Here is a 42,543-nt window from a genome sequence, read left to right as displayed (position 1 = left end):
CAACAAACCAGAAGAAAGTTTCACCAAGCGCTGGATTTGATATCCAAAGAGCTAAAAAGATAATTACTATCGAAATAGCGCTAGGTTTTGGCTTGCCATCAAATAACGCAGATGGTATCGCTGCAATAAGATAAACGCTGGCAACTAGCGCAGCAGCTGTCAAAGACTGATAGATATCATGATTGACATATTTGAGCATATATGAGCTAAATATGTTAGTAATTAGCCTTCCACTCCAGACTAAATAATGACCGATTTGCTCTTGAAGGCTGGCATGAAAATAATAATAATAATCATCTGACAATACTGGTGTGTGTAAATATGGCACCAACATAAGTAAAAAAATAATAATTAGAACTAACAGATTATTTTTGGAAATCATTTTTCTTTATTCCGTTTTAAACAATAGCGTGGTCTTTTTTTGGTTTCGATATAGATGCGCCCTATATATTCACCTAAAACACCAATGCCGATTAATTGAACGCCGCCGATAAACAGGATGGATACCAATAGGGATGTGTACCCTTTTATCGGATTGCCTATAATTAATGTTTGCAAAGTCATCCATGCGCCGTATAAGAATGAAATAGATGCAATTATGAAGCCTATATACATCCAAACCCTTAACGGGAAGGTAGAGAAACTTGTTATTCCCTCAAGTGCAAGATTCCACAGTTTCCAGCCGTTAAATTTAGTGCTGCCGGCAACGCGCTCAGCGCGTGCATACTCCACGACATCAGTACGCCCGCCAACCCAACTCAGCACGCCCTTCATGAACAAGTTGCGCTCTGGCATGAGCTGAATATTTTCCACGACCTCGCGGGACATCAGGCGGAAGTCTCCAACATTTTCTTCGATTTGCGGATTGCTGATTTTGTTATGTAGCTTATAAAACCACTCGGCGGTCTTGCGCTTCAGACGGCCATCTGTAGAGCGATCGGAGCGTTTGGCAAGCACCATATCTGCTCCGGCCTGCCACTTCTCTATCAGGTGTGGAATGACTTCAATAGGGTCCTGCAGGTCAACATCAATCGGAATAATAGCTTCTCCGCTAGCGTGATCCAGACCTGCGAACAGCGCAGGTTCTTTACCAAAGTTGCGAGTGAAGGACAGCGGAACTACAAGCGGATCGGCAAGGGCAAGTGCGTTAATAATTGATTCTGTACTATCTTTGCTGCCGTCATTAATGAACACTATCTCGACTTCATGTTGCTTAAGCTCTTCAAACTCCCGCACGGCTTTGTAGAAAATCGGAATTGCATCCTCTTCATTAAAAACTGGAACAACCAGTGAAATTTTCATTTAGCATCCCTGAATACAACGAACTTTGAATATACAAACCCGCACACCAAACTGATGGCGGAGAACACGATTAATGTGATGACAGGAGCTATGCCTGATTTGTCTGCACACCAGCCAAAAGCGGCACTCAATGTGCCCATAAAACCTACGTAAAGCATGTAGCGGATGGTTGTTGTGGAAGATTTAAAAGTGAATTTTGCATTGGCGAAGAAGCTGAACGACACAGCGACAACGAATCCGGCAAAGTTGCCAAGCGCCTGTCCTGTGTGGAATGCGTATATGCATACAGCAAAGACGACCCAATGAATTAGCGTGTTTATTACACCTATTGATGTGTATCTGGCGAATAACTTGAACATTTGAGAAATCAGTAAATTCAGAAAAGTCCGAATTGTAGCATCTGGCATTCACTTGATCGACCCTCATGTTTAACCACGCAGCATATTTATACAGTTGATTTTACAAATGATCATGCCACGCACTGCAGACATACACACCGTCTTCGTTGCGGCAGTACAGCTCACCGCTCATCTGCTTTCGTGGTCGTGAGCTGCGCCCAACCAGTCCAGCTCATTCCAATGGACAGCACGCACTCGACGATCATGAAGGTCGACCAGGCCTTTGTTGATTATGAAAAATGTTCGCTCATAACATTTATATACCGGTCTAAGACCTGTCGAACTTCGCTGGCAGCCTCTGCGCTTTAATGCCACAATATTTTTTTCTTCGAATGCAGGAAAGATGATGAAAAAAATAGCAATTGCTGGCGCGCTGCTGGCACTGACCGGGTGCGTTCAGGTCGATAACTATAATGACGTGATCAAGCATCCCGTCCCCGCGAACCTGGCGGGATACTGGCAGTCGAAAGGGCCTCAGAGCAGTCTGGTCAGCCCTGAAGCAATTGCCACGCTGGTGGTGACGGAAGAGGGTGATACGCTGGACTGCCGCCAGTGGCAGCGCGTGATTGCCGTACCGGGTAAGGTCATGCTGCGCTCAGACAGCTATTACAACGTGACCCGTAAGCTGGATATCTATCCGCTGGATCGCGACGGCGCTACGCTTGAGTATGACGGGATGGAGCTGCAAAAGGTTGCCCGCCCGACGGTGGAGTGTGCTGACTACCTGAGCAAAAACCCGCTGGAGAGTAAACTACCGTAGCCGTTTTTGTGCCGGGTAAGCGTCAGCGCCACCCGGCATTGTTTCTACAACGCATCCTCAATAACCCACACGCTGACGCTTCCCCCTTTACAGGTAAAGGTACCTTCGCCATCCGCCGCGGTGGTGACCGTTTCTTCACGATTGCCGAGGAAATCACGCCACGTTTTGTTGCCGTAGTTTTCCCCCAGGCAAATCACCTTCTCGCCGTCATCGCCGTTCGACATCACCACCACGCAGCCGGGATCGTCCTCGGTGCCGCTGCGGCTGAAGGCGATGCAGTTTGGATGGTCAAAAAACAGCGTCTGCACGCCGTGGGCAAAGCGCTGGCGGGCGAGGATCAGCTCGTGAAGCTGCTCAATCACCGGCATATCAATATGGTACGTTTCACCGTCCCCTCCCGTATCGTCATAGCTTGCGCCGAACAGATCCGGATAGAAGACGCTCGGCACGCCGTTTTCCCGCAGCAGGATCAGCGCGTACGCCAGCGGTTTAAACCAGGCCTCGACCGGGGCTTCCAGCGCCTGCAGAGGCTGCGTGTCATGGTTCGCGACGAGGGTCACCGCATGGAACGGGTCGGCCTCCACCAGCGTGCCGGTAAAGATCTGGCTCATGTCGTAATCTCGTCCCTGGCGCGACGCTTCGTGGAATTTCATCTGCAGGGGGGCATCAAACAGCATGGTTTTACCGTCGACCTGGTCAATATAGGCCTGAAGTTTATCCACCTCGTGAGACCAGTATTCCGCCACGATAAACAACGGCTGTTCGGCCACTTCCTGAACGTGCTCAATCCACTCTTTGTAAAACCAGGCGGGAATATGCTTGACGGCGTCCAGACGAAAACCGTCGCAGCGCGTCTGTTCCATGACCCAGCGGGCCCAGTATTTGATCTCCTCGGTGACGGCGTGATTACGAAAGTCGATGTTTTCGCCCATCAGGTAATCGAAGTTACCCATCTCATCATCGACCTGGTCATTCCAGCCTTCGCCGGTGTAGTCGTTGACGATTTTAAAGATCCCGTCTTCATCCGGGTTTTCAATATGGTCGACGCCGCTAAAGCATTTGTAATCCCAGATAAACTGCGAGTATTGCCCGGCGCGGGCGGGGAAGGTGTAGCGAGTCCAGGCCTCACACTCGATGATTTCATCATCAATTTGTGTACGGTCCTGTTCGTTCACGCGCTGCACGCGGACAGGCTCTTTCTCATCAGCCCCCATTTTGTGATTCACCACCACGTCCAGCAGGACGGCAATCTCGTTGCTTTTGAGGGCGTCAATGGCTTCCAGCAGCTGCGCTTTGTCACCGTATTTCGTGGCGATACTGCCTTTCTGGTCAAACTCGCCGAGGTCAAACAGATCGTAAGAGTCATAGCCAACCGAATACCCGCCGGAAGCCCCTTTATACGCGGGCGGCAGCCAGATCATGTTGATGCCGATTTCATTAAGATTGGGGGCTAACGCCGTGACTTCTCGCCACAATTCACCGCCAGCGGGGTAATACCAGTGAAAGCATTGTAACAGGGTGGGGTTTTTCATCGTCCGTGCTCCAGAAGCCATATGGCAGACTTCTGGAGTATGGATGAAGAAATCATAATTGTGTGTCGCGGGTAACACTTTCTGGATAAAGAATATTCCCTGACAGCTTTCCATAGGTAGAGGTGATGGATTGCTGTTTGCCGGTCTGATCGATGAGATTACGCAGTTCGTCCATCCGCACTTTCAGCAGCGCCTTTAACGTATTCTCATTGTCGAGGATCATCTCCAGCAGCGCACGCGCTTGCTCAACCTGAGCCGGGGGGCATGACATGATGGGCGTTTGCGAAATCCTTTCCACCAGTTGAACGTAATGCATTTCCTGCTCAATAAGCGCATCCCATTGACCAGAATGTGCGAGATTTAGCATAGCAATGCTCTGAGCATGTAACGCCTGCCAGTGGCTAAGCGCTGCGCTGGGATTATTCATCAAAATTATCCTGAAATAGAGGACGCATTGGGGCCGATTTGCTTCCACGCATCCGCAATGTTGTTTAATAAACCCTCGACTTCAACAATTGCGTCTACGTCATTACTGACGTTCGCCAGTAATAAACGTCGAACCATATATTCGTACAAGGAGGCAAGATTACTGGACAGCTCGCTCTCAACCTCCATGTTCAGTCCTGCTTTTAAACCGTTGTCGATGATGTTAATGGCTTTCGATAACGCTTCGCCTTTTTCACGAATTTGTCCGGCTTCCATGAACAAACGCGCGCGGACGAGGGCGCTATGCGCCCCGTCGAACAACATGACAATCAGCTGGTGTGGACTGGCATTCATAACTGCGCTTTCTACTCCTATCTGCTGATAGGATTGAACACCAGAGGTCTTATACATATCCACTCCTGAAGGCTACGACTATTTTTGTGAGAACTGTTGGGTCAGATAGTTGGCCGTACTGGTCATTTTGGTGACTAATACGTCCAGGCTGGTGAACTGCGCTTTGTAACGCGCCATGGTGGCATCAATAGAGGCTTCCATAGAGTCGTAACGTTCGCCCAGGGTTTTCAGCGTTTTGTTGATACCGTCTTTCGCGTTCTGGATCACGCCCGCGCTGCCGGTGCTGGTGCTGAGCATGGTGGTCAGCGTGTTGTTCATCTGGGTCGCCAGACCGGTTTTCTTTCCGTCACCGATAAAGTACTGCTGTACGGCGGTCGGGTTGTCGGTCAGCGCTTTTTTCAGCTTATCGGAATCCACTTTAAGGTTACCGACCGTACCGTCTGCACCTTTCACCGGATCCTGGGTAATCCCCAACTGAGCCATGATCTGAACGGAGCCAGCCTGAACTTCGGTCAGCAGACCGCGCAGCTGAGACTGGATCCCGCGCACGTTTGCATCACCCACCAGCGCGCCGTTGCTGGTGGACTGGCTGCCAGAACCTGCGTCGACCGGCACATATTTGGTGAGGCTGTTAATGGTGGACTGCAGCGAGTTATACGCGGTTACCCAGTCCGTTACGGCTTTTTGGTTTGCATCCGTGGCGCGCGTCACTTCCAGCATTTCATCCGCTTTACTTTCTGCCTTCACGGTGAAGGTCATCCCCGGCAGCGCATCGGAAATGGTGTTCGATTGACGCTCAATCTTGATGTCGTTCACAACGACAATCGCGTTCTGGGCCGCGGTATTTACCGCCAGCGCGCCGGTTTTGGCGGTTGAGTCGTAGCCGATTACGCTTTGCAGCTTGTCGTCCCCGGTGACGCTGATGGTCATCTCGCCATCCGTACCGGTGGTTTTCGAGGAGAGCATCAGGCGGTAATCGCCGTCTTTCGCCTTGATTACGCTGGCGGTGACGTTGCCGTTCGCTTTATTAATCGCGCTCGCGATCCCGGCAAGCGACGTATCGCCATCGGCCAGGTTCACCTCTAAAGGCGTTTTTGTCCCCGGCTGGGTAATCGTAATTTTACGCGTCGTGCCGGTTGTATCGCCCAGCAGCTCCGTGTTGGTGGCATACGAACCCGTCGTGAGCGCCTGTGCTTTTGCCACCTGGTTGACATTAACCACATAAGAGCCGACGGATGCGTCTGCGGTCGTGGTTGCCGTAAAGGCCGTGTTGGTGCTGCTTACGGCGGTTGAGTTCCATGTGGTCGCTTTACCCAGCGCAGCGGTCGCAGTCTGCAGCGAGGTCATGGCACTCTGCAGCTTGCCGTACGCGCTTAACTGTGCGTTATACGTTGATTGCTGGGTAGTAATCGTCGTCAGCTTGGTTCGTTCTGCTGCATCCAACTGATTATATAATTCCCCGAGTCCTGCAGAACCTATCCCGAGGTTACTGATAGTAGCCATGCATATTTTCCTTAAATACGAAAGTAGTTCAGGACTCTTATCGGCCTCGAATAGAAAAAGTTTACGATGGTGAGAAAAAAATAATCCAAAGAATAGGCATGTCCTGGCGCGTTAAATGAAACGATTGCACTTTGGGACGATTTTTAGTTCGTCAATAACACAGATAAGTGTGTGCCTTTTTTGGCATATTCCGCGTAATAAAAAGCCGTAAATAATAACCTTATGATGAACCTTAATTGATTTTTTAAAAATAAAACCATTAATAATCATTGAGTTATAATTTTTTCGAAATTGATTCTAAAGTCTTTTCGGGACCCGTCGATAACCTTGTTGACGGTGAGAGACGCTGTGAGTGTTAGGCACCGGACCTAAAACCCAATTTTTGAAGGAAAGAAAATTATGGCAGTTATCAATACTAACCTGTTGTCCCTGACTACTCAGAACAACCTGAACAAATCTCAGTCTTCTCTGGGCACTGCTATTGAGCGTCTGTCTTCAGGTCTGCGTATCAACAGCGCGAAAGATGATGCCGCTGGCCAAGCGATTGCAAACCGCATGACCGCTCAGATCAAAGGCATGACTCAGGCAGCACGTAACGCCAACGACGGTATCTCCATGGCGCAGACTGCTGAAGGTTCCCTGAACGAAATCAACAACAACCTGCAGCGCGTTCGTGAACTGGCTGTTCAGGCAAGCAACGGCACCAACAGCACGTCTGACCTGGCTTCTCTGCAGGATGAAGTTACCGCTCGTCTGGCTGAAATCAACCGTGTTGCCAGCAAAACTGACTTCAACGGCATCAAACTGCTGGACGGTTCTGCAGGTACTGCTGGCGTGGTTAAAATTCAGGTTGGCGTGAACGACGGCGACACCATCGATCTGGACCTGAGCGGTGCTAAAGCTGACACCACGACTCTGGGCGTGAACGCTATCGACCTGAAAGCAATGACTGCGACCGATCTGGACACCATTGACAAAGCTATCGCTAAAGTTGATACCGCTCGTTCCGGTCTGGGTGCTGTGCAGAACCGCTTCACTTCTGCAATCAACAACCTGAACAACACCTCTAACAACCTGTCTGCTGCTCAGTCCCGTATCCAGGACGCTGACTACGCAACTGAAGTTTCCAACATGTCTCGCGCGCAGATCCTGCAGCAGGCTGGTACTTCTGTTCTGTCCCAGGCAAACCAGGTTCCACAGACCGTTCTGTCTCTGCTGCGTTAATTTTACGCATCAAACCCCGCTTCGGCGGGGTTTTTTTGTCTCTGAATTTTGAGGATCCGCCCGTGAAACAGATCGTTATTACCCAGCCTAAACTGGTCGCAGATTTTTCCTGTGTCGGTGGGGAATGCCGTGAACATTGTTGTCAGGGCTGGACCATCGCGTTTGATAAATCCTCCGTTAACCGCTATCTGAACAGTAAAAATGCCGCCATTCGTCACACTGCGAAAACGGCGATAAAAGTCACAAAAAAACAGTACGGCAACTGGGGCGAAGTGATTTTCCATACGGAAAGTAAAAACTGCCCGTTTATGGATACGGAAAAGCTCTGTTCTATTCATAGCGCCATGGGCGCTCAGGCCTTAAGCCCGACCTGTTCGACGTTCCCGCGGACAAACCGGGTCTATAAAAATGAAATTGAAAAATCACTTAATCTCTCGTGTCCGGAAGTCACTCGACTGTTGTTGAACGATCGGGCATCGATGTCGATGATGGAATCCATCAGCGTTCAGCAGGACGTGAATAATGCGCCAGCGATGGATTTGAAGATTAAGGTCATCAATCTTTTCTGCCAGAACCTCTTCAGCGTTGAGGCGGTGAGCGTTGAAGAACAAGTTTATGCCGTGGTTAAATTCCTCATGGTGGCTGAAAAGCTCGAAAACCTGGAAGAGAATATCAGCACGCTCGAAACGGTTTATTATTCGCTGGTGAACGAGCTGGTGAGCGGTAAAATCAAGACGGAGTTAGGCGGGTTTAATCAGAACTACAGCCTGAAATTCGCGTTAATCTCGCTCATCCAAAGCTACTTTACGAAGAAAGCGACGGCCCGCGGTGGCGCCGTATTAAACCGTTATTTTGATCAGCTTTATATACAGTTTGAATCTGTCGATGACACCGTTTCGGCAGAAAAGGTCATGGAAAACATCGAGTCCGTCTGGCGCGATGTGGCGGGCGGTTACATCGCGGCAAACGATCACCTGTTTAAGAACTTTTTTAAATACAAGCTCTGGGAGCAGGGCTTCCCGCAGAGCAATGGCCGCAGCATGTTGAATAATCTTTATTTAATCGTTGCGGAGTTCTATTTTCTCAAATCGCTGCTTGCCGGTCAGGCCATCGCGGCGGGAAAAATTGAACAAGACAATATTATTGACGTTATTTACAGCTTCCACTCCCTGAGCCAGCATAATCAGGAAGCCGGAAAGCTCTTTCATCAACATATAGATAGCGTCAAATTGGGCGACGATCTTTCATTGTTACAACTGTTAATTTAGTCAGAAAAGTTGCCCCTGCTGTGGGCAACCTCAGAATAACCTCACTTTATCCCCCTTTTTCATCCAATTGAACGCCCTGCAGAATCGGATAATCATGCCGATAACTCAACTAACGCAGGGCTGTTTATCGTGAATTCACTCTATACCGCTGAAGGTGTAATGGATAAACACTCGCTGTGGCAGCGTTATGTCCCGCTGGTGCGTCACGAAGCATTGCGCCTCCAGGTGCGTTTGCCGGCGAGCGTGGAACTTGACGATCTGCTACAGGCGGGCGGTATCGGGTTATTGAATGCAGTTGACCGATACGACGCTCTGCAAGGAACGGCATTTACGACTTACGCAGTTCAGCGTATTCGTGGTGCGATGCTGGACGAGCTGCGCAGCCGCGACTGGGTGCCGCGTAGCGTTCGCCGCAACGCGCGCGAAGTGGCGCATGCGATGGGACAGCTGGAACAGGAACTGGGACGCAACGCAACGGAAACCGAAGTGGCGGAACGTCTTGGCATTGCTGTTGAAGAGTATCGTCAGATGTTGCTCGATACCAATAATAGCCAACTCTTCTCCTATGACGAGTGGCGCGAAGAGCATGGCGATAGCATCGAGCTGGTGACGGACGAGCACCAGCAGGAAAACCCGTTACACCATTTAATGGAAGGGAATTTACGCCAGCGCGTAATGGAAGCGATTGAAGCTCTGCCCGAGCGCGAACAGCTGGTGTTGACCCTTTATTACCAGGAAGAGCTTAATCTCAAAGAGATTGGCGCGGTTCTGGAGGTGGGGGAGTCGCGGGTTAGCCAGCTGCACAGCCAGGCCATTAAACGCTTACGAACCAAACTGGGTAAGTTATAGGTGATCCAATCACCCGAAAAATGCCGCACAACGTATTGACAACCAGGAGTTATCATGACGGTGCAGCAATCTAAAAGACGGCCTTTAAGCCGCTACCTGAAAGACTTTAAACACAGCCAGACGCATTGCGCCCACTGTAACAAATTACTCGATCGTATCACGCTGGTTCGCCGCGGCGAGATCGTGAATAAAATCGCTATCTCTCGCCTCGACACGTTAATGGATGAAGCCGCGTGGCTCGAAGAGCAAAAAGAGTGGGTGGCGCTTTGCCGTTTCTGTGGCGATCTCCACTGCAAAGAGCAAAGCGACTTCTTCGATATCATCGGCTTCAAACAATTCCTGTTTGAACAAACGGAGATGAGCCACGGCACCGTGCGCGAATATGTGGTTCGCCTGCGCCGTCTTGGGCAGCATCTGAGCGTTAACAATATCTCTCGCGATCTGCTGAAGACCGGTTACCTGGATGAAAATCTGGAGCCGTGGCTGCCTGCAACCAGCACCAACAACTACCGTATTGCGCTGCGCAAGTATGCGCAATATAAGGTGCAAATGCCGGGTTCCGTGAAGCAGAAAGCGCTCGCCGGAACAACTTCTGATATATATTAAAAAAGAATAAGATGTAGCGCAGTCGCCTTTGACGTTGCAGGCGATTTCTCTACACTACGTAAAAATTCCACTATATCGGGGTATTTATGAAATTTGCACTTCTGGGTCGTCAGGCGCTGATGGGTGTTATGGCCGTCGCGCTGGTTGCGGGCATGAGCGTGAAAACGTTCGCCGCAGAAAACCTGCTGAATAAAGTAAAAGAGCGCGGTACGCTGCTGGTCGGGCTGGAAGGAACCTATCCTCCCTTCAGCTTCCAGGGCGATGACGGCAAGCTGACCGGTTTTGAAGTGGAATTTGCAGAAGAACTGGCGAAGCACCTCGGCGTTAAAGCCTCCCTGAAACCGACCAAATGGGACGGTATGCTGGCGTCGCTGGATTCAAAACGCATTGACGTGGTGATTAACCAGGTGACCATTTCTGACGAGCGTAAGAAGAAGTATGACTTCTCCACGCCGTACACCGTGTCCGGTATTCAGGCGCTGGTGAAGAGAGGTAACGAAGGCTCCATTAAATCCGCTGCCGATCTGAAAGGCAAAAAAGTCGGCGTCGGTCTGGGAACTAACTACGAAGAGTGGCTGCGCCAGAACGTTCAGGGCGTGGACATCCGCACCTATGATGATGACCCGACGAAATATCAGGACCTGCGCGTAGGCCGTATCGACGCCATTCTGGTTGACCGTCTGGCCGCTTTGGATCTGGTGAAGAAAACCAACAATACCCTGGCAGTAGCGGGTGATGCGTTCTCTCGTCAGGAATCCGGCGTGGCCGTCCGTAAAGGCAACGAGGAGCTGGTGAAAGCCATTGATTCCGCGATTGCTGACATGCAGAAAGACGGCAGCCTGAAGGCGCTGTCTGAGAAGTGGTTCGGGGCCGACGTCACCAAATAAGTCGGTGACCTGGAAAAAAGGCGCTTTTAAAAGCGCCTTTTTTATTTCTTACGCGTCTGCGTGCATAATGAAAAATATCACATTTTGTCTGAGTTACCGGAGAGTCCATGTCACTACAGAATTTAACGCGCTTTCCCCGTCTGGAGTTTATCGGTGCGCCGACGCCGCTGGAGTACCTGCCGCGATTTTCTGATTATCTGGGACGCGATATTTTTATTAAGCGCGATGACGTGACGCCGATGGCGATGGGGGGCAATAAGCTGCGCAAGCTGGAGTTTCTGGCGGCCGACGCGCTGCGCGAAGGCGCGGATACGCTTATTACTGCCGGGGCCATTCAGTCCAACCATGTTCGTCAGACGGCCGCCGTGGCGGCAAAACTCGGGCTTCACTGCGTGGCTCTGCTGGAAAACCCGATTGGCACGCGGGCTGAAAACTATCTGTCCAACGGTAATCGTCTGCTGCTGGATCTGTTTAACGTGCAGGTGGAGATGGTGGATGCGTTGACCGACCCGACCGCACAGCTCGATGAGCTGGCGACGCGTCTGGAAGCGCAGGGGTTCCGCCCCTACGTTATTCCCGTCGGCGGTTCGAACGCGCTGGGCGCGCTGGGCTATGTGGAAAGTGCGCTGGAAATCGCCCAGCAATGCGAGGGCGCCGTTAGCCTCTCGTCGGTCGTTGTCGCCTCCGGAAGCGCGGGCACGCATGCCGGGCTGGCGGTGGGGCTGGAACAGCTTCTGCCGGATGTCGAGCTGATTGGCGTGACGGTTTCCCGCAGCGTCGCAGACCAGAAGCCAAAAGTAGTGGCTCTGCAACAGGCGGTGGCAGAGCAGCTGGAGCTGAAGGCCAGGGCCGAGATCTTGCTCTGGGATGACTATTTTGCGCCGGGCTACGGCACGCCTAATGAAGAGGGGATGGAAGCCGTTAAGCTGCTGGCGCGCCTTGAAGGTATACTGCTCGATCCGGTCTATACGGGTAAAGCGATGGCCGGGCTTATCGATGGTATTGCGCAGAAACGCTTTAAGGATGAAGGGCCGATTTTATTTGTGCACACCGGCGGGGCGCCCGCGCTGTTTGCTTATCATCCTCATGTCTAAAAATCAGGTCGAAAAATAATAATGCAAGAAAGTATTCAACTGGTTATTGATTCCCTGCCATTCCTGCTGAAAGGTGCGGTATTCACGCTACAGCTCAGTATCGGCGGGATGTTCTTCGGTCTTGTGCTGGGCTTTGTACTGGCCTTAATGCGCATGTCGCCCATCCTGCCGGTACGCTGGCTGGCGCGCTTTTATATTTCCGTGTTTCGCGGTACGCCGCTTATCGCTCAGCTCTTTATGATCTACTACGGTTTACCGCAGTTCGGCATCGAGCTGGATCCGATCCCGGCGGCGATGATTGGCCTGTCGCTTAACACGGCGGCCTATACCTCCGAAACCCTGCGCGCGGCGATCTCGTCGATTGATAAAGGCCAGTGGGAAGCGGCAGCCAGTATCGGGATGACGCCGTGGCAGACGCTGCGTCGCGCCATTCTGCCGCAGGCGGCGCGGGTAGCGCTTCCGCCGCTGAGCAACAGCTTCATCAGCCTGGTGAAAGATACCTCACTGGCGGCAACCATCCAGGTGCCGGAGCTGTTCCGTCAGGCGCAGCTCATTACCTCGCGCACCCTTGAAGTTTTCACCATGTATCTGGCCGCCTCGCTGATCTACTGGGTGATGGCGACGGTGTTGTCTGCTCTGCAAAACTACTTTGAAAACCAGCTTAACCGCCAGGAGCGTGATCCAAAATGAGTGCAATTGACGTCAAAAACCTGGTGAAAAAATTCCATGGGCAAACGGTGCTCCACGGCATCGACCTGGAAGTTGAGCAGGGCGAAGTCGTGGCGATTATTGGCCCGAGCGGGTCGGGGAAAACCACGCTGCTGCGTAGTATCAACCTGCTTGAGCAGCCGGAAGGGGGCACCATTCGGGTTGGGGAGATAACGATTGATACCGGTAAATCCATCAGCCAGCAGAAAGGGTTGATTCGCCGCCTGCGTCAGCATGTTGGCTTTGTGTTCCAGAGCTTCAATCTATTCCCGCACCGCACGGTGCTGGAAAATATTATTGAAGGACCGGTCATTGTAAAAGGTGAGCCCAAAGAGGAAGCGACGGCACGCGCCCGCGAGTTGCTCGCCAAAGTCGGGCTGGCAGGGAAAGAGACCAGCTATCCGCGCCGCCTGTCGGGCGGGCAGCAGCAGCGCGTGGCCATCGCGCGCGCGCTGGCGATGCGCCCTGACGTGATCCTGTTTGATGAACCGACCTCCGCGCTCGATCCAGAACTGGTGGGTGAGGTGCTGAACACCATCCGCCAGCTGGCGCAGGAAAAACGCACGATGGTTATCGTGACCCATGAAATGAGCTTTGCGCGCGACGTGGCGGACAGAGCCATCTTTATGGACCAGGGGCGGATTGTGGAGCAGGGACCGGCGAAAAGCTTATTTGCTAACCCTCAGCAACCGCGAACCCGTCAGTTCCTGGAAAAATTCCTTATGCAGTAGCATTTATGTACTCATTTGCTCCAGAAAGTTCTTCTGGAGCAAATTATTCTCGCTCATCGCCTTAAATGGTGTTCTTTTATTCTACCCGAACAGAATAATCCTTATCCATAGCACAGTTAATTGTGCTAGTGCCGATATTTTGTAGTTAGAAATAAGTTTTATGTGTTAGGTTATATTCACCATAATAATGATTATCTTTTCAGAGGCTTCTTTTAGTAAGTATGAAGGATTCAGACTTTTTCACCTGGCGACGGGATTGCTCCCTGCGGTTTCAGGAATTGACCTGTGCCGCCGAGGTATATCATGAACTTCAGCGACAAACTCAGGCGCTGGAATTCGATTATTACTCACTCTGTGTGCGCCATCCGGTGCCGTTTACGCGGCCTAAAATTGCTGTGCATGCCACTTATCCGCAACAGTGGCTGGCGCAATATCAATCAGAGAACTATTTCACCATCGATCCGGTGCTAAAGCCGGAGAATTTCATTCAGGGGCATTTACCCTGGACGGACGAATTATTTGCGGATGCTCAGGAATTATGGCATAGGGCGCAGGACTTCGGTCTACGTTCGGGAATAACGCAGTGTCTGATGCTGCCTAATCATGCGCTCGGCTTCCTCTCAGTTTCCAGTACTCGCGCACAGGAAGGACCGTTTGCCGGCGAGGAAATAGAGTTGCGGCTGCAGATGCTGGTGCAAATGGCATTAACCGCGCTGCTGCGTTTTGAAGATAAGATGGTTATGCCGCCTGAGATGAAATTCAGCAAACGCGAACGAGAAATTCTGAAATGGACCGCGGAAGGGAAGACGTCGGCGGAAATAGCGATCATTCTCTCTATTTCAGAGAATACGGTTAACTTCCATCAGAAGAATATGCAGAAAAAATTTAATGCGCCAAACAAGACGCAGATTGCCTGTTATGCGGCGGCTACGGGACTGATCTGATTAGAGAGTACGTTCTGCGTGACAGACGAGTGGACGGCTGAATGCACTGCATCCAGCCGTTTTTTGTTACTGGCGGTACGCTTGTTTGATTTGCTTAACGGTGTTAGCAAATACGGCCGATTCCGCCTGGTCTTCCATCTGCGCGATTTGTTTTTCCATTTTAATGATCACACGACCAGCATCAGCCTGGCCCATCGCCTGCAGCATCAGCGTTAGCAGCGCTTTCAGGCAGTTTACTTCCTGTGCCAGTTCCTGGTTATTCTCGGCAGTGGCAAATTCAGGTGTGCTCATTTATTTTCCTCATTATTAAACGGCGCTAAAGCGCGACGACGAAAGTCAAGGCGGCGGAGTATACCACAAGCTGCAGCAAAAAATGCAGCGGTTGTTTTTCGTACTTTTACGCCAGTGTTTATTTGCGTAAACAGAGCCAGCCGGTAAACTGATGTTCTGTTACGGCTATTAATTGTTTGCGCCAGGTTTACTTGCCGTTAATTATTGTTACAAAAATTGAGAACAGTTTTTCCGCGAGGAAAGCGTGCAAGCTTTTTGTAACTTTTTGAATACAGATGCTTAAAAATAGCCGCAAAAGCTCTGATGGCAAGGGCTCTCTTTCCATGGACTGTACAGGCTAATTTCCAAAAACGAGAGCAAAATCGAATAGCCGATTTTTTAACGTTTTAATCTTGTGATGAAAACCGTTAATATAAGCCAAATTATCACTCAGTAGCGTTATCCCTATTCTGGAGACATTTCCTTTGATCAACGTCCTTCTTGTTGATGACCACGAACTGGTGCGCGCAGGGATACGACGCATTCTTGAAGATATTAAAGGTATTAAAGTTGCCGGTGAGGCGTGCTGTGGGGAAGATGCCGTAAAATGGTGCCGCACAAACTCGGCCGATGTGGTGCTGATGGATATGAATATGCCCGGTATCGGTGGCCTTGAGGCAACACGCAAAATCGCGCGTACCTTTGTTGATACAAAAGTCATCATGCTGACCGTGCATACTGAAAATCCGCTTCCCGCGAAGGTGATGCAGGCGGGGGCAGCCGGTTACCTGAGCAAAGGCGCCGCACCGCAGGAGGTCGTCAATGCTATCCGTTCTGTATTTGCCGGGCAGCGTTACATTGCCTCCGACATTGCGCAGCAGATGGCGCTGAGCCAGATCGAACCCGAGAAAACGGAATCACCGTTTGCCAGTTTGTCTGAGCGTGAATTGCAGATTATGCTGATGATCACCAAGGGTCAGAAAGTGAATGAGATCTCAGAGCAGCTGAATCTCAGCCCGAAAACGGTCAACAGCTATCGTTATCGTATGTTCAGTAAACTGAACATTCATGGTGATGTTGAACTGACTCATCTGGCCATCCGGCACGGTTTATGTAACGCGGAGACGTTGTTAAGTCAGTGAGTGATGTATTCGATTCAAAAGCATTTCTGAAAACCGTAACCAGCCAGCCAGGCGTCTATCGGATGTATGACGCTGGCGGTACGGTTATCTATGTGGGGAAGGCCAAAGATCTTAAAAAGCGTCTTTCCAGCTATTTCCGCAGTAACCTTGCCTCCCGTAAGACCGAAGCGCTGGTCTCACTCATTCAGAATATTGATGTCACCGTGACGCATACCGAGACGGAAGCGCTGCTGCTTGAGCACAACTATATTAAGCTCTACCAGCCGCGCTATAACGTGCTGCTGCGGGACGACAAATCCTATCCGTTTATCTTTCTGAGTGGTGACACCCATCCGCGTCTGGCGATGCACCGCGGCGCAAAACACGCGAAAGGGGAATATTTCGGTCCCTTCCCGAATGGCTATGCCGTGCGGGAGACGCTGGCGCTGCTGCAAAAAATCTTCCCGATCCGCCAGTGTGAAAACAGCGTCTACCGCAACCGCTCGCGCCCATGTTTACAGTACCAGATTGGGCGTTGCCTTGGCCCCTGTGTTGCCGGGCTGGTCAGTGAAGACGAGTATGCGCAGCAGGTGGAATACGTACGCCTGTTCTTAGCTGGCAAAGACGATCAGGTTTTAACCCAGCTGATCGCCAGAATGGAAAAAGCCAGCGCCGCGCTTGAGTTTGAAGAGGCTGCGCGGATCCGCGACCAGATCCAGGCGGTGCGCAGAGTCACTGAGAAACAGTTTGTCTCAAATACCGGCGACGATCTCGACGTTATTGGCGTGTCCTTCGACGCCGGCATGGCCTGCGTGCATGTGTTGTTTATTCGCCAGGGCAAAGTGCTCGGCAGCCGCAGCTATTTCCCGAAGGTGCCTGGCGGCACCGAGCTGGGTGAAGTGGTGGAAACCTTTGTTGGCCAGTTTTATCTTCAGGGCAGCCAGATGCGTACGCTGCCCTCGGAGATCCTGCTCGATTTTAGCCTTGATGACAAAACCCTGCTGGCCGATTCGCTTTCCGAACTGGCCGGGCGTCGGGTCAATGTTCAAACCAAACCGCGCGGCGACCGTGCACGCTATCTGAAGCTGGCGCGGACCAACGCGGCGACGGCGCTCACCACTAAACTGTCCCAGCAATCGACGGTTAGCCAGCGTTTAACCGCGCTGGCGACGCTCCTGAAGTTGCCGGAAGTGAAGCGAATGGAATGTTTCGATATCAGCCATACGATGGGTGAGCAGACGGTGGCGTCCTGCGTGGTATTTGACGCCAACGGCCCGCTGCGCGCCGAGTATCGCCGCTATAACATCACCGGCATCACGCCGGGTGATGACTATGCTGCCATGAATCAGGTGCTGCGCCGTCGCTACGGTAAAGCGATTGAAGAGAGCAAGATCCCGGACGTGATTCTTATCGACGGTGGGAAAGGGCAGCTAGGTCAGGCGAAAGCGGTATTCGAGTCGCTCGACGTTGAGTGGGACAAAAACCATCCGCTGCTGTTAGGCGTGGCAAAAGGGGCCGATCGTAAGGCCGGTCTGGAAACGCTGTTTTTTGAGCCGGAAGGTGAGGGCTTCAGCCTGCCGCCGGACTCCCCGGCGCTGCACGTCATCCAGCATATTCGCGATGAGTCGCACGACCATGCCATCAGCGGCCACCGCAAAAAACGGGCGAAGGTCAAAAACACGAGCACGCTTGAAACTATTGAGGGCGTTGGGCCAAAACGCCGCCAGATGCTGCTGAAGTATATGGGCGGATTGCAAGGATTACTCAACGCCAGTATGGAGGAAATTGCAAAAGTGCCGGGTATTTCGCAAGGGCTGGCAGAAAAGATCTACTACTCGTTGAAACATTGAGGGCTCTGTAGCAACATAGAGCTAAATTTTACTGACAACAAATAGTTACCGTCACTATGCAATATAATATCCCCACGTTGCTCACTCTCTTTCGTGTTGTACTCATTCCGTTCTTTGTGCTGGCGTTTTACCTGCCGGTCGTCTGGGCACCGTTCGCCTGCGCATTGATCTTCCTTATTGCAGCGGTAACTGACTGGTTTGATGGCTATCTGGCGCGCCGCTGGAACCAGAGCACCCGTTTCGGCGCCTTTCTCGATCCGGTAGCGGATAAAGTGATGGTCGCGATCGCGATGGTGCTGGTGGCTGAGCACTATCATACCTGGTGGGTGACGCTGCCCGCCGCAACTATGATTGGCCGTGAGATCATCATCTCTGCGCTGCGTGAGTGGATGGCGGAGTTGGGGAAACGCAGCAGCGTCGCGGTATCCTGGATTGGTAAAGTGAAAACCACCGCGCAGATGGCCTCGCTGGTGTGGATGCTCTGGCGTCCGAACGCCTGGGTTGAGTGGGCGGGGATTGGACTCCTGTGGGTGGCGGCAGTGCTGACGCTGTGGTCAATGCTGCAATATTTGAACGCTGCGCGCGGGGATTTGCTTGATCAGTGATCGTTTCGCCGTAATTTTCAGCAAACAATCCAGACAAGCAAAAAATAACGTTGACTCATCACGTCATATCAGTAGAATGCAACGCATCGAACGGCGGCACAGCAAGCCGGACGATAATGAAATCAAGTGGTTAGCAGTTAACTTGATAACATGCGGGAATAGCTCAGTTGGTAGAGCACGACCTTGCCAAGGTCGGGGTCGCGAGTTCGAGTCTCGTTTCCCGCTCCAGATTAAAGACATGCGCAATTGCGGGTGTCAGTTAGAAAAGTTTTACGGCGCGTTAGCAAAGCGGTTATGTAGCGGATTGCAAATCCGTCTAGTCCGGTTCGACTCCGGAACGCGCCTCCACTTTCTTCCCGAGCCCGGATGGTGGAATCGGTAGACACAAGGGATTTAAAATCCCTCGGCGTTCGCGCTGTGTGGGTTCAAGTCCCACTCCGGGTACCATGGGAAACAAAGAATAATCAAAGCAATAAGCAGTGTCGTGAAACCACCGAAAGGTGGTTTTTTTGTGCGCTCTAGCTTAGCGCGAAGTGATCGTATCTCATCATCACGATCGTGCTGTGCCCGGGAATTTGCTGCCATACCAGAACGTTAAGCCTAACTCTCTAATATCAAGCCCGGAAAGCAGGGCGATTTTCAGCTAACCTGCAACCAATTTTAAACAAACATTTCACTCGCCAGACACAGGTTGCCACCGCTGATAAACTGGTTGGTATCCACCCTGGAGAGCGGAAGGTTATTGTCATGCAATATGAAGAACAGCAGCTTATCAACGGCCTTTTCGAGCGTCTTAAACAGGCCGGACAACAAAACAGCCAACGGGATGCAGATGCAGAGCGTCATATCGCTGAATTTGTCAGACAGCAGCCTGCAGCCCCCTACTATATGGCGCAGTCGATTTTGATTCAGGAAGCGGCGCTGAAACGCCTGCAGGCCCGGGTTCAGGAGCTTGAAAGCGAATTAGCCGCGCAAAAAAGCAAACCCTCGACGGGCGGCAGTTTCCTCAGCGGCCTGTTTGGTGGCGGGAATAGTAACCCGCAGCCTGACAACAGCTGGAATGCCCAGCCGCAACAGCCGTCGGCGCAGGATTACTCTCGGGCGCCAGCGCCGGCTACTCGCGGCGGCGGTTTTATGGCTGGCGCGCTCCAGACAGCCGCTGGCGTGGCCGGTGGCATCGCGCTTGCTGAGATGCTTACTAGCATGTTCCATCAGTCGCGGCCGGAAGAAATCGTGAACATCATCGAAGAACCGACAATGCCCGTCGGTGGTGAACCGTTTGTCGGTAATCAATACGGCGATGTTAATAACGTCTCTGACACCCGTTTCCTCAACCAGAACGATCCGTTCGGCAGTAATAACGACGTCTGGCAGAACGACGATGTAGATGACGACTACAGCAATGACGACGATAGTTTTATTTAACGACGTTATCGTGAAACTACCGAAATGAAGTGAACCCCGAAAGTTGGGTATCCAACGATTAGGGGTTTTGCGTTTCTGAATCAAAAATACCTTGAGGCTAAGACTGAAGGCTCATAAATCACATTCTTTTTACTATTTTTCTTACTAACAAACCTGTAAGAATTGCCGGAAGCAATCCAAACAAAGAGGCGATATCGACTAACGTATCCTCCAGTTCTTCTATCCCGTATGTGCCGAAATGATCCATCATTGCATAAGCCCATTCGGCAGGTATCAAAATAAAAAGCCAGCGCGTGTATAAAAGAAAACTGATAAGACCGATTGCAAGGCTGAAGGTGATTTCTATAAAAGTCCTCATGTTACTGTTATTGTCCCGTAAGCTTTAAAGCTCGTGCAAGGTACTGGCATCATAGTTGTTTTCATAATAGCTTCGTACAAGTAATCAAAGTCACTCAGATGAAGAAGGGTTATACAGCCTTCGCTTAACCCTCTTGGTCCTATCGGATGGAGGCGGAAATGGCCACGCCGGACACCTTCAACAAATACTTGATCATCTATCTGCCAGTCATCTTTGTATAAGGCAAACCATTTTGAGCGATCGGTGCCATAAATATTTTTCAGGGCAAAATCACTAAGTCCTCCGAGCCTGCCTCCGCTCTGTCGGTTCACGATGAAGTAACGTCCAGGCGGGATCGGCCCGATTTCTGGTTTGCTTGCCATAGTCGGATTGTTTCTGCCATAGAGTTGGCCTGAGAATGCCGGAAAGTTTCCTACCCCCGGAACGGTAAGAATAGATGACGGTAAGCCATTCAATGCATAGCGCGCAATAATCATGCTGTAACCCGAATATTCCAGCCGTCAGTAAACTGGATATTCCCGTCACAGTGCTTCCATGTGATTCTCTCATAACGCAGTTCTATCGCCTCAAGGTGATTGTGTTTTTCCATTGAGGGATTTTTTACGTTATGCATTACAGGCGTTATCCCTACGATTTTCACATTTTCTAATAGCATATTGAAATACTCAACTTCCTGCCCTGCATCGTTGATACGGTACCATTTGATTTCAGCTGACTTTAGGGTCTGGCCAGTTGCTACAGCCCGGTAAAGGTAAGGAGAGGATGAATCAAACTCTTTTTCGATTGTTAGTGGGGAGTGGACGCGGGTACCGGTTAGTTTCCCCGTATTGCCATCGGTTGGAATGTGTAAACCATGGCCAAACGATAAAACCTCAATGCTACCTTCACGGTGCTGAACATCTACAGAACCTGTAATATTCGCCCCTCCATCATCTTTGAGCCATAAATATGCGGGTATAGCCATTCTGAACGCTCCTTTTCAGTGAGTTTGACGTTATTGTCAGAGACTAATAAATCAACAAATCCAGGCCCTTTCAAGGCATTGCGTGCTATACTTTTCGTGAATATCTCATTGTTATTTATATGAAAATAGTTATAATGGTTCCTTAGGTATCAAATCACACCCCACCCAAATACGCCTTCCTCACCTCCTGATTTCCCAGCAGCTCCTCGCCGCTGCCGCTCAACCGGATCTGCCCGTTAACCATCACATATCCGCGGTCGGAAAGCTTCAACGCATGGTGCGCGTTCTGCTCCACCAGAAAAATGGTCATGCCGTTGCGGGCCAGCTCGCGCAGCGTCTGGAAGATCTGTTTCACCACTATCGGCGCTAAGCCCAGGCTCGGTTCATCCAGCAACAGCAGCCTGGGACGGCTCATCAGCGCCCGGGCGATCGCCAGCATCTGCTGTTCTCCGCCGGACATGGTCATCGCGCGCTGCTTGCGCCTCTCCTTGAGGCGAGGGAACAGGTCGAACATGGTTTGCATATCTTCAGCCGCAAACCGGTTGCCGATGGGGATGGTTCCCATCAGCAGGTTCTCTTCGACGGTCATATCCGGGAAGACACGCCGGCCTTCAGGCGCCTGCGCAATGCCGCCGGAGGCGACGTAGTGGGTGGATTGATGGCTGATGTCGTCACCACTGAACAGAATCTGCCCGCTCCGGATGCGCGGCTGGCCAAAGATAGACATCAGCAGTGTCGATTTACCCGCGCCGTTCGCGCCAATCAGCGCCACGGTCTCACCTTTATTGACCTCCAGGGAGACCTGCTTCAGCGCCTGAATGGCGCCGTAGAACACATCCACCTTGCGAAATGCCAGCAGCGGTTCGGTCATAGGGACACCTCGCTTTCGTCCGTACCCAGGTAGGCAGCAATCACCTTTTCATCATGCTGGATCTGTTCGGGCTTCCCTCTGGAAATAACATCGCCGTGGTCGAGCACGATAATGTCGTCCGAAATCTCCATCACCATCCCCATATCATGTTCAATCAATAAGACCGTGATGTCATGACGATCGCGCAGGAAACGAATAATGCTGCTCAGCTTATGCGTTTCGACCGGGTTAAGCCCGGCGGCGGGCTCATCCAGACAGATCATCTCGGGCCCGGTACACATTGCCCGCGCGATCTCCAGACGCCGCTGCTGCCCGTACGACATCTCTCCCGCCAGGCGATTGGCGCACTCCACCAGGTCCACCACCTCCAGCCAGTAGAAGGCCCTGTCCAGGGCATCGCTTTCCGCCTGCCGATATGCCGGCGTGTTTAAGATCCCGGCGAGCAGATTGCGGTTAACGCGCATATGCTGCGCGACCAGCAGGTTTTCCACGACAGACATCTCGCGAAAAAGGCGGATGTTCTGAAAGGTGCGCGCCAGCCCGGCGCGGTTCACCAGGTGCGTTCCGCCAAACATTTTGTAGAACAGGCGCTGCCCGAACTGCGCGGGGTTAATCCAGTCGCCCGGCTGGAATTTTTGTCCGAGAACCTGAATAACGTTGGTCGTTTTAGTGCGGGTAGAAAATAAAATATTGCCGCCGGAGGCCTTATAGAAACCCGTCAGGCAGTTAAACACGGTTGTTTTTCCCGCTCCGTTTGGCCCGATAAGGGCGGTAATGGAGCCGCGCTGCACGTCCAGATTTACATCGTTAAGCGCCTTAATCCCACCGAAGTGCATCATCAGATGTTCCACGCGCAATATCGTCCCGTTCATGGCGCCACGCCCTTACGCACGGCAAATCCGCTGCGGTTAATGCGGATCAGGCCGCGTGGACGCCAGATCATCATCACCACCATCAGCATGCCAAACAGCAGGACGCGGTACTCCGCAAAACTGCGCAGCAGCTCCGGCGTTACCGTCAGCACGAAGGCGGCCAGCACCACGCCAAGGGTAGAGCCCATGCCGCCCAGCACCACGATGGCGAGGATCAGCGCGGATTCAAAGAAGGTAAAGGAGGTCGGATTCACAAACCCCTGATAGGTTGCGAAGAACACCCCGGCAATCCCCGCGGTCGACGCGCCCAGCGTAAAGGCGGAGAGTTTCACCAGGACGTGATTCAACCCCATCGAGCGGCAGGCAATTTCGTCTTCTCGCAGGGCTTCCCACGCCCGGCCAATCGGCATCCGCGTCAGGCGGTGTTTGACATAGAGCACCAGCATCACCACCAGAAACAGTACGGTATAGATAAAGATAAACTTCATGTTTGGGTTGTAGGTCAGGTGGAAAAACTCGTGAAAAGGCACGCCGCCTTCTTTCGCGCGTCGTCCAAATTCCAGGCCGAAAAAGGTGGGGGGAGGGGCTGACACGCCGTTTGGCCCCCCCGTGAAGGTCAGCCAGTTGTTCAGGATCAGGCGAATGATCTCCCCGAACCCGAGGGTGACGATCGCCAGATAGTCGCCGTGCATGCGCAGTACCGGAAAGCCGAGCAGGGCGCCTGCAGCGGCGGCCATGATTGCCGCCAGCGGCAGCATGCTCCAGAAGCCTAACCCCAGATACTGATATCCCAGCGCCAGACCGTACGCGCCAATCGCGTAGAAGGCGACGTACCCCAGGTCCAGCAGGCCGGCCAGCCCCACGACGATGTTCAGCCCCAGACCGAGAAGCACGTAGATCAGCCCGAGAATGGCGACGGTCAGTACATACTTGGTCGCGACAAACGGGAAGCAAACCGCAAGCGCAATCACCAGAGGAATAATCCAGCGCATGCGGCTTTTGTAGTCCGGAGACCTAACATAGACGCCCGCGTTATCGGCTTCGAAGCGCGCCTGGAAACGAGCGCCCGCGGCGGTACCCAAAAAAGCGCTCAAGAGAAAACGCCCCAGCATTACAATGCCGACCATCCAGGCCAGCCGTTGTCCGGCAAAGTTAAAGCTGTACCCGTCCAGCACCACGCCGGCAATCGGGCCGAAGATAATCAGCGCAATCAGCCCGGAAAAAATCGCGTCCAGAACGCAGCGCTTTAGAGAAAAACCGTGCGATGTCATCATTCTCTTCCTCACACTTTGGCCACAACCGGACGCCCGAGCAGACCCTGGGGCCGGAAAATCAGGATCATGACCAGCAGGCCAAACGAGAAGACATCTTTATAGTCCGAGTTCACCATGCCCGAGAACTGGGCTTCCGCGACGCCCAGGATTAGGCCACCGAGCATGGCGCCGGGCAGGGAACCGATACCGCCGAGCACTGCCGCCGTAAAGGCCTTAATGCCAATCACAAACCCGACGTAGAAATCAAAGGTGCCGTAATTCATGGTGATGAGCACGCCCGCCAGGCCGGCCATCGCCGCGCCGATAACAAAGACCAGGGAGATAATCCGGTCGGTGTTGATCCCCAGAATAGAGGCCATTTTGCGATCCTGCTGTACCGCGCGGCACATCCGCCCCAGCCGGGTATGGTTGATTATCCACGTAAGCACCAGCATGCCGGCAAACGAGGCGAGCAGAATAAACACTTTGGTGTAGGTTATCTGCACGAATCCGTCGCCAAGATGCAGTCGAATCACGCCGTCGAGCATGGTCGGCACCCCTTGCTGGCGCGGACCCTGGCTCAGCTGGGCGTAGTTTTGCAGGATAAGCGACATCCCGATGGCGGAGATAAGTGGCGCCAGGCGCGTGGAGTTGCGCAGCGGCCTGTAGGCGATACGCTCGATAGTCCAGCCGTACACGCCAGTTACCGCGATGGTGAACACCAGCGTACCCAGAATCAGCAGGGGGAAGGACTCAAGCCCGAAGAAAGAGAGCAGCGCCAGACCAATGGCGCAGAGATAGGCGGAAATCATATACACTTCGCCGTGGGCGAAATTGATCATCCCGATAATGCCGTACACCATGGTGTAGCCGATGGCGATCAGGCCGTAGACGGAGCCCAGCGTTAAGCCATTGACTAACTGCTGCAGGAAGAATGTACTCATCTTAGCGCGCTCGTTTTATAGGCTGCGCGAGGCGCGCAGCCTGATGTTTATTACGCGCCGACGGGCAAGCCCGCCGGCGTTGAGCGTGACTCCGTCCCGTTACTGCACTTCCTTATATTTTCCCTTGTCGTCCCACTGGTAAACCACGTAGTCAGACACTTTCAGGTCGCCTTTGCTGTCCCAGGCTTTTTTGCCCATCACCGTGTCGACGGAATTGGCTTTCAGCCACTCGCTGGCTTTCGCGGAATCCTTGCCGCCGGTGGCCTTGAAGGCTGCGGCAATGGCCTGTACGGAGGCATAGGAGTAGAGGGTATAACCTTCCGGCTCGAATTTACCGGCGCGGAATTTGTCGATAACCGCTTTACCGTCCGGGATCAGGCGCGGATCTTTACCAAAGGTCATGTAAATGCCGTTGGTATATTGCGGGCCGCCCGCTGCCGTCACCATCTCTTCGTTGACAATGCAGTCGCCGGAGAAGAATTTCGCCTGCACCCCCTGTTCACGCATCTGGCGAACCAGCGGGCCAGCTTCCGGGTGACAGCCGCCGAAGAACACCACGTCCGGTTTTTGCGCGCCGATCTTCGTCACCAGCGCGTTAAAGTCTTTTTCACCGCGGGATAAACCTTCATACATCACATCCTTCACCCCGCGCTTCGCCAGCGCCGCTTTGGTGGCGTCTGCCAGCCCTTGTCCATAGGTGTCTTTATCGTGAATGATGACCACGCGTTTGGCTTTCAGCTTGTCGATAATGAAGTCGCTGGCGACCTGACCCTGCTGGTCGTCGCGGCCGCACATGCGGAACATGTCGCTCATGCCGCGTTCGGTGATCTGCGGGTTAGTTGAGCCGGGAGTTATCGCGATGATGCCCGCGTCGCTATACACTTCGGAGGCGGGCATGGTGGAAGAGGAGCAGAAGTGGCCGACTACGGCGTTGACCTTATCCTGGTCGACTAAGCGGTTGGCGACGGCCACCGCCTGCTTAGGCTCGCAGGCGTCATCCCCCTGAACCAGTTTGATCTTCTCACCGTTAATACCGCCTGTGGCGTTAATGTCTTCGGCGGCCTGCGTTGCGCCGTGCCAGTACTGATCGCCGTAGGTGGCATTGGGGCCCGTGAACGGTCCGGCGACACCGATCACGATATCTGCCCGGGCGGAAAATGCCGTTACCAGACAACCGGCCAACACAAGAGAAACAGGCGTTTTGATAAATTTCAGCGACATTATTATGTTCCTTAGCAAAGAGGTTTTTGCACCACGGCGTAAGCCTGAACGCCCAGGGCGCAGCCAATCCAAAAACACGAGCAAGAACAAAATGCACTAAACGAACGGCATCCTGCGTGATACGGCGAGGTTTCCATGCGCAGCGTCGCGCGAAGAACAGCAAGCAAAAACGTTGCCAGAATGGTTAACCCCTTGACGGGGTTATGACATGTTTGAGTATAGAGCGCCGCGTTATCCCGCCCTGCGCCAGGAGAAGAATTTACAGCGGAGATCACACATCGTTAACAATAAAGCCCATAAGTTGTGCAACGGTCACGATTTGCACACTTTTGCAGCAATAAAGACCTAAACTTCAGCCAGGGCAGGCGTGCGATCTGTGGTAGGATCCTTTCCTTTTTTATCAGGAGTGTCCGCGATGACGGAAGGTCCATTAAATGAAAGCGAAATGGCGTGGCTGGAAGAGACATTAATGTCTTACGGTCATGACGATGCGTCCGTGATTGACGTGTCCGAACTGGACGGCATGCTTACTGCAGTGCTTTCCGGCCCTGTTGTCGTTGAGCCAGATGCCTGGCTGGTGGCGGTGTGGGGCGGGGAGAAGTACATCCCGCGCTGGAAAAACGATCGCGAGATGAACCGTTTTATCGATCTCTGCTTTAAGCATATGAACGACATTGCCGAGCGCCTGAGTGAATACCCGGATCAGTTTGAGCCGCTGTTCGGCTATAACGACGTTGACGGTGAGAGTTACACCGTGGTCGAAGAGTGGTGCTATGGCTATATGCGTGGCGTGGCGCTGACGGACTGGTCAGCCTTGCCGGAAGCCCTGAAGGCCGAGCTCGACGTGATTGCCCTGCACGGAACGGAAGAGAACAGCGAGAAGCTGGATGAACTGTCCGAAGAGGAGTATATCGCCAGCATCGAAAGCATCCAGCCTGCGGCCCTGCGCTTATACAACTACTGGGTGGAGAACCCGCAGCAGCCGGAAGCGAAGAAGCCTGTCGTGAACGGCACGAAGGTGGGGCGTAACGATCCGTGTCCTTGCGGCAGCGGGAAGAAGTTTAAGAGCTGCTGCCTGCACTGATAAAAAAAAGGGGCTGATGATAGCCCCTTTTATCTTTAACCCACTTCCGGCAGCATCCCGGCGGCAATCAACACCTGCACCAGAATAATCATTACCCCGCAGCCAAACACAACGCACAGCAGCGGTTTTCCCCCCGCGACGCGATATCCTTGCTGAGGATGCTGCTGACGGCTTTTCCACGCCAGCAGGGAAGGGAGCAGCAGGGCCAGGACAGAGAGCGCCACCCCCGCGTAGCCCAGCGCCATCACAAACCCGCGAGGGTAAAACAGCGCAAACGCCAGCGGCGGCAGGAAGGTAATGGCTCCGGTCTGTAACCGCCCGGCGGCAGTATTGCGACGCAGGAACAGGTCGGCCAGGTAATCGAACAGGCCGAGCGCTACGCCCAGGAACGAGGTCGCGAGCGCCAGGTCGGCGAACAGGTGAACCGCCAGCTCCACGTGCGGCGAGGTGACCACCTCGCGCAGAGACAACAGAAAACCGTTCAGGCCAGCGTGCTGCGCCATCAGCCCGACGAAGGTTGAAGAGTCAATGCTACCCAGCGTCACCAGCTGCCAGAAAATGTAGGCGATCAGCGGAATGGCGCTGCCGATAACAAACACACGACGCAGCTTGCGGACATCACCGTTCATATAGCTGACGATGCTCGGCACGCTGCCGTGGAAGCCAAACGAGGTGAAAATGACCGGAATGGCGGAAAGCGCCAGCCCTTGCTCCAGCGGCAGCGTCAGCAGGTTCACCTTGTGCACGTGCGGTGCCAGCAGCGCCAGCATGACAACCAGAAACAGAATTTTGGCACTGAACAGAAAACGGTTAAAGAGATCGACCAGCGATGTGCCCACGCAGACCACGCCGCCGCCAATAAGCGCAAAGAAGATGGCCCCCGTTGCAGGGGTAATGTCAGAGCCAAACCAGTCGTTGACGCTGGAGGCGATTAACTCCCCGGCACCGCTGATATACGCGGCCGTGAGGGCGTACATCAGGAACATCATGCTAAAGCCGGTGATCCACTGGCCGTAGCGTCCCAGGTAGCGCGCCGCCAGCGAACCCAGCCCGGTATCGGCGGGCACATGCTGGTAAACCTCAAGCAGCAGCAGTGCGGTATAGCACATTAATGCCCAGAGCGTGCCAAGCAGCAGCAGGGTCATCCCAAATCCCACTCCCGCGGCAGCCAGAGGCATTGCCAGCATTCCTGCGCCAATCGTCGTTCCGGCGACGATAAAAATACTTCCCAGGGTTCTGTTCTTCACGCTTTCCTCTACAACGACGCTTAACCGCAACAAAATCTGCGGCGCAGAGTAAGGCAAAAGCGGTAATTCGTCAAACCACCGTTACAAGACGTGTAATGAAAAGTTTACGTATTGCGCTACTGCCCATCCTGAGTGGGGCGACGGTCAGGCGTGACGTAAATAAGGCGTATGGGGAATAAAATGCGTGTTTTAATGCAGGGGAAAGGTAAATTAACGCGGCGCCGGAAACCGGCACCGCGCTGATATTAATTCTGCGTATCGAGAGTCGACAGTTCTTTATCAATAAAGTAAAGTCCTTCGCCGGATTTACCCACCAGGGATAATTTATCCAGCACGGATTTAAACAGCTTCTCTTCTTCGTGTTGTTCCGCAACGTACCACTGCAGGAAATTAAAGGTTGGATAATCCTGGCCGATCATTGCCGCATGAACCAGTTCGTTAATTTTCTGGGTGATCAGCTGTTCGTGCTCGTAGGTGGCGCGGAACAGTTCGTCGAGAGAATTATATTCAGCAAAAGGCGATGCCACGTTCTCAATGCGCGGCAGGCTGCCCGTATCGGTCAGATAATCAAACAGGCGCTGCATGTGGGTCATCTCTTCCTGGGCGTGACGACGCAGAAACGCGGCCGCACCTTCAAAGCTGTGATAGCTGCACCAGGCGCTCATCTGCTGGTAGAGAAGGGATGAATAGAGCTCAAGGTTCATTTGTGCATTGAGCTTGTCGATCATTTCAGTTTTCAGCATGGTGGCGCTCCGGATTATTATTACGGGTTCATAATGAGCGACACTATAATTTGTTATTTAATTATTTGCAAAACGTAAAATTAAATATTTGTTCGTTTAAAATACGAATGGGAATAAAACGCATTGGCGATATTTATTTTTTATTAATACGAATTGTTTTTGTTCTTAGTTAAATAAAGCGCCAGCAAACGCTGGCAGCTTTGATTAATACCAGGGATTATTTGCCTTAGGGTTAACGGCATACCCCATGCACTTATACTGGATAGTAACGCTCTCGTTCAGGCACAAAGAGCCGCTTGTCAGGGTACAGGTTTTGACCGGCTGCCCGTAGGCAGAGGCGGTGGCATAGCCCATGTTCTGACAGGCTTTTACCGCGGTACCGTTATTAACATATTCATCGGACCAGGCGTTTTGCAGCACGGCCTGGCCATAGTCGAGGCGGACAATGCCGTTCGGCGCGTCGAGGCTGCTGATTTCCGCCTGGCGTTTAACGCTGCATCCCGCGAGCAGCAGGATTGTAGCGGCTACGATGGCTCTTTTCATGGTTCGCTCTGAGTGGATGGAAATACGTTATCGTACCCGCAGATGCCCGCTGCAATGCCAGGAATAGCCGGACGATCTACCCTCACTCTTTGCAACGGACGACGTAGATCCTCCCCTTCACAAAATTGTGAGCGTGCATTGGATTTTTAAAACTCCATTTCATTTACTTTGAAAGTCTGTTTATTTGATGCCAGAATGAACGGGAACAGGTATCCATGGCGGGGAGCGCCCGCAGCGCATTCTGGAGAGACACGATGAAAATTGCACTGATGATGGAAAACAGCCAGGCGGCTAAAAACCCAGTCATATTAAAAGAGCTGAAAACGGTAGCCGATGAAAAAGGGTTCCCGGTTTACAACGTGGGTATGAGCGACGAAAACGATCATCACCTGACCTACATCCACCTGGGTATTATGGCGAGCATTTTGCTGAATGCGAAAGCGGTGGATTTTGTGGTCACCGGTTGCGGCACCGGGCAGGGGGCGCTGATGTCGTTAAACATCCACCCTGGCGTGATTTGCGGCTACTGCATCGATCCCGCAGACGCGTTTCTCTTCGCGCAAATCAATAACGGCAATGCGCTCTCTCTGCCTTTTGCCAAAGGGTTTGGCTGGGGAGCGGAGCTAAACGTTCGCTTTATCTTTGAAAAGGCGTTTACCGGCCGAAAAGGGGAAGGTTATCCTCCAGAGCGTAAAGAGCCGCAGGTGCGTAACGCCGGTATTCTGAACCAGGTAAAAGCGGCCGTGGTAAAAGATAACTATCTTGACTCGCTGCGCGCCATCGATCCTGAGCTGGTGAAGACCGCTGTTTCCGGCCCGCGTTTCCAGCAGTGCTTCTTTGAAAATTGCCAGGATAAGGCGATCGAGGATTTTGTTCGCAGTATCGTGGGTTAATGCGCACTGCGCAGTTTAAATTGTGATATGCGTCACAAAAATATTGATTTTTGTGACGATGGTCATATTATAGGCACATTGACTATAAAGTTGTATAACAAGTTAATGGAGCATCACAATGAAACTGCGCAAAATCCTGAAAAGTATGTGGGCCAATTACTGCCGCACTTTTAAAGACGTGCCGCCTGGCGCCATGTTCTGATAAAAAAAACCTGCTTCGGCGGGTTTTTTTGTGTCCTGCGGCAATGAAGGGCAGATGTCACGGGCCACGTTTTGATACTATGGCGGCCTTTGAATAAGGAGAAACCCCCATGTCACAAAACCTGAGCGCCGATCAGGAACTGGTCTCTGACGTTGTCGCCTGTCAGCTGGTTATCAAGCAAATTCTTGATGTTCTGGACGTTATTGCACCGGTTGAAGTGCGCGAGAAGATGTCCACGCAGCTGAAAAACATCGATTTTGCCAGCCATCCCGCGGCTGCCGACCCGGTGACGCTTCGCGCGATCCAGAAAGCCATCGCGCTGATTGAACTGCGCTTTACGCCGCAGGGCGAGTCTCATTAAAACGCGAACGGGCGACCGCGCGTGTCGCCCGTTGAAAACGTTAAAAGAAGGTCTGGACCAGCAGGTAGCTCGCCGCGCAGGCGCAGCTCACGCCAATTAGCCCCGGCAGAATAAAGCTGTGGTTAATGATGAATTTGCCGATGCGGGTTGTTCCCGAGCGGTCAAAGCCGATGCAGGCTAAATCACTCGGGTAGGTTGGCAGAACAAAATAGCCGTAGGACGCCGGGAAGAAGGCGATCAGCATTTTTGGATCGATGCCCAACATCAATCCCATCGGCGCCACGGCTGTCAGGGCCGCCGCCTGGCTGTTTACCAGCTTCGACACCAGGAAAAGCACGATGGCATACGTCCACGGATGGCTTTTCACCACCCCTTCCAGCGCCAGCTTTAACTCATCGAGATGCGCCTGGAAAAAGGTATCGCTCATCCACGCCACCCCGAACACCGAGAAGATCGCCACCATACCGGCCTTAAATACCGCACCGTTTGAGATGGCTGAGGCATTGACCTTGCAGGCCATCAGCATCACGGCACCGGCGATGAGCATCATCATCTGAATGACGAGGTTCATCGACAGGGCCGTCATTTTACCTTTCAGCTCGAAGGACGGGCGCAGTTCGGGGAAAGCCCCGAGCAAGACTACCACCGCAATACCGGCAAAGAAAATCCATGTCGACCAGTAGGCCTGCTTCGGAAAACGCTGGTTCATTAACGTCTCCGTGCCGCCATAGATAAACTCGCGCTGTTTGGGATCTTTCAGTTTCTCCTGAAACTCCCCGTCATCAGCCAAATCTTTCCCCCGACGTAAACTCCACAGGGCCGCGATCGCGACGCCGAAAAGCGAAGCGGGAACCGATACGGCGAGGATTTCCAGGATCCCCCACGCGTGCCCAATCCCATGCTGTGCGGCCAGGATGGAGACCAGCGACACAACGGCGACGGAAACCGGAGACGCGGTGATCGCCATCTGGGATGCCACCGATGCCACCGCCATTGGGCGTTCCGGGCGGATCCCTTTTTTCAGGGCGATATCCGCAATGATGGGGAACATGGTGTAGACCACGTGCCCGGTACCGCACAGAAAGGTCAGCATCCAGGTGGTAAACGGGGCGAGAAGCGTGATGTGCTGCGGGTGTTTGCGCAGCAGGCGTTCAGCAAACTGCATCATGACGTTGAGGCCACCCGCGGTCTGCAGGGTAGCGGCACAGCCTATCACCGCGAGAATGGTTAACATGACGTCAACCGGAGGTTTGCCGGGCTGGAGCCCAAAGACAAAACACAAAATAAAAAGGCCAATACCGCTGATTAACCCAAGCCCCATGCCGCCGAAACGTGTTCCCGTCAGCAGGCAGAGGAGAATGACAACAAACTCAATGGTGATCATGCTTTTCCCTCGTCAATGATTATGTAATTAAATAAATCATTACATTTTGTGTGGTTAATCATTGAGAGCGAGATCTGATTTGTTAAATTTCAGCAAAAGCAGAGGGTTGGGGAAATAAGAAGGAACCTGCCCCCCTGAACCAGGGCAAAGGCAGGTTAAACGCTTAGTGGTGCTGCACCGTCACAAGATCGAGCAGGTGGCGGTCGGCTTGCTCCGGGCGTAAACCGGCCTGGCGCGCATTGTGGATCTCATCCGCCAGCGTTTTCAGCAGCATACCGTCCTGCTGCTGTTCTTTATCCATATCGCGTAAAAATTTAAGAGTGATGATGTCATGCTGTGCTCTGGCTTCATCGGCAAGCTTGTTGAGCGTCGTACAGCGCTGCTCATGCTCTTCCAGCGTTTTCTGGAACAGTTCTTCCAGAGAAGAGTAATTTTCGTTGATCCCATCAAGGGCTTTAACAACCGGGTTAGCCCCCGCGGCCTTCAGGAAATTAAAGACGCGCATCATATGGGTGACGTTGCTTTGTGCCTGTGAACGAAAGAACGTGGCAGAGCCCGTGAGACTTTTTTCAGAACACCATGCACTTAAGTGAAGGTGCAGGTTCGAGGCGTAGAACTCAAGGTTCATCTGCGCGTTAAGTTTTTGCATCATTGTTTGGGTAGCCATACTCATATCCTTATAGACTGTGGGACGTGATGTCCGCTGCTTAACCTGACAGTCAGGCAAATACGAAGAAAAACAGAATTGCAATTTTTGCAGTGACTAAAATCGATCGAAAATTCACTTCCTGTGTTCGATATAAATAAGCATACCTTTGTCTTATGATTAAGAAAACTCTTAATTAGGCTGTGTTTACCATACATTACAAAGTTTAATATAGTACAAAAATACAAATATTTAGCCATCAAAGCGAATTTTATTAACCTATTGATATTAAAGGCTAAGTGTCTTTCGAGGGATACTGATTTACTTTCGTGAACATTTAGCCGGAATAATGCTCTGTAAGAAAAATAAATACAGATTATTCATTTCAAAATATATGATGCGTTGCTGAATTTGCGCTAAGTCAATTTTAACGGAATAACGCCTTTTCATGACGCGTTCGTTTTTTTTATGAAAAGCATGAATCCTCGTCAGGGGAGAGCCGCAGCGACATCCGCCGTAAGGCATCAGGGATTTCTTAGCTAATCTTATGGATAATTCTGCTTACCCTGCTTTCATTTGTCAGACAATTTCTGCCTTTTTTATGTCATTTTTCGCTGAATTTATGTACGCAATTACTGTAATTCTGCGGTGTGATGGGGCTCTCTTATGGATGATTAATTTCCCGCTAAAACTATCACCAGCAATAACGCTTATGACGAGGTAAGCGCTAATGCCTTGTTTTAAGTCCGATTAAATAAGAAGCACGCAAATCTTCCCTACAGAAAAGAATGCTAAAGCTGGAGTTTACCATGCACAAATTTACTAAAGCGCTGGCGGCCATCGGTCTGGCTGCCGTTATGTCACAATCCGCTATCGCTGAGAATTTAAAACTCGGTTTTTTGGTAAAACAGCCGGAAGAACCTTGGTTCCAGACCGAATGGAAATTCGCTGATAAAGCCGGAAAAGATTTAGGTTTTGAAGTGATTAAAATCGCCGTGCCGGACGGTGAAAAAACCCTGAACGCCATCGACAGCCTGGCGGCCAGCGGCGCGAAAGGCTTTGTTATCTGCACTCCGGATCCAAAACTCGGATCGGCAATTGCGGCGAAAGCCCGCGGTTACGACATGAAGGTTATTGCGGTTGACGATCAGTTCGTTAACGCCAAAGGCAAACCGATGGACAGCGTTCCGCTGGTCATGATGGCGGCGACCAAAATCGGTGAACGTCAGGGGCAGGAGCTTTATAAAGAGATGCAGAAACGCGGCTGGGATGTGAAAGAGACCGCCGTCATGGCCATCACCGCAGACGAGCTGGACACGGCGCGACGTCGTACGACCGGATCAATGGACGCGCTGAAAGCGGCTGGCTTCCCTGAAAAACAGATCTATAAAGTGCCAACCAAATCTAACGACATCCCGGGCGCCTTTGACGCGGCGAACTCTATGCTGGTTCAGCACCCGGAAGTGAAGCACTGGCTGGTGGTCGGCATGAACGACAACACCGTGCTGGGCGGCGTGCGCGCGACGGAAGGTCAGGGCTTCAAGGCGCCTGACGTTATCGGGATCGGCATCAACGGCGTGGATGCGGTGAGCGAGCTGTCCAAAGCGCAGGCCACCGGCTTCTACGGCTCTCTGCTGCCAAGCCCGGACGTTCACGGCTACAAATCCAGTGAAATGCTCTACAACTGGGTAACCAAAGGGGCTGAACCGCCGAAATTTACCGAAGTGACCGACGTGGTGCTGATTACCCGCGACAACTTCAAAGAGGAACTGGCGAAAAAGGGACTGGGCGGTAAGTAATACGCTGTGATTGTGCCCCTTACTCGCCGTAGGGGGCCAGACGTACACACTACAGGAATCACGGAGTCGTTATGCAACAGTCTAATCCGTATCTCTCTTTTCGCGGCATCGGGAAAACGTTTCCCGGTGTTAACGCGCTGACCGATATCAGCTTCGACTGCTATGCCGGCCAGGTTCATGCCCTGATGGGGGAAAACGGAGCGGGGAAATCCACGCTACTAAAAATCCTCAGCGGCAACTACGCGCCAACAACCGGCACGCTGGCCATTCGCGGTGAAGAGGTGGCCTTTGCCGATACCACGGCGGCGCTCAACGCCGGTGTCGCCATTATCTATCAGGAACTGCACCTCATCCCTGAGATGACCGTGGCCGAAAACATCTATTTAGGCCAGCTTCCGCACAAAAGCGGCGTGGTGAATCGTTCGCTACTTAATTATGAAGCGGGGCTGCAGCTTAAGCATCTTGGTCTGGACGTCGATCCCCAGACCCCGCTGAAATACCTCTCCATCGGCCAGTGGCAGATGGTTGAAATTGCCAAGGCGCTGGCGCGTAACGCCAGGGTTATTGCCTTTGATGAACCCACCAGTTCGCTCTCCGCGCGTGAAATTGAAAACCTGTTTCGCGTGATCCGCGAGCTGCGGCAGGAAGGCCGCACCATTTTGTACGTCTCGCACCGCATGGAGGAGATATTTGCCCTGAGCGATGCCATCACCGTATTTAAGGATGGGCGCTATGTGCGCACCTTTACCGATATGCAGCAGGTTAACCATGATCAGCTTGTTCAGGCGATGGTCGGGCGCGATCTGGGCGATATCTATCACTGGAAACCGCGCGAGTACGGCCCCGAGCGCCTGCGTCTGGACAACGTCAAAGCGCCGGGCGTGCGAACGCCGGTTTCGTTATCCGTACGCAGCGGTGAGATCGTCGGTCTGTTTGGCCTTGTAGGGGCGGGGCGCAGCGAGCTGATGAAAGGGCTGTTCGGCGGTACACGCATTACCGCAGGGCAGGTCTCCATTGACGGCGAGCAGGTGGATATCCAGAAACCCGCCCACGCAATCAGGGCCGGGATGATGCTCTGCCCGGAAGACCGCAAGGCGGAGGGGATCATTCCGGTGCATTCGGTGCGCGACAACATCAACATTTCCGCCCGGCGTAAATTTATCCGCGCGGGTTGCCTGATTAACGACGGCTGGGAGTCGAGCAACGCCGACCATCATATTCGCTCGCTGAATATCAAAACGCCAGGACCGGAACAGCTGATTATGAATCTGTCAGGAGGAAACCAGCAGAAGGCCATTTTAGGCCGCTGGCTGTCGGAGGATATGAAGGTCATTCTGCTGGACGAGCCGACGCGCGGTATCGATGTGGGCGCAAAACACGAGATTTACAACGTGATATATGAACTGGCAAAACGCGGCGTGGCGGTGCTGTTCGCCTCCAGCGATCTGCCTGAGGTGCTTGGCGTTGCTGACCGCATTGTAGTGATGCGCGAAGGCGAAATCGCCGGTGAATTACTTCATGAACAGGCGAATGAACAACAGGCGTTGAACCTCGCCATGCCTAAAGTCAGCCAGGCTGTCGCCTGAGTAAGGAGTTAATGATGTCCTCTGTTACTACATCCGGAGCGCCGAAGTCGGCTTTTAGTTTTGGACGCATCTGGGATCAGTACGGCATGCTGGTGGTCTTTGCCGCACTCTTCATCGCCTGTGCAATCTTCGTCCCTAATTTTGCCACCTTCATTAATATGAAAGGGCTGGGACTGGCGATTTCCATGTCCGGCATGGTGGCCTGCGGCATGCTCTTCTGTCTGGCCTCCGGTGATTTCGACCTGTCGGTGGCCTCGGTTATCGCCTGCGCGGGCGTCACCACGGCGGTGGTGATCAACATGACGGAAAGCCTGTGGATTGGCGTTTTTGCCGGTCTGTTGCTCGGCGTGATCAGCGGCCTGGTGAACGGTTTTGTTATCGCACGCCTGAAGATTAATGCCCTGATTACCACGCTTGCAACGATGCAGATAGTCCGCGGTCTGGCCTATATCATCTCCGACGGTAAAGCGGTAGGGATTGAAGACGAGCGCTTCTTTACGCTGGGCTACGCCAACTGGCTGGGCCTGCCTGCGCCTATCTGGCTCACCGTGGCCTGCCTGATCCTGTTCGGCTTCCTGCTGAACCGCACCACCTTTGGTCGTAACACGCTGGCGATCGGCGGCAATGAAGAAGCGGCCCGTCTGGCAGGGGTGCCGGTTGTACGCACCAAGATTATTATCTTCGTGCTCTCCGGGCTGGTCTCCGCCGCGGCGGGGATTATTCTGGCGTCGCGTATGACCAGCGGCCAGCCAATGACGTCTATCGGTTATGAGCTGATCGTCATCTCGGCGTGCGTTTTAGGGGGCGTTTCCCTCAAGGGAGGCATCGGAAAAATCTCATATGTGGTGGCCGGTATCCTGATTTTGGGCACGGTGGAAAACGCCATGAACCTGCTGAATATTTCGCCGTTCTCTCAGTACGTCGTGCGCGGCCTGATCCTGCTGGCAGCCGTGATTTTCGACCGTTACAAGCAAAAAGCGAAGCGTACCCTGTAACCCCAGCGCTGACTTTTTATTGCTCAACTAATAACCATAGTTTACCCCTGAACCGCCTCGCCAGTTTTGCTGGCGGGGCGGTTGTCAAATGGCGAGGCCCATCACACTGTCTATACTTACATGGCTATGAAAGAGGTAAAGGCGTTTACCTCTCGTAAACCGTAAGGAGGATTAGGGTGGCTGACTTGTTAACCGCACCGCCTGTACTGCCCGGAAAATATGCTTTCTTTTTTGACCTCGACGGGACGCTCGCCGGGATCCAGCCGCATCCTGACGACGTGGTCGTACCGGATACGGTTCTAGAGAATTTGCAGCAGCTCTCTCGACTGAACGAGGGCGCATTGGCATTGATTTCAGGGCGCTCAATGGCCGAGCTGGATGTGCTCGCCAGTCCTTACCACTTTCCGCTGGCCGGTGTACACGGAGCGGAGCGCCGCGATATCCATGATCAACTGCATGTTGTATCACTCCCCGATACCTTAATTCAGGCGTTACATACTGAACTCTCCTCGGCGCTGGCGTCGCTCCCGGGCACGGAACTGGAAGCGAAAGGCATGGCGTTCGCCTTGCACTATCGGCAGGCTCCGCATCACGAAGCGGCGATCTTTGCGATTGCCCGCAGCGTGGCCGATGCACATCCGCAGCTCGCGCTGCAGCCGGGGAAGTGCGTCGTTGAGATAAAACCTGAGGGCATCAATAAGGGGGCCGCTATTGCGGCGTTTATGGCGGAACCGCCATTTAAGGGACGTACACCGGTATTTTTTGGCGATGACCTGACCGATGAGGCCGGTTTTCGCGTGGTGAAACAGGCCGGAGGGATCGCCGTCAAGGTAGGGCCTGGTGACACTGTCGCTGAATGGCGTCTGGCGAATGTCGAGGCCGTCTGGCAGTGGATTTCTGATATCGCTAACCAGCAACAACAACAAATAGCGCAAAACAAAGGGGGAAACCATTATGGGTCGCTTAGTCGTCGTCTCTAACCGAATTGCACCGCCTGATGATAAAAAAGCCAGTGCAGGTGGCCTGGCGGTAGGGGTATTAGGTGCCTTAAAAGCTGCTGGCGGGCTGTGGTTTGGCTGGAGCGGTGAAATCAATGAACAAGAGAAACCGCTTAAAAAGGTGACGCGCGGGAACATTACGTGGGCATCATTTGCGCTCAAAGAGAAAGACTATGACGAGTATTACTCGCAGTTCTCCAACGCGGTCCTGTGGCCTGCGTTTCACTATCGTCTTGATCTGGTGAAATTCCAGCGTGAATCCTTCGAGGGCTACTCGCGGGTGAATGCGCTGCTGGCGGATAAACTGCTGCCTTTAATTGAGGAAGACGATATTTTATGGATCCACGATTATCATCTGCTCCCCTTCGCCAGAGAGCTGCGTAAAAGGGGAGTCAATAACCGGATTGGCTTCTTCCTGCACATTCCGTTCCCGACGCCGGAAATTTTCACCGCGCTGCCGCCGCATGAAGAACTGCTGGAGGCGCTGTGTGATTATGACCTGCTGGGCTTCCAGACCGAAAATGACCGTCTCGCGTTCCTGGACTCCGTGTCAGGCAAAACGCGCCTGGTAACCAACGGCGGCAAAACCCATACGGCGTGGGGCAAAACCTTCCATACCGAGGTCTATCCGATTGGTATTGAACCCGACGAAATTGCGGAACAGGCCTCGGGCCCGCTGCCGCCGAAGCTGGCCCAGCTTAAGAATGAACTCAAGCACGTGAAGAATATCTTCTCGGTAGAGCGTCTGGATTATTCCAAAGGGTTGCCGGAACGCTTCCTGGCGTATGAAACGCTGCTGGATAAATACCCTCAGCACCACGGTAAAATCCGCTATACCCAGATCGCGCCAACGTCGCGCGGGGAAGTGCAGGCCTATCAGGATATTCGTCATCAGCTGGAGACAGAAGCAGGGCGCATCAACGGGCGCTACGGCCAGCTGGGCTGGACGCCGCTCTTTTATCTGAATCAGCATTTTGACCGTAAGATCCTGATGAAGGTTTTCCGCTACGCCGACGTTGGCCTGGTTACGCCGCTGCGCGACGGGATGAACCTGGTGGCAAAAGAGTACGTGGCGGCTCAGGACCCGGCGGATCCGGGCGTGCTGGTGCTTTCCCAGTTTGCCGGGGCAGCGAACGAACTGACCTCAGCGCTGCTCGTTAACCCTTACGATCGGGATGATGTGGCAAATGCCCTCAACCGCGCGCTGACCATGCCGCTGACGGAGCGAATTTCCCGCCATGCCGAAATGATGGAGACGATCCGGAATAACGATATAAATCACTGGCAGGCGCGTTTCATTCAGGATCTACGCGAAATAGCCCCGCAAAGTCACGAAGGCGATCTGCAAAAAAAGATCGCGACCTTCCCTAAACTCGCCTGATATTCCTCTGGGGGGGTTAAGCCCCCCCAAGCGGGACTAACAGCACGTCAACTTGGCTTGAGGCGATAATAGATTTTGCCGCGCAGGTAGCCCTCGATATAAAGCTGTGGTTATGGTTCCCGCAAATCACTAAATCAATATTCTGCTTGCGGCACATATCAAGAATATGGGCATTCAGTTCCCCCGTCGCAATAACGGTTTCATCAATGGGGTACTCTGCTTTTTCGACAAGCTCTCGCAGAAACTGCTGCGTTTCCTCCTGCAAAACCTCACGAATATCTTCCAGCATCGGGGCCGCCAGTTGATTGTACATCTCGGGCTCGGCCGCGAGGGTAATGAGGCTGATGCGCGCATTATGCGGCCGGGCGATGGATACGGCCCGGGCGACAAGCTGGTGGCTTTCGGGGGAAACGGCAACAGAAACAAGAAGATGGGAGTAACTCATGGCGCACTCCTTAGATGCCTGACAGACAGCGTTTCATCACCATTACCGCGAATTTCCTGGTTTCGCAAGACTTGAATACGACATTAGTGTGAAGCTTATCATAATTATTCATTAATTATTCTTATAAGAAGAATAACTGATAAATGCGCCTAAATGAAAAAAATTAACAACTTAACGTAAGTCACACAAATCTTCGCTTTCGCTATTAAATCGTTCTAACAAGTTATAAACGCATTTCGAATGATCACGCAATGAAACAATTTTATTGCCAGAAATGCATAACTCTATGTTTTATCGAAGTAATCAAAATGTATCCCTGACGCATACGCGATGTAAACGATTGCTGATACTGCACGCACGGGTAAAAGCACATTGCGTGCCACTTATTCTCACGCTTATGCATGAGTATTCGTCGATTAAGAATACAAAACAGTGCCGATTGCTTAAAAAATGAGCAAATTAGAAGTCATACTGATGGATTTATGGGTTACATTCACTTAAATTGTGTGACGTGGATCACATTTTTTTTAAATTTGAGGGTGGCTGCATTGTATGTGTCAAATCTGGCGAGTAGAGTTTGCGTCGAATTAGGAAAAATCTTAGTTATTTGTAAGAAATGATAAAACCTGTAAGAGATGTAACCGCGTTGCATCCCTTACGCGTTTGGATGAATACAAACCTAGATTCAACTATGCATTTAGCCTTTTCTTTTTTATACCGGGTGATTTCCCGGCGACATCACGGGGTGCGGTCTTTCCGCATAAAAATAATAGTTGGTTATTCGGGATGGGAACAATGCATACATCCGAGTTGCTAAAACATATCTATGACATCAATTTGTCATATTTACTGCTCGCGCAGCGTTTAATTAGTCAGGACAAAGCGTCCGCGATGTTTCGTCTGGGTATTAACGAAGAAATGGCAACCATGCTGGGCGGATTAACCCTCCCTCAGATGGTAAAACTGGCGGAAACGAATCAACTGGTGTGCCAGTTCCGTTTTGATAATCCGCAGACGATAACGCGTCTGACGCAGGAATCCCGCGTGGACGATCTGCAACAGATCCATACCGGTATCCTGCTCTCCACTCGCTTGCTTAGCGACATCAGTCAGCCTGATGACGCAGCCCGTAAGAAAAGGGCCTAGCAATGAGCGAAAAAAGCATTGTTCAGGAAGCGCGTGACATACAGCTGGCCATGGAGCTGATTACGCTGGGTGCTCGTTTACAAATGCTGGAAAGCGAGACTCAGTTGAGCCGTGGTCGCCTTATCAAACTGTATAAAGAGTTACGCGGTAGTCCCCCGCCGAAAGGCATGCTGCCGTTTTCTACGGACTGGTTTATGACCTGGGAGCAGAACATCCACGCTTCCATGTTCTGTAATGCCTGGCAGTATCTTCTCAAAACCGGTTTGTGTAGCGGCGTAGACGCCGTGATCAAAGCGTACAAACTTTACCTTGAACAATGCCCACAGCAGGAAGAAGGCCCTCTGCTGGCGCTGACCCGCGCATGGACGCTGGTGCGTTTTGTTGAGAGCGGAATGCTTGAACTGTCGCGCTGCAATTGCTGCGACGGCAATTTTATTACCCATGCTCATCAGCCTGCAGGCAGCTTCGCCTGTAGTTTATGTCAGCCGCCGTCCCGCGCAGTAAAAAGACGTAAACTTTCCCGGGATGCTGCCGATATTATTCCACAACTGCTGGATGAACAGATCGAACAAGCTGTTTAACCCGAACGTGTGGGCAAGATTCCAGCAGCGGTAAGTCATTACCGCTGCTTTTTTTTACCCCGCAAACGGTAAACGCTGCGAGCTGGACGTCCTTGCCATAGTCACTAGCGGAAGGATGATGTCGTGCTTATCTTATTAGGTTACCTGGTAGTTCTCGGTACAGTTTTCG

Annotated in this window: 48 protein-coding genes and 3 tRNA genes (1 of these 51 cut by a window edge); 29 read left to right on the top strand and 22 right to left on the bottom strand. The window is 52.4% G+C overall.

Annotated features, from left to right (window positions below; all coding sequences use genetic code 11):
* The 3 genes from IM284_RS13995 to IM284_RS13985 form a co-directional block, all read right to left on the bottom strand.
* Positions 1–382: DUF6056 family protein (locus IM284_RS13995; protein ID WP_226838766.1), on the bottom strand; the 382-nt coding region annotated here is incomplete at its 3' end.
* Positions 379–1,302 carry a glycosyltransferase family 2 protein gene (locus IM284_RS13990; RefSeq protein WP_028013696.1) on the bottom strand — a complete coding sequence of 308 codons (924 nt, stop codon included), beginning with the start codon at positions 1,300–1,302 and terminating at the stop codon, positions 379–381. The genes IM284_RS13990 and IM284_RS13995, both read right to left, overlap by 4 nt.
* The gene (locus IM284_RS13985; protein ID WP_028013695.1) at positions 1,299–1,661 is read right to left on the bottom strand and encodes a GtrA family protein; all 363 of its coding nucleotides are present in this window, start codon (positions 1,659–1,661) and stop codon (positions 1,299–1,301) included. Before IM284_RS13985 ends, IM284_RS13990 begins: the two co-directional genes overlap by 4 nt.
* Before the next feature lie 385 nt (positions 1,662–2,046).
* Here IM284_RS13985 and yedD point away from each other — a divergent pair, with 385 nt between their 5' ends.
* Positions 2,047–2,460 (top strand): lipoprotein YedD, encoded by a 414-nt coding sequence (gene yedD / locus IM284_RS13980; RefSeq protein ID WP_028013694.1) that lies wholly within the window; start codon positions 2,047–2,049, stop codon positions 2,458–2,460.
* A gap of 44 nt (positions 2,461–2,504) precedes the next feature.
* Here yedD and amyA read toward each other — a convergent pair whose 3' ends face one another.
* Genes amyA through fliD form a run of 4 tightly spaced genes read right to left on the bottom strand, consistent with a single transcriptional unit; the run spans position 2,505 to position 6,275 of the window.
* Positions 2,505–3,992: an alpha-amylase gene (amyA, locus tag IM284_RS13975; protein WP_047367839.1), complete on the bottom strand. Its 1,488-nt coding sequence runs from the start codon at positions 3,990–3,992 to the stop codon at positions 2,505–2,507.
* Between the two features lie 52 nt (positions 3,993–4,044).
* Positions 4,045–4,419, bottom strand: coding sequence for a flagella biosynthesis regulatory protein FliT (gene fliT, locus IM284_RS13970; RefSeq protein WP_045260347.1), 375 nt, complete (start codon positions 4,417–4,419; stop codon positions 4,045–4,047).
* 5 nt (positions 4,420–4,424) lie between these two features.
* Positions 4,425–4,829 (bottom strand): flagellar export chaperone FliS, encoded by a 405-nt coding sequence (gene fliS, locus IM284_RS13965; RefSeq protein WP_045260346.1) that lies wholly within the window; start codon positions 4,827–4,829, stop codon positions 4,425–4,427.
* Positions 4,830–4,850: 21 nt separating this feature from the next.
* Positions 4,851–6,275, bottom strand: a complete 1,425-nt coding sequence (gene fliD / locus IM284_RS13960; RefSeq protein ID WP_045631645.1) for a flagellar filament capping protein FliD — start codon at positions 6,273–6,275, stop codon at positions 4,851–4,853.
* 399 nt (positions 6,276–6,674) lie between these two features.
* Here fliD and IM284_RS13955 point away from each other — a divergent pair, with 399 nt between their 5' ends.
* The 9 genes from IM284_RS13955 to sdiA all read left to right on the top strand — a co-directional run bounded on the left by IM284_RS13955 (position 6,675) and on the right by sdiA (position 14,586).
* Entirely contained in the window at positions 6,675–7,499 is an 825-nt protein-coding gene (locus IM284_RS13955) for a flagellin (RefSeq protein WP_047362882.1), read from the top strand.
* 62 nt (positions 7,500–7,561) lie between these two features.
* Positions 7,562–8,767: a flagellin lysine-N-methylase gene (gene fliB / locus IM284_RS13950; RefSeq protein ID WP_047367838.1), complete on the top strand. Its 1,206-nt coding sequence runs from the start codon at positions 7,562–7,564 to the stop codon at positions 8,765–8,767.
* Between the two features lie 129 nt (positions 8,768–8,896).
* A complete protein-coding gene (locus IM284_RS13945) occupies positions 8,897–9,616 on the top strand; it encodes an RNA polymerase sigma factor FliA (RefSeq protein WP_014170714.1) in 720 nt (239 codons plus the stop codon).
* A 54-nt stretch (positions 9,617–9,670) separates the two neighbouring features.
* The gene (gene fliZ, locus IM284_RS13940; RefSeq protein ID WP_028013680.1) at positions 9,671–10,222 is read left to right on the top strand and encodes a flagella biosynthesis regulatory protein FliZ; all 552 of its coding nucleotides are present in this window, start codon (positions 9,671–9,673) and stop codon (positions 10,220–10,222) included.
* An 86-nt stretch (positions 10,223–10,308) separates the two neighbouring features.
* Positions 10,309–11,109: a cystine ABC transporter substrate-binding protein gene (gene tcyJ, locus IM284_RS13935; protein WP_047367837.1), complete on the top strand. Its 801-nt coding sequence runs from the start codon at positions 10,309–10,311 to the stop codon at positions 11,107–11,109.
* Positions 11,110–11,216: 107 nt separating this feature from the next.
* Positions 11,217–12,203 carry a D-cysteine desulfhydrase gene (dcyD, locus tag IM284_RS13930; protein WP_047367836.1) on the top strand — a complete coding sequence of 329 codons (987 nt, stop codon included), beginning with the start codon at positions 11,217–11,219 and terminating at the stop codon, positions 12,201–12,203.
* Positions 12,204–12,224: 21 nt separating this feature from the next.
* Positions 12,225–12,893, top strand: coding sequence for a cystine ABC transporter permease (tcyL, locus tag IM284_RS13925; protein ID WP_028013677.1), 669 nt, complete (start codon positions 12,225–12,227; stop codon positions 12,891–12,893).
* Complete coding sequence (gene tcyN, locus IM284_RS13920; RefSeq protein ID WP_041909387.1) at positions 12,890–13,642, top strand: L-cystine ABC transporter ATP-binding protein TcyN; 753 nt, start codon at positions 12,890–12,892, stop codon at positions 13,640–13,642. Before tcyL ends, tcyN begins: the two co-directional genes overlap by 4 nt.
* Before the next feature lie 221 nt (positions 13,643–13,863).
* On the top strand, positions 13,864–14,586 hold the full coding sequence (sdiA, locus tag IM284_RS13915) for a transcriptional regulator SdiA (protein WP_045631539.1): 723 nt from the start codon (positions 13,864–13,866) through the stop codon (positions 14,584–14,586).
* 66 nt (positions 14,587–14,652) lie between these two features.
* Here the strand turns inward: sdiA and IM284_RS13910 are convergent, their stop codons facing one another.
* Complete coding sequence (locus IM284_RS13910; protein ID WP_014832453.1) at positions 14,653–14,877, bottom strand: DUF2594 family protein; 225 nt, start codon at positions 14,875–14,877, stop codon at positions 14,653–14,655.
* Positions 14,878–15,341: 464 nt separating this feature from the next.
* Here IM284_RS13910 and uvrY point away from each other — a divergent pair, with 464 nt between their 5' ends.
* The 7 genes from uvrY to IM284_RS13875 all read left to right on the top strand — a co-directional run bounded on the left by uvrY (position 15,342) and on the right by IM284_RS13875 (position 19,857).
* A complete protein-coding gene (uvrY, locus tag IM284_RS13905) occupies positions 15,342–15,998 on the top strand; it encodes a UvrY/SirA/GacA family response regulator transcription factor (protein ID WP_013096026.1) in 657 nt (218 codons plus the stop codon).
* A complete protein-coding gene (uvrC, locus tag IM284_RS13900) occupies positions 15,995–17,827 on the top strand; it encodes an excinuclease ABC subunit UvrC (RefSeq protein WP_047367835.1) in 1,833 nt (610 codons plus the stop codon). Before uvrY ends, uvrC begins: the two co-directional genes overlap by 4 nt.
* 56 nt (positions 17,828–17,883) lie before the next feature.
* Positions 17,884–18,432 (top strand): CDP-diacylglycerol--glycerol-3-phosphate 3-phosphatidyltransferase, encoded by a 549-nt coding sequence (gene pgsA / locus IM284_RS13895; protein ID WP_041909393.1) that lies wholly within the window; start codon positions 17,884–17,886, stop codon positions 18,430–18,432.
* 152 nt (positions 18,433–18,584) lie between these two features.
* Positions 18,585–18,660 (top strand) — tRNA-Gly (locus tag IM284_RS13890).
* A 46-nt stretch (positions 18,661–18,706) separates the two neighbouring features.
* Positions 18,707–18,780 (top strand) — tRNA-Cys (locus IM284_RS13885).
* A 12-nt stretch (positions 18,781–18,792) separates the two neighbouring features.
* Positions 18,793–18,879: transfer RNA gene (locus IM284_RS13880), tRNA-Leu, on the top strand.
* 300 nt (positions 18,880–19,179) lie between these two features.
* The gene (locus tag IM284_RS13875; RefSeq protein ID WP_047367834.1) at positions 19,180–19,857 is read left to right on the top strand and encodes a DUF2076 domain-containing protein; all 678 of its coding nucleotides are present in this window, start codon (positions 19,180–19,182) and stop codon (positions 19,855–19,857) included.
* Positions 19,858–19,975: 118 nt separating this feature from the next.
* On the opposite strand, the gene IM284_RS13870 is transcribed toward IM284_RS13875, so the two are convergent.
* The 8 genes from IM284_RS13870 to IM284_RS13835 form a co-directional block, all read right to left on the bottom strand.
* Positions 19,976–20,215 carry a hypothetical protein gene (locus IM284_RS13870; protein ID WP_041909397.1) on the bottom strand — a complete coding sequence of 80 codons (240 nt, stop codon included), beginning with the start codon at positions 20,213–20,215 and terminating at the stop codon, positions 19,976–19,978.
* Positions 20,212–20,691, bottom strand: coding sequence for a DUF2778 domain-containing protein (locus IM284_RS13865; RefSeq protein WP_047367833.1), 480 nt, complete (start codon positions 20,689–20,691; stop codon positions 20,212–20,214). The genes IM284_RS13870 and IM284_RS13865 overlap by 4 nt, the downstream gene beginning before the upstream one ends.
* Positions 20,688–21,179 carry an Hcp family type VI secretion system effector gene (locus tag IM284_RS13860; RefSeq protein ID WP_008500392.1) on the bottom strand — a complete coding sequence of 164 codons (492 nt, stop codon included), beginning with the start codon at positions 21,177–21,179 and terminating at the stop codon, positions 20,688–20,690. The genes IM284_RS13865 and IM284_RS13860 overlap by 4 nt, the downstream gene beginning before the upstream one ends.
* Positions 21,180–21,333: 154 nt before the next feature.
* Entirely contained in the window at positions 21,334–22,050 is a 717-nt protein-coding gene (locus IM284_RS13855) for an ABC transporter ATP-binding protein (RefSeq protein WP_041909399.1), read from the bottom strand.
* Complete coding sequence (locus tag IM284_RS13850) at positions 22,047–22,922, bottom strand: ATP-binding cassette domain-containing protein (RefSeq protein ID WP_047367832.1); 876 nt, start codon at positions 22,920–22,922, stop codon at positions 22,047–22,049. Before IM284_RS13850 ends, IM284_RS13855 begins: the two co-directional genes overlap by 4 nt.
* Positions 22,919–24,193 (bottom strand): high-affinity branched-chain amino acid ABC transporter permease LivM, encoded by a 1,275-nt coding sequence (gene livM, locus IM284_RS13845; protein ID WP_047367831.1) that lies wholly within the window; start codon positions 24,191–24,193, stop codon positions 22,919–22,921. The genes IM284_RS13850 and livM overlap by 4 nt, the downstream gene beginning before the upstream one ends.
* Before the next feature lie 11 nt (positions 24,194–24,204).
* Entirely contained in the window at positions 24,205–25,119 is a 915-nt protein-coding gene (locus tag IM284_RS13840) for a branched-chain amino acid ABC transporter permease (RefSeq protein WP_028013668.1), read from the bottom strand.
* Positions 25,120–25,218: 99 nt separating this feature from the next.
* Positions 25,219–26,340 (bottom strand): branched-chain amino acid ABC transporter substrate-binding protein, encoded by a 1,122-nt coding sequence (locus tag IM284_RS13835; protein WP_047367830.1) that lies wholly within the window; start codon positions 26,338–26,340, stop codon positions 25,219–25,221.
* A 415-nt stretch (positions 26,341–26,755) separates the two neighbouring features.
* On the opposite strand from IM284_RS13835, the gene IM284_RS13830 reads away from it, so the two are divergent.
* A complete protein-coding gene (locus tag IM284_RS13830) occupies positions 26,756–27,424 on the top strand; it encodes a YecA family protein (protein ID WP_047367829.1) in 669 nt (222 codons plus the stop codon).
* A 35-nt stretch (positions 27,425–27,459) separates the two neighbouring features.
* On the opposite strand, the gene tyrP is transcribed toward IM284_RS13830, so the two are convergent.
* The 3 genes from tyrP to yecR all read right to left on the bottom strand — a co-directional run bounded on the left by tyrP (position 27,460) and on the right by yecR (position 29,957).
* A complete protein-coding gene (tyrP, locus tag IM284_RS13825; RefSeq protein ID WP_047367828.1) occupies positions 27,460–28,671 on the bottom strand; it encodes a tyrosine transporter TyrP in 1,212 nt (403 codons plus the stop codon).
* Positions 28,672–28,916: 245 nt separating this feature from the next.
* Positions 28,917–29,414: a non-heme ferritin gene (gene ftnA, locus IM284_RS13820; protein ID WP_028013664.1), complete on the bottom strand. Its 498-nt coding sequence runs from the start codon at positions 29,412–29,414 to the stop codon at positions 28,917–28,919.
* 204 nt (positions 29,415–29,618) lie between these two features.
* Positions 29,619–29,957: a YecR family lipoprotein gene (gene yecR / locus IM284_RS13815; protein ID WP_047367827.1), complete on the bottom strand. Its 339-nt coding sequence runs from the start codon at positions 29,955–29,957 to the stop codon at positions 29,619–29,621.
* Between the two features lie 254 nt (positions 29,958–30,211).
* Here yecR and IM284_RS13810 point away from each other — a divergent pair, with 254 nt between their 5' ends.
* The 3 genes from IM284_RS13810 to IM284_RS13800 all read left to right on the top strand — a co-directional run bounded on the left by IM284_RS13810 (position 30,212) and on the right by IM284_RS13800 (position 31,413).
* Positions 30,212–30,850 (top strand): RpiB/LacA/LacB family sugar-phosphate isomerase, encoded by a 639-nt coding sequence (locus IM284_RS13810; protein WP_028013662.1) that lies wholly within the window; start codon positions 30,212–30,214, stop codon positions 30,848–30,850.
* 118 nt (positions 30,851–30,968) lie between these two features.
* Positions 30,969–31,052, top strand: coding sequence for a stress response protein AzuC (azuC, locus tag IM284_RS13805; RefSeq protein ID WP_014884364.1), 84 nt, complete (start codon positions 30,969–30,971; stop codon positions 31,050–31,052).
* A 109-nt stretch (positions 31,053–31,161) separates the two neighbouring features.
* Complete coding sequence (locus IM284_RS13800; RefSeq protein WP_008500405.1) at positions 31,162–31,413, top strand: DUF2766 family protein; 252 nt, start codon at positions 31,162–31,164, stop codon at positions 31,411–31,413.
* A gap of 40 nt (positions 31,414–31,453) precedes the next feature.
* Here the strand turns inward: IM284_RS13800 and IM284_RS13795 are convergent, their stop codons facing one another.
* Complete coding sequence (locus tag IM284_RS13795) at positions 31,454–32,797, bottom strand: anaerobic C4-dicarboxylate transporter (protein WP_047367826.1); 1,344 nt, start codon at positions 32,795–32,797, stop codon at positions 31,454–31,456.
* A 163-nt stretch (positions 32,798–32,960) separates the two neighbouring features.
* Positions 32,961–33,464, bottom strand: a complete 504-nt coding sequence (locus IM284_RS13790; protein ID WP_028013660.1) for a non-heme ferritin-like protein — start codon at positions 33,462–33,464, stop codon at positions 32,961–32,963.
* A gap of 788 nt (positions 33,465–34,252) precedes the next feature.
* Between IM284_RS13790 and araF the strand changes: the two genes are divergently transcribed.
* From araF to otsA, 5 genes are all read left to right on the top strand, one after another.
* Entirely contained in the window at positions 34,253–35,242 is a 990-nt protein-coding gene (gene araF / locus IM284_RS13785) for an arabinose ABC transporter substrate-binding protein AraF (RefSeq protein ID WP_008500409.1), read from the top strand.
* Positions 35,243–35,313: 71 nt separating this feature from the next.
* Complete coding sequence (araG, locus tag IM284_RS13780) at positions 35,314–36,828, top strand: L-arabinose ABC transporter ATP-binding protein AraG (protein ID WP_028013659.1); 1,515 nt, start codon at positions 35,314–35,316, stop codon at positions 36,826–36,828.
* Between the two features lie 14 nt (positions 36,829–36,842).
* A complete protein-coding gene (gene araH, locus IM284_RS13775) occupies positions 36,843–37,823 on the top strand; it encodes an arabinose ABC transporter permease AraH (protein ID WP_047367825.1) in 981 nt (326 codons plus the stop codon).
* Positions 37,824–37,999: 176 nt separating this feature from the next.
* Positions 38,000–38,803 (top strand): trehalose-phosphatase, encoded by an 804-nt coding sequence (otsB, locus tag IM284_RS13770; protein WP_028013657.1) that lies wholly within the window; start codon positions 38,000–38,002, stop codon positions 38,801–38,803.
* Positions 38,778–40,202, top strand: coding sequence for an alpha,alpha-trehalose-phosphate synthase (gene otsA, locus IM284_RS13765; RefSeq protein ID WP_028013656.1), 1,425 nt, complete (start codon positions 38,778–38,780; stop codon positions 40,200–40,202). Before otsB ends, otsA begins: the two co-directional genes overlap by 26 nt.
* A gap of 16 nt (positions 40,203–40,218) precedes the next feature.
* Here the strand turns inward: otsA and uspC are convergent, their stop codons facing one another.
* Complete coding sequence (gene uspC / locus IM284_RS13760) at positions 40,219–40,647, bottom strand: universal stress protein UspC (protein ID WP_047362802.1); 429 nt, start codon at positions 40,645–40,647, stop codon at positions 40,219–40,221.
* Between the two features lie 795 nt (positions 40,648–41,442).
* Between uspC and flhD the strand changes: the two genes are divergently transcribed.
* From flhD to motA, 3 genes are all read left to right on the top strand, one after another.
* The gene (gene flhD, locus IM284_RS13755; RefSeq protein WP_028013654.1) at positions 41,443–41,793 is read left to right on the top strand and encodes a flagellar transcriptional regulator FlhD; all 351 of its coding nucleotides are present in this window, start codon (positions 41,443–41,445) and stop codon (positions 41,791–41,793) included.
* A 2-nt stretch (positions 41,794–41,795) separates the two neighbouring features.
* Complete coding sequence (flhC, locus tag IM284_RS13750) at positions 41,796–42,374, top strand: flagellar transcriptional regulator FlhC (RefSeq protein WP_013096051.1); 579 nt, start codon at positions 41,796–41,798, stop codon at positions 42,372–42,374.
* Positions 42,375–42,497: 123 nt separating this feature from the next.
* Positions 42,498–42,543 carry the beginning of a flagellar motor stator protein MotA gene (gene motA, locus IM284_RS13745; RefSeq protein ID WP_008500417.1) on the top strand. The gene runs 842 nt beyond the window's last position, so the window shows 46 of its 888 coding nt (coding positions 1–46); the start codon lies at positions 42,498–42,500; its stop codon lies beyond the right edge, outside the window.

Origin of the sequence: Enterobacter cloacae complex sp. P12RS (assembly GCF_014895875.1) — a bacterium.
GTDB lineage: Bacteria > Pseudomonadota > Gammaproteobacteria > Enterobacterales > Enterobacteriaceae > Enterobacter > Enterobacter bugandensis.
The sequence above is the reverse complement of the archived record's forward strand: the minus strand, read 5'-3'. Positions and strand labels throughout refer to the sequence as shown.

Excerpts from the sequence above, each read along its gene's own strand:
- IM284_RS13990 (WP_028013696.1), bottom strand. The coding sequence starts at position 1,302 with ATGAAAATTTCACTGGTTGTTCCAGTTTTTAATGAAGAGGATGCAATT.
- IM284_RS13985 (WP_028013695.1), bottom strand. The coding sequence starts at position 1,661 with ATGTTCAAGTTATTCGCCAGATACACATCAATAGGTGTAATAAACACG.
- yedD (WP_028013694.1), top strand. The coding sequence starts at position 2,047 with ATGAAAAAAATAGCAATTGCTGGCGCGCTGCTGGCACTGACCGGGTGC.
- amyA (WP_047367839.1), bottom strand. The coding sequence starts at position 3,992 with ATGAAAAACCCCACCCTGTTACAATGCTTTCACTGGTATTACCCCGCT.
- fliT (WP_045260347.1), bottom strand. The coding sequence starts at position 4,419 with ATGAATAATCCCAGCGCAGCGCTTAGCCACTGGCAGGCGTTACATGCT.
- fliS (WP_045260346.1), bottom strand. The coding sequence starts at position 4,829 with ATGTATAAGACCTCTGGTGTTCAATCCTATCAGCAGATAGGAGTAGAA.
- fliD (WP_045631645.1), bottom strand. The coding sequence starts at position 6,275 with ATGGCTACTATCAGTAACCTCGGGATAGGTTCTGCAGGACTCGGGGAA.
- IM284_RS13955 (WP_047362882.1), top strand. The coding sequence starts at position 6,675 with ATGGCAGTTATCAATACTAACCTGTTGTCCCTGACTACTCAGAACAAC.
- fliZ (WP_028013680.1), top strand. The coding sequence starts at position 9,671 with ATGACGGTGCAGCAATCTAAAAGACGGCCTTTAAGCCGCTACCTGAAA.
- tcyJ (WP_047367837.1), top strand. The coding sequence starts at position 10,309 with ATGAAATTTGCACTTCTGGGTCGTCAGGCGCTGATGGGTGTTATGGCC.
- dcyD (WP_047367836.1), top strand. The coding sequence starts at position 11,217 with ATGTCACTACAGAATTTAACGCGCTTTCCCCGTCTGGAGTTTATCGGT.
- tcyL (WP_028013677.1), top strand. The coding sequence starts at position 12,225 with ATGCAAGAAAGTATTCAACTGGTTATTGATTCCCTGCCATTCCTGCTG.
- tcyN (WP_041909387.1), top strand. The coding sequence starts at position 12,890 with ATGAGTGCAATTGACGTCAAAAACCTGGTGAAAAAATTCCATGGGCAA.
- sdiA (WP_045631539.1), top strand. The coding sequence starts at position 13,864 with ATGAAGGATTCAGACTTTTTCACCTGGCGACGGGATTGCTCCCTGCGG.
- IM284_RS13910 (WP_014832453.1), bottom strand. The coding sequence starts at position 14,877 with ATGAGCACACCTGAATTTGCCACTGCCGAGAATAACCAGGAACTGGCA.
- pgsA (WP_041909393.1), top strand. The coding sequence starts at position 17,884 with ATGCAATATAATATCCCCACGTTGCTCACTCTCTTTCGTGTTGTACTC.
- IM284_RS13875 (WP_047367834.1), top strand. The coding sequence starts at position 19,180 with ATGCAATATGAAGAACAGCAGCTTATCAACGGCCTTTTCGAGCGTCTT.
- IM284_RS13870 (WP_041909397.1), bottom strand. The coding sequence starts at position 20,215 with ATGAGGACTTTTATAGAAATCACCTTCAGCCTTGCAATCGGTCTTATC.
- IM284_RS13865 (WP_047367833.1), bottom strand. The coding sequence starts at position 20,691 with ATGATTATTGCGCGCTATGCATTGAATGGCTTACCGTCATCTATTCTT.
- IM284_RS13860 (WP_008500392.1), bottom strand. The coding sequence starts at position 21,179 with ATGGCTATACCCGCATATTTATGGCTCAAAGATGATGGAGGGGCGAAT.
- IM284_RS13855 (WP_041909399.1), bottom strand. The coding sequence starts at position 22,050 with ATGACCGAACCGCTGCTGGCATTTCGCAAGGTGGATGTGTTCTACGGC.
- IM284_RS13850 (WP_047367832.1), bottom strand. The coding sequence starts at position 22,922 with ATGAACGGGACGATATTGCGCGTGGAACATCTGATGATGCACTTCGGT.
- livM (WP_047367831.1), bottom strand. The coding sequence starts at position 24,193 with ATGACATCGCACGGTTTTTCTCTAAAGCGCTGCGTTCTGGACGCGATT.
- IM284_RS13840 (WP_028013668.1), bottom strand. The coding sequence starts at position 25,119 with ATGAGTACATTCTTCCTGCAGCAGTTAGTCAATGGCTTAACGCTGGGC.
- IM284_RS13835 (WP_047367830.1), bottom strand. The coding sequence starts at position 26,340 with ATGTCGCTGAAATTTATCAAAACGCCTGTTTCTCTTGTGTTGGCCGGT.
- IM284_RS13830 (WP_047367829.1), top strand. The coding sequence starts at position 26,756 with ATGACGGAAGGTCCATTAAATGAAAGCGAAATGGCGTGGCTGGAAGAG.
- ftnA (WP_028013664.1), bottom strand. The coding sequence starts at position 29,414 with ATGCTGAAAACTGAAATGATCGACAAGCTCAATGCACAAATGAACCTT.
- yecR (WP_047367827.1), bottom strand. The coding sequence starts at position 29,957 with ATGAAAAGAGCCATCGTAGCCGCTACAATCCTGCTGCTCGCGGGATGC.
- IM284_RS13810 (WP_028013662.1), top strand. The coding sequence starts at position 30,212 with ATGAAAATTGCACTGATGATGGAAAACAGCCAGGCGGCTAAAAACCCA.
- azuC (WP_014884364.1), top strand. The coding sequence starts at position 30,969 with ATGAAACTGCGCAAAATCCTGAAAAGTATGTGGGCCAATTACTGCCGC.
- IM284_RS13800 (WP_008500405.1), top strand. The coding sequence starts at position 31,162 with ATGTCACAAAACCTGAGCGCCGATCAGGAACTGGTCTCTGACGTTGTC.
- IM284_RS13795 (WP_047367826.1), bottom strand. The coding sequence starts at position 32,797 with ATGATCACCATTGAGTTTGTTGTCATTCTCCTCTGCCTGCTGACGGGA.
- IM284_RS13790 (WP_028013660.1), bottom strand. The coding sequence starts at position 33,464 with ATGGCTACCCAAACAATGATGCAAAAACTTAACGCGCAGATGAACCTT.
- araF (WP_008500409.1), top strand. The coding sequence starts at position 34,253 with ATGCACAAATTTACTAAAGCGCTGGCGGCCATCGGTCTGGCTGCCGTT.
- araG (WP_028013659.1), top strand. The coding sequence starts at position 35,314 with ATGCAACAGTCTAATCCGTATCTCTCTTTTCGCGGCATCGGGAAAACG.
- araH (WP_047367825.1), top strand. The coding sequence starts at position 36,843 with ATGTCCTCTGTTACTACATCCGGAGCGCCGAAGTCGGCTTTTAGTTTT.
- otsA (WP_028013656.1), top strand. The coding sequence starts at position 38,778 with ATGGGTCGCTTAGTCGTCGTCTCTAACCGAATTGCACCGCCTGATGAT.
- uspC (WP_047362802.1), bottom strand. The coding sequence starts at position 40,647 with ATGAGTTACTCCCATCTTCTTGTTTCTGTTGCCGTTTCCCCCGAAAGC.
- flhD (WP_028013654.1), top strand. The coding sequence starts at position 41,443 with ATGCATACATCCGAGTTGCTAAAACATATCTATGACATCAATTTGTCA.
- flhC (WP_013096051.1), top strand. The coding sequence starts at position 41,796 with ATGAGCGAAAAAAGCATTGTTCAGGAAGCGCGTGACATACAGCTGGCC.